Consider the following 55,781-nt stretch of genomic DNA (forward strand, 5'->3'; position numbering starts at 1 on the left):
GCCTGCAACTCGGCGCGCAGCCGGGCCTGGCGCCGGCGATACCGCGCCAAGCCCTTGCCCTGATGATTGTCCCCATCAGATGTGGTGGCCAGGTTCACAATCCCCCGATCCACCCCAATCCAATCGGCCGGCTCGAACTGCCGGGCCGCTTCGACCTCACACGTCGCGATCAGGAAGAACATCCCGTCGCGGTGCACCAGATCACTCTCGCCCTTGCGGTGAGCCGCCAGGAATTTGAGCTGCCCGGGCTCACCGGTGAAGGCGACGCCCTGGACCCCGGCCCTGGGTGGTCCAGATCGAGATGGTCCGGGCGTCCATCTGCCACGACAGGCACCGGTCATCGAACGGCTGAGCCGCATCCACCCGGAAGCCGATGGGCTTGGACTCGGCCTTACGGCGCCGAGGTGAATGCTCACCGCCCAACAGGCCCGCTTCGATCTGGGCGTGCAGGGTGGTGTAGGCGTCGGCGACCTTACGGATCACATGCAGCGCAGGCTGCGCCGACAACCCCCGCGCCTTCAAATCCGCATAGACGAGCTTTTGCAGCTTCTGCCGCGCGAACACACCCTGGGCGAACGCGACCACCGACACCTCATTGGCCGCAGCGTTGCATAAGGACAGGGTCGCCGCGAGCGCCGCCGCCTGCTCAGGCGTCGGCAGCAGCTTCACCTGCGCCACCAGCTTCACGCTCAGTGATCCTACAAGTACACACCGACACTGGCGTGCAACTCCACGAATTCAACGACGAAACCGACCACGCCCACTCACTCGTGCGCTACCCACCCAGGATCATCCGTCTGGTCAACAGCCTCAAAGACGTCTCCGCCCGCCACCTCAGGCACGAACACCACGCCCACCTTAAGGCGCGCGGCGACCATCGCGCTGTGGACGGTCCAGATCCTGCTGGCCGCGTTCCTGCTGATCGCCTCGGCCGCGCCGAAGTTCGCCGGTCAGCGGGACGCGGTCGAGACGTTCGCGAAGATCGGCTGGGGCCAGTGGTTCCGCTACGTCACCGGCGCCGTCGAGGCCGCCGGCGCCATCGGCCTGCTCATCCCCCGCCTCGCCGCCTGGGCCGCGCTCGGCCTCATCGGTCTCATGATCGGCGCGATCCTGACGCAGGTGCTCGTCCTGCAGCCGGCGTGGGCGCTGCTCCCGGCGGTGTTCGGCGTGGCGTTCGCCGTGATCGCCCGGGTGCGGATGCCGCAGGCCGTTCGCCCGACCGCCGTGTTCCGGCGCTGAGGCGGCGAGAGCCCCTGGCGGCCGCCGTCGGCGGACCGGGCGGACGTTCTGGAGCGTCTGGCCCTTCCTCCGACGGCGACGGCTATCTCATCCCCGAGTGCGACGTGCGCCTGGCCCGCATGAGCCGGCGTTCGTCCTCGTCCGTTCCGCCCCAGATCCCGTACCGCTGGGCGGTCTCCAGCGAATAGTGCAGGCAGTCGGCGCGCACCGGGCACCGTCCGCAGACCGCCCGCGCCTCGGCCTCCTGGTCCGGGGTGAGTTCGCCGATCGGGAAGAACAGCTCCGGATCGACCTTCTGGCATTCTGCGCGGTTCATCCACGCGACCTCGAAGAGCATTGAAATGGTCCCAACGGTGATTGGGTGGATCCGTACCCCGGCCGCTGCCTGACCGAGAACGCCCTACTTCCCGTCACACCTGCCCCCATGCGTTCCCGCCACGACGAGTAAGGTATCTGTCACCGAACGGATAGAGATCGTGGTCCGCTGCCCTCCTGCGGCACCATGTTCTCCGGGCCGAGGTGATCGTCCGCCTGGCCGGCCGTGCACCCCCCGGGACGATCGGAAGGACGACGTGGCCCTGCGACGCCTGCTCATGGACCTGCGCCCGCTGAAGGAGTCGCCCGCCTTCCGCCGCCTGTGGGCCGGGTCGGCGCTGTCCACGATCGGCGGCCAGATGACGAACTTCGCGGTCGCCCTGCAGGTCTACACCCTCACCCGTTCGTCGGCCGCCGTGGGCGCCATCGGGCTGGCCTCCGCCGCGCCCTCGATCATGTTCGGTCTCATCGGCGGCTCCATCGCCGACACGGTCGACCGACGCCGGCTCGTCCTCCTCACCAGCGGCGGTCTGGCCGTGATCTCGGCCCTGTTCGCCGTCCAGGCCTTCCTCGGATCCGGGCAGGTATGGCCGTTGTACTGCCTGGTCGCGGCGCAGTCGCTGCTGGGCTCCGTCAACGCCCCGGCGCGGCGGACGTTCCTGCCACGGCTGCTGCCCGCGGACCGGGTCGCGGCGGGCGCGGCGCTCTCCATGTTCGCGTTCCACCTGGGCATGACGGCGGGTCCCGCCCTCGCCGGAGCGGTGGCGGCGGCGTGGGGGCTGAAGGCGTGTTACCTGGTCGACGCGCTGAGCTTCGCCGCCGCGCTGTACGGCGTGGCACGCCTGCCCGCGATGCCGCCGGAGGCGGGTGGCGAGGCCCGTCCCGGCCTGCGGGCCGTCGGTGCGGCCCTGCGGTTCATCCGGGGCGAGCGGGCGATCGCCGGAGCGTTCCTCGCCGACATGAGCGCCACGGTCCTCGGAATGCCGTTCGCGCTCCTTCCGGCCCTCAACGCCGAGCGGTTCGGCGGCGGCGCGCAGACCCTCGGGCTGCTCACCGCCGCTCCGGCGATCGGCGGCATCGTCGGCACGGCGCTGTCCGGGCCCGTCGGCCGGGTGTCCCGGCAGGGCCGGGCCATCCTGATCGCGGGTGCGGTCTGGGGCGCCGGCCTGGCGGGCTTCGGCCTCGCGCACACCTTCTGGCTCGCCGTCGCACTGCTGGTCGTCGCGGGAGCGGCCGACGTCATCAGCGTCGTCGTGCGCACGGCACTCGTCCAGGTCGCGACCCCCGACCGCTACCGGGGCCGGGTCGGCGCGGCCGAGTACGTCGTCGGGGTGGGCTGCCCGCAACTCGGCAACTTCCGCGCCGGCACGGTCGCCGCCGTGACGTCCCCCGGCCTGAGCGCGGTCGGCGGCGGGCTCGCCGTCATCGCGGGCGCCGCCCTGATCGGCTGGACGATGCCCGCCTTCAGCCGCTACCGAGCACCCAGGCCGGGAATTGACTTGGGTGAATCCCGCTCTGAGGATGGCGTGAGCACCTAGGGCCCAAGGGTCTCGCCGGCGGCGACGCGGCGCTGCCCATACGGCACGGACGCCGGAGGAGCACCGCGGACGGGTGTCGCCCCAACCCGGGAGTCAGGAGGCGTCACATGGCCATCGACCCGTACGAACTGAAGAGGCCGCGCCAGGAGGAGTCCGGGATCGCGACCGTGGTCGAGTCGCTGGCCTCCCACGGCGCGAACGAGATCGCGCATCCGGGCGGCACTCTGCTGGCCCACCTGGAGCGTGTCCAGGCGCTGCTCGGAGCGTGGGGCGCGCGTCCGGCGGTACGGCTCGCCGGACTGTGCCATGCCTACTACGGCACCGATGGCTTCCCCACAGGGCTGGGCGACACCGCCCAACGGGATGTTCTGGCCGCGATCATCGGTGAGGAGGCCGAGCGGCTCGTCTACTTCTACGCGAGCTGCGATCGCCGCTTCTCCTACTCCCATCTCGCCGAGCCCGCAGGACCGTTCAAGGACCGGTTCACCGACACCGTGCTCCGCCCACCGCTGGAGCTGCGGCGGGACTTCGCCGAACTCACCGCCGCCAACGAGCTGGACATCATGCGGGTCAACCCCGACCTTCGCGCCCAGCACGGGCCAGGACTCCTCTGCCTGTTCACCTCATGGAGGAGGCTCCTCAGCGATCCCGCCTGGCAGGCCGTCCAGATGACCCTGCCGTAGCGGGGTGCGGTGAGGCCTCCCTTCCGGTCGATCCCTCCAGTGTGGCCGGTCTGGGCTGGCGGTCGTCCCCGGTTCGGGTGGGGCCGGGACGGGCAGAACGCCGGAGGGGGCACGGGTGGCGGACCGCGATGACCAGGCGCGATGGCCGGTACGGACGCGGCCGCATGTGCGCTGGGCGGAGCAGGAGCCGACGGCCGGTGATGCCGATCCGGCGGTGATCGCGGCGGCGCTGAAACGGGCGCAGGCACGGCCCACCGGCAACTGGTTCGCGGTGGCCGCGAGCCGCGACGTACGGGCCGGTCGGCCGGCCGGGCTCCGTGTCCTCGGTATGGAGCTGGTGGCCTGGCGCGACCGGGCGGGCGCGGTGGTGGCCGGTCCGGGAGCGTGCCCGCACCTGGGGGCGCCGCTGGCCGGCGGGCGGGTGGTGTGCGGGGACCTGGTGTGCCGGTGGCACGGCCTGCGGCTGTCCCCGGAGGGCGGAGCGGGCTGGCGGCCGCTGCCCTGCCACGACGACGGCGTCCTGGTGTGGGTCCGGCTCGACCAGGCGGGTGAGGAACCGCTGCCCCGGCCGGTCCTGCCGCCCCGGCCGCGCCCGGCGCGCGGCGTCGACGCGGTGATCCGGGCGGTCGGTGTCTGTGAGCCCGAGGACGTGGTCGCCAACCGGCTCGACCCATGGCACGGCGCCTGGTTCCACCCGTACTCCTTCGCCCGCCTGCGCGTGGTCCACGCCCCGCCCGCCGACGCCGGGGACGCGGACGACCGGTTCCTGGTGGAGGTGACGTACCGGGTGGGACCACGGCTGGGCGTGCCGGTGCTCGCGGAGTTCACCTGCTCCGACGCCCGGACGGTGGTGATGCGCATCGTCGACGGCGAGGGCGCCGGCAGCGTGGTCGAGACGCACGCCACCCCGCTGGGCCCCGGCCGCGACGGCCGCCCCCGTACCGCGGTGATCGAGGCGACGATCGCCACCTCGGACCGTCCCGGGTTCGCGGTCGCGCGGTTGGCGTCCCCGGTGTTGCGTCCGCTGATGCGGCGCGCGGCGAGGCGGCTGTGGCGCGACGACCTCGCCTATGCCGAACGCCGCTACACGCTACGCACCGACCCATCCTGACGGGGGCGACGGAGGTCAGGGCGCGGTCATCGCCCCGTGTGGTCGAGCTACCGGTGGGATGAGCCGGCGTCCGCGACGACCGCGACCCCGGTACGTCCGCCGTCGACGTCGATCACGGTTCCGTGGACGAAGGCCGCGTCGTCGGACGCGAGGTAGACGGCAGCGGCCGCGATCGCGTCGGGATGACCGGACCGTCCGGCCGGGGTGCCGCGCATCATCGCCTCGGCGGGGTGCTCGACGGCGGGGTCCGGGTCGGGGGTCAGAATCACCCCGGGTGAGATGGCGTTGACCCGTATTCCGTGGGCGCTGAACTCCGCCGCCCATGCGCGGGTGAGCGTTTCCATCGCGCCCTTTGTCGAGCTGTAGAGCGCGCCGACCGGGATGCCGAGGCGCGCGATCCAGGAGCCGAGGTTGATGATCACGCCGCCACCGGCACTGATCATCCCTGGGACGACGGCCTGCGTGAGGAAGAACGGCGCCTTGACGTTGACGCCGTAGACGCGGTCGAACGTCTCCTCATCGGTTGTCGGCGTCGTCGCGGCGGGGTAGATGCCGGCGTTGTTGACGAGGATGTCGATGCGTCCGCCCAGCCGGTCGGTCGCCGCGTCGGCGAGTGCGCGGCCGGCGGCCGCGGTGCCGTCGAGGTCGGCGTGGACGTAGTCCGCCCGGCCGCCCGTTTCGCGAATCCGGGAGACGACCGCCTCGCCTCGGGCGTCGTCGCGCCCGGAGACGATGACATGCGCCCCGGCGTCGCCGTAGGCGAGGGCGATGGCACGTCCGATGTTGCTGGTGGAGCCGGTGATGAGGGCTGTTCTGCCCTGAAGCCGTGGTGACATGACAGCGACGGTACGGACCCATTTTTGGACCGGCAAGTCCAGAAAGTTCAGACACCTCGCAGGTGATCGATCAGGGTGTCCAGCGTCGCCTCCAGGTGTTCGATGCCGCCCGTGGAGCGGAGCACCTGGACGCCGCCCTGGATGCCCGCGATGAAGGCCGAGGCGACGCGGTCGGCGTCGAGGCCGTCGCGCACCAGGCCGGCGGCCTGCATCTCGGTGATCCCTCGCCGGATGTGGACCTGCCACTGGGCGAGGAGGGTGGTGACCACCTCGGCCGCGCCGGGCGTGCTGCCGACCTGGCCCATCAGCGCCCCCAGCGGACAGTTCCTCCCTTGCGCGCGGTAACGCGCGACGACGGAGTCCCGCCAGCGTTTCCAGGCAGCCCATGAGGAGAGAGCACCTAGGTGTGGCTGCTGGTCATCGATGACGCGGTCGGCCTCGTACCGCGCGACGGCGAGAAGGACTTCCTCCTTGCCGTCCGGGAAATAGTGGAAGATCTGGCTTTTGCTGGTGCCGGTGATGGCCCGGATGTCGTCGAGCGTCACACCTGCGGGGTCATCGCTGCGCAGATACTCCGCCGCGCCTTCGATGATGCGCTGGCGGGTCGCCCGACCCTTCGCGGTGAGTGCCATGCGTCAACGATAAGCGTTTGGACCTTACAGTCCAAAGTGTGCGATCAGCCGAGCCGCGCCAGGGTACGGAAGGGCGCCAGGCGGCCCCGGAGCGGGACGGTGGTCAGCGGATGCCCGGCCAGGCCCCAGCGGGCCAGGAGCCGGTTGGCGGCCTGCCAGCCGGTGGTGGCCGCGCGTTCCATCAGGGCGACGGGCAGGTCGACGCGGACGCCGTCACCGGCCAGCACGAGGCCGGGCACCGGCCCGTCCACGGTGGGCCGCCCGGCGAACGTACCGGGTGCGAACAGCGGGCAGTCCTGCCGCCATTCGACCAGGTCGCCGACGATCCGAGCCTGCCTCGTCTCGGGGTAGACCTCGCGGAGGCGGCGCAGCAGGCGCGCGGAGGTCGCCTCCCGCGCGCCGGTCGCCGCGTAGGCGTGCAGTTCCACGACGGCTCCGCCGGTCGTACGGGCCCACGACGCGGCCTCGTCGTCGTAGCGGTTCAGCACGCTGACGTTGTCGAGGGGCGGGAGGCCGCCGGTGGCCAGGAACGCCGGCCGGTGCGACGCGACCGGCCGGTCGAGCCACAGGCGGCGCACGAGGTACGGCGGCGCGGTGGCCAGAGCGGCGATGCGCCGTCGCCATTCAGGGTCGCCGAGTTCCGGGGAGGCCGCGACGAGGTCGCGCAGGCCGGGCACGTCGAGGGCCAGCACCACCGCGTCGGCGCGGACGGTACGCCCGGCCTCCACCGCGAAGCCGTGCGCCCGGGGACGTACGGCTTCGACCGGCGTGCCGGTGTGCACCCGGGCGCCGAGCGCGGTCAGGTGGCGGGCCGCCGACGCCCACAGCTCCGGGAGCGGACGCCGCGGCACGTCGAACAGCAGGCCCTCGGCCGAGCCGAGGAAGTACAGGTGGAACATCACGGCCAGTTCGGCGGCGGACAGCCGGTCCGGCGGGGCGAAGAAGCTGCGGGAGAACACCTCGAACGCCAGGTGCCGGGCGGCGGCCGGGAAGCGCAGCCGGGCCAGGAACTCCTCGGCGTCCAGATGGTCGAGCTCCCGGTAGGTGCCGGGCACGGTGACGTTCAGGAGCGGGAGGGCCGCACGGGCGTTCAGACGCAGCAGGTCCCGGGCGGTGAACGTCGGACTGCGGAGGACGAAGGCGAGGGCGTTCCACGGCGGGGTGACGGGCAGGCCGCGGAACGTGTCGACGCGCCCGGCCGCGTCGCGCAGCGGGTAGTCCGGCACCGCGACCAGCCGGGCGAGCTGCGGATCGGAGCGGCGCAACAGCGCGCGCAGGTTGTAGTACTGCCGGAAGAAGGCATGGAAGCCCCGGCTCATGCCGACGCGGGCGCCGTCGGGCAGCGTCGTGGTCCAGCCGCCGGCCCGCCCGCCCAGGTGGTCCTCGCGCTCGTACAGGTCGACGGCGACACCGCGTTCGGCGAGCGCGGTCGCGGCGGTGAGCCCGGCGATCCCACCTCCGACCACGACAGCGCGCGGCCGTTCGGCCAGGCCGTCGGCGTTGGGACGGCCGGGCGGCGCCGGGTGGTGGACTCGCCTACGGTCGCCGCTCACGAGGGCGTCTCCGCGCGGAACGTGTGGACGATGCCGCGCTGCCAGCCACTGGCCGTGCGGGTCCGCACGCCGGTGAACCCCGCGCCTCGGAGCCGGTCGGCGAAGCCTTCCGGGGAGTCGAAGCCGAGGGCGCTGCGCCACAGGTGGCGGTACAGGCGTGCGTCGCCCGTGGCCAGCCGGCCGGCCGGGATGATGACGCCCCAGCAGACGGCGTGCCACACCAACCGCACGACCGGCCCGTCGCGCAGCGCGTAGTCGTGAACGACGAGGACGCCGCCGGGACGCAGCAGGGCCCGCATCGCCGAGAGCGCCGCGTCCGGGTCCTCGAGGTTGCGGACGAGGTAGGCGGCGAAGACCCCGTCGAACGGCCCGGTGACCGGCGGGTCCTCCGCCCGGCCGTGGACGAACCGCATGGTCCCGGGCCACGGCTTGGCGCGGGCCCGGGCGAGCATCCCGGTCGAGGCGTCCACACCGGTGATCTCGGCGTACGGGGCGGCCGCCAGCAGCGCGGCGGTGGAGGCGCCGGTGCCGCAGCCGAGGTCGAGCAGCCGTGCCCCCGCGCCGCCCACCGGCAGGGCGAACGCGCGTGCGGCGCGCCGCAGATCGGCGTGGTAGCCGGGGTTCGCGCCGACGAGCCGGTCGTACGCCGCGGCGTGGCGGTCGAACGCCGACGGCACGTCGCACCGGAGCGGGCTCCCGCGGGTCACCGGCGGGTCCCGGGCCGCCTGTGCTCCCAGCCGAGCAGGGTGGCCGTGACGAGGGCGAAGCCGAACAGGAAGTCCTCGATGGGGATGTCGAACGGGAAGCGCAGCCCGGTGATGGCGCGGGGGTCGTACACGACGACCGGTGCGGACAGCGTCGTCAGCCTGCCGTCGACGATGGTCTGGAAGCCGAAGACGATGACCATCGTGAGCCAGTAGGCGGGGCGGCGGAACAGCCCCGTGCGCAGCCACCAGCGCTCGACTGCGACCACGGCGGGCACCGCCAGCAGCGCCGGAAGGGTGTATCCGAGGCCGCTCACCGTCCCGGCTCCGACGGCAGCGCGGTGCCCCCGACCCCGGTCATCTTCCTGGCTCCGAAGGGTGCGGGGCCCGGCGGAGGACCGAGGGCAACCGCCGTACGGCCTCCAAGGTCAGGACCGCGCACACGGGGACGATGAGGAAGAACAACGCCTCTTCCAGCGGCACCGAGAGCGGCAGCGTGACGCCGACGAGGTAGCGCGGGTCGTACCACCAGACGCGGGCCGCGATCGCCACGGCGTCCCAGGCGAGGAAGACCACCGCGACCGGCAGCACGGCCCGCGCCAGCCGGGTCGGTCGCCGGTAGACGCGGGCGGACGGCTCCAGGGGCAGCGTGACCGCCAGGCAGCCTGCCAGCAGCAGCAGGTAGCGCAGATGGTCCACCGTCATCCCCTCCGGCCGTGCACGGTACGGGCGCCCAGGGCGCGGGTGAACGCGGTGCCGGCGAGGGCGAGCCGCCGACCGGTTCCGACGGTGACCCGGCCGGCGAAGACGTTGTAGTCGTTGTCCTCGATCCGGTCGAGGATGCGGGCGTACAGCGCGCAGGCGGTGGCGACGCAGGGCCGGGCGGCGGGGTCCAGGAGCGCGATCCCCGGGCGGGCCAGCCGGTAGACCGCGCGGGTGCGGCCGACCTGGTCCGCCAGGGCGCGCCGCACCCGCGGGTCGGCGCGGCCGGTGCGCCGGCACCATTCGAGCAGTTCGCGGTCGACGCCGTACGCCGCGAGTTCGTCGGCGGGCAGGTACACCCGGCCCCGGTCGAGGTCCTCGCCGACGTCGCGCAGGAAGTTGGTGAGCTGGAAGGCCCGCCCGAGGGCGGCGGCACGGGGTGCGGCCTCGGCCGGGTCGCCGACCGTGCCGAGCACGGGCAGCATCTGCAGGCCGATGGCCTCGGCGGATCCGTGCATGTAGTCGCGGAGCGCCGCCCGGGTCGAGTATGCGGTGACGCTGAGGTCCATCCGCATGGAGCGCAGGAATGCGGCGAACAGGCCCCCGGGGATGCCGAACCGGGTCGCGGTGTGGACGACGGCGGCCAGGATCGGATGGTCGCTGCGGCCCGTCCGCAGGCCGGCGGTGAGCACGCCGGCGACGTCGTCGAGCAGGGCGGCGACCTGGTCGGGGCCGTGGTGGGCAGCAGGCTCGTCGACGAGGTCGTCGGTGTGCCGGGCGAAGCCGTACAGGGCATGCACGGCGGGCCGCCGGGCGGGCGGCAGCAGCCGCGTCGCGAGGAAGTAGGTCCGGCCGTACCGGGCGTTGAGCCCGCGGCAGCGGGCGTAGGCGGTCCGGAGCGCGGGGTCGGTAATCCCGGCGACGTCGAGTTCACGGCGGCTCGTCGCCGTTTCCGCGCCGCGTGGCGGCCGACCGTCCTGCCCCGGCCTCCCGTCGGCGCCCGGCTCTCGCCCGCTCGTCGCCGTTTCCGCGTGGCCGGACGGCGGATCGGCGTCGCCGGGTCTCCCGGTGCGGCGGGTCATCGCGGGTCGCTCGCGGGGTCGGGGACGCGCCGGCGATCCGGGCCGATGACGGTGCGGCGCGTACGGTCCGCCAGGACGCCGGTGATGCGGTCCGCGGCGAGCCGGCCCGACAGCAGGGCCGTGGGGACGCCGACGCCGGGGACGGTGCCGCAGCCCGCCAGTACCGCGTTGTCCACCGTGCGCGGCAGGTTCGCGGGACGGAACGGCCCGGTCTGGGCGAACGTGTGCGCCAGGCTGAACGGCGTCCCGGCGGCCAGCCCCTGCCGACGCCAGTCGGCAGGGGTGAGGACGTGCAGCGTGTCGACGGTGCTGGGCGCGAAGCCGAGGCGGCCCGCCACCACGTCGATGAGCTCGCTGACGTACGCCGGACCGGCGCGGTCCCAGTCGAAGGGCCCGTCGTTCAGGTTGGGGACGGGGGCGAGGAGGGACAGCAGCTGCCGCCCGGGCGGCGCGAGGGACGGGTCGGTGGCGGTCGGCCGGGTCAGCAGCAACGACGGGTCGCGCATCAGGCGGCCGTCGCGGACGAGGTCGTCGAACACCGCGTCCCAGGCCTGACCGAACAGGAGCGTGTGGTGGCCGGTCCCCGCCCACACGCCGGGCGCGGCCAGGTGCACCACGACCGCCGAGGGCGCGAACCGCAGCCGCCACGGGCGGCGTGGGGCCCCGCCCAGCAGCCGGTACGCCTCCGGCAGGTCACAGCTGAGCACGACCGCGTCGCACGCGAGCCGCTCGCCTCGCTCGGTACGGACGGCGGTGACGCGACGGCCCCGGCGCTCCAGCGACGCGACCGCCGTCGCGTAGCGGAAGACGATGCCCGCGTCGGCCGCCGCGCCGGCCAGGGCGTCGGGCAGCGCCCGCATCCCGCCGCGCGGGAAGTACACGCCACCGACGGTGTCCATGTACGCGATCACGGCGTAGAGCGCGAGCGCCCGGCGTGGTGCCAGACCGGCGTACAGTGCCTGGAAGGTGAAGATCCGCCGGAGCCGCTCGTCGCGGACGAACCGTCCGACGGCCCGGTCCCACCGGCCGAAACCGCGGAGCGCCGCGAGCTGCGCGAGCCGGGGCGTCAGCAGGCCGAGCGGGGAGTCGACATTCGCCGCGATGAACGCCGCGTACTCGACCTCGTGCAGCCGGGTCAGCCAGCGTCGGAGCCGCCGGTAGCCGGCCGCCTCCGCCGGTCCGGCGAAGGCGCGCACCGCCTCGGTCATCGCCTCGGCGTCGGTGTGGACGTCGAGGCTGGTCCCGTCGGCGAAGCGGGCCCGGTAGGCGGGGTCCAGCCGCACCAGCGGCAGCCGGTCGGCGAGCGACTCGCCGACCGCCGCGAGCGTGTCGCCGACGATGCCGGGCATCGTCAGCACGGTCGGCCCGGTGTCCATGCGGTGGCCGTGCGCGTCGTGGCGGCCGGCGCGGCCGCCGGGCACCGGGGCTCGCTCGACGACGGTGACCTCCCGGCCCCGCCCGGCGAGGTGGAGCGCGGCGGCCAGCCCGGACAGTCCCGCACCGATCACGACGATCCGGTCGGTCCTCCCCGCGACGGTGCGCATGCCCCTCGGGTACCCGGGATCTCCCGGACCGAAGCACCAGCACCGTGGCGTCGCCGCAGGTCAGTGCCGGAATCGAGTGGTTCGCGGCAGATTGTCAGCTGGCCTTGCGGAGGGCCTGATCGAGGTCCGCCCACAGGTCGTCGGGGTGCTCGATGCCGACGGTGACGCGGATGGTGCCTGCGCCGATGCCCGCCGCCCGCAGCTGCTCGTCGGTGAGCTGCCGGTGGGAGGTGCTCGCCGGGTGCATGACGTACGTCTTGACGGTGCCGAGCGACGCGCTCAGGCTGGCCAGCCGTACGGCTCCGGCGAAGACCTTCCCGGCCTCGCGCCCGCCCCTCAGGTCGAAGGAGAGCACTCCCCCGTGGCCGTCGGGCATGAGCCGGGACGCCAGCTCATGGTCCGGGTGGTCCGGCAGGCCCGGGTAGCGGACGGACGCGACCGCGGGGTGATCCGCGAGCCGCCTGGCCAGGTCGAGGGCGTTGTCGGAGTGCCGCCGCATCCGCAGGGCCAGGGTCTGCATGCCGCGCAGCGTGAGCCAGGCGGCGAACGGGTCGGCCGAGGCACCGAGTTCGACCGCGTAGTGCCAGACCTTCCGGTGGAGCTCCTCCGTGGCGAAGACCACGACGCCGCCGAGCACGTCCGAGTGGCCGCCGAGGTACTTCGTGGCCGAGTGCACGACGATGTCCGCACCGTGGGCGATCGGTCGGAACAGGATCGGGCTCGCGAAGGTGTTGTCGACGACGCTGAGCACCCCCGCGTCCTTCGCGACGGCGAACAGCGCGGGCAGGTCCACGACCTGAGTCGTCGGGTTGGCGATCGTCTCCACGTAGAGCAGCCGGGTGTTCGGGCGCAGCGCGGCGCGGACCTCCTCCGGGTCGGCGCCGGAGACGTACGTCACCTCGACGCCCCACCGTTCGGCGAGGTCGTCGAGCGTCGCGATCGTCGCGCCGTACAGGCAGCTCTGCGCGACGACATGATCGCCGGACCGCAGCAGCGCGAGCAGCACCGAGTTGATGGCCCCCATCCCGGACGCGGCGGCGAGCCCGGCGGCCCCGCCCTCGAGGTCGGCCACCGCCTCCTCCAGCGCCCGGACGGTCGGGTTGCCGAGCCGGCTGTAAAAGAACGCGCCGTCCGGGCCGCCGAACGCCTCGGCCATCGCGTCGGAGTCTTCAAAGGCGAAAACGTGATTCTGGTAGATCGGCGTCCCGAGCGGCCGGCTGCCCGTCACCTCCACGACGGGCGTGTGAACGGTCCTGGTCTCAGGGTGCGGTACGTCGTGTGGTGAGTTCATACCCTCCATCCTCGGTCGGAGCCGCCCGCGACCCCAGTGCCAATCCCGCATAATTGGTCCTCATATGGAGCCAATCGAGATCACCGAGCGGCTGGGCCGATGGTCGGCCGGCCGAGGACCCCTGCACGTCCTGCTCGCGGCGCGGCTGCGGCGGCTGATCAACGACGGCGACCTGCCCCCGGGCACGCCGCTGCCGCCCGACCGCGCCCTGGCCGCGACTCTCGCCGTGGGGCGCGGCACCGTCGTCGCCGCGTACGACGCGCTCCGCCAGGAGGGCCGGATCGTCCGCCGCCAGGGCAGCGGGACGCGCGTCGCCGGGCCGCTCGCGGAGGTCGCGCACCAGACCACCGGCGCACCGGTCTTCCTCCATCTGCTGGAGCCGCATGACGGCGTGATCCTCCTCGCGTGCGCCGCGCTGGACACCCCGCCGCCCGAGCTGACCCGCGCCTACGAGGCGATCCTGCCCGCACTGGCGGCGACCACCGGCGACATCGGCTACCACCCGTACGGCCATCCCGTACTGCGCGCCGCGATCGCCGACCGGTACGGGCTGCGCGGCGTGCCGACCGACCCGGACCAGCTCCTCGTCACCAACGGCGCCCAGCAGGCGCTTTCCCTCCTCGCCCGCGCCTTCACCCGGCCGGGCGACCGCGTACTCGTCGAGGCACCGACGTACCCGGGCGCGCTGGAGGCGTTCCGCGACGAGGCGGCCGTACTCCGGGGGCTGCCGGTCGGCCTGAGCGGATTCGAGCACGCGGTGCGCGAACACCGCCCGGCCCTGGCGTACGTCATCTCGACCTTCCACAACCCGACCGGCGCGGTACTGCCCGCGCTCGCACGCCGGCGGCTGGCCGAGGCCGCGGCCGCGGCGGGCGTGCCACTGATCGACGACGAGGTCGTCGCCGAGCCCGCGTTCCCCGGCGAGGAGACCCCACCCCCGGTGGCCGCGTACGGCGACGCCGTCATCTCGATCGGCTCGCTCAGCAAGATCGTGTGGGGCGGACTGCGGATTGGCTGGGTACGCGCCCCCGCCCCGGTCATCGCCCGGCTTGCGCGGTTGCGGGCCGTGCATGACCTCGGCGGCAACATCCCCGCGCAGTTGGCCGCCGCCGAACTGCTCCCCCACCTCGACGTCCTGTGCCGCCGCCGCGCGGCGGACCGCCTGGCCGGCCACGACCACCTGCGCGCCGAACTGACCCGCTGCCTACCCGACTGGGACGCTCCGCCCGTACGCGGCGGACAGACCCTCTGGGTCCGCCTGCCGCGCGGCGACGGCGCCTCATTCGCCCAAACGGCGATGCGACACGGAGTCGCCGTACTGCCAGGCGAGGGACTCGACGCGTCCGGCCAGAGCACGGAGTACATCCGCGTCCACTTCCTCGCACCCCCGGACGAACTGACCGAGGCCGTCCGCCGCCTGGCGGAGGCCTGGCACACCTACGAGGCGTCGCCGAACCGCGTCCGCCCGCCCACGGCGATGGCCGTCTAGACGATTGATCCCAAGAGGATTCGCGGTGTCGGCAGGCGGCGCTTTGGGCACCGATGGGATTCGGAACGGCCCACCACGGCCGCGGCTCGGCCGTCTCGTTCCGGCGTGTCTACTGAGGCAACACATTTCTCGTCTCAGTAGACACGCTAGGCACGACACCCACGCCGCCCTCGCACGTTTCGCCCGAAACGCAGGGTTTCCGCCAGGGATGCCGCGACCGCGCGTCCTTCGCCCAGACGGCGATGCGGCACGGAGTCACCGAACCGCGTCCCCCTCCCACGGCAATGGCCGTATGACCGTTTGGGTGCAACCCGCTCGCGGCGCGGCACGCGGTCCGGTCAGAACTTCTGGAGCACCATGACGTCATGGATCACCAGGTCTTCCTCATTGAGAGAGACCGGTTTCAAGACGAGGTCATCTTCGTAGAAACGCATGTGGCAACTGAAGCAGGCCGGGCCTCCCCTACGACCGACTGCTCGTACTTGCAGCCATCGAAGGTACGGCGGCGACCTCGACGCACTGGCCGCCCGTGTTCGTGCTAGCGCTGCTCTTACGCCACGAGATGACTGACGCGTCGAGAGTCTTCATAAGTTCTCCCAAACCCTGCGAAGCAGCTTCACTTCCGGCGCTACGCGCCCTGGTCGACTCGCTGGCGACCCGACCGCCGTCCGAAGCAAGAGACCTGCTGCAACTCGACTTCCTCATCCGCAAGTACCCGGCCGCCGCCCGGATGAGCCTGCAACGGAGTCAGCGGGCTCATTCCGACCCGCCGACGCCGCCGCAAGGGTGGTCGTCGACGCTGGACACCGGTGGACTGCCGCTGTGGCGGTGGGCCGGTGGTCAGGTCTGTGTGGCGACCGGTGACACCGATCAGCTCCGATTCCTCGGAGTCGCCCTGAGACGGTTCGATGAGATGACCGCCGAGGAACTCGACGCCTTCCTGCGCGGCTGACCGGATCGGAATCGACGCCCGACGTCCTGGGAGACGGCACTGTCAGGGGCCGTGGCTAGCATGCCCGCCATGATCTTGGTGACCGGAGCAGGCGGCGCCGTGGGTTCGGCGCTTCTGGAGACACTGCACGCCGCAGGGCATTCGGTACGGGCCGCCTACCACGCGCAACGCGACGTCGATCGTGTGGTCGCCGCCGGGCCGCCATGCTCGAGCGTGGCATGCCCGCGTACTACGCCGACGCCCTGATCGAAGTGAGCCGCGCGTACCGGGATGGCGGCGCGGAGACCGTCACCACGACCGTCAGCGATCTCACCGGCCGCGAGCCGACGTCCTTCGAACAGTTCATCCGCGACCATCGCGCTGCCTTCACCTGAGCCGCAGACCCCGTACCGGCGCCACCGGCGCCATCCGGCCTAGCCGTCTGAACTGCGGTCTGAGCTCAGGTGGTGGGAGAAGCGGGGTCAGGTGAGGGTTTCGCCGCCGTCGACGGTGATGACCTGGCCGGTGACGTAGTTGTTGGCCATGAGGAAGAGGGCCGAGGCGGCGGCTTCCTCGGCGGTGCCGAAGCGGCCGAGGGGAGCGGTCGATCCCGCGGCGGCGATCGCATCGTCGGAGTCCATCCCCGCCGCCGAGCGCAGGAGCGGGGTGTCGATCCGGCCGAAGCGGATGGTGTTCACGCGCAGCCGTGCGGGGGCGAGCTCCACGGCGAGGGCCTTGGTGAGGATCTCCACGGCACCACCGACCGACAGCGGGGCGGCCAGTCCGGGAGCGGGGCGGACCACGAGGATTCCCGAGCTGAACGTGAGCGAGCCGCCGGCGGGAAGCCGGGTCGCCGCCGCGCGGGCGGCGGCGAAGGCCCCCCAGAGGCGGGCGTCAACGGTCGCGTGGATTGCGTCGGCCGACAGTTCGGCCAGGGGCGCGGCGCCGCTGAGGCCGCCCGCCGTGAGGAGCACATGGTCGACGTGGCCCGCCCTGTCGAAGGCCTCAGCGAGGGTCTGCTCGTCTCCGCCGTCGCCGGGAACGGCCAGCACGGCGTCGTCGGGATCCTCCGCGTTCGCGCTTCGCACCCGGGCGACGGCCGCCTTCAGCCGATCGGGGTCGCGGCCGACCAGCACGACGCGGGCGCCGACCGAACGCAGGAGGACGCCCGCCGCCAGCCCGATGCCCGAGCTTCCGCCGATGAGGACGGCGGTCGTGCCGGAGAGGGCGCTCGGCAGCGGTGAACGAACGGGGATGGGCGTCGCAGTGCTCATGGGAGAGCCTTTCGATCGAAATAAACCATCTGGTTGTTTTACTGCAGCCCCGATACTGCCGCCTGGGCGGAGAGGAGTCAACCGGATGGTTTAATTCGGTCATGGCCTATGACGCGGAGGACACCAGACGGCGGATCTTCGCCGCCGCCGCCGACGAGTTCGCCGCGCACGGCCTGGCGGGGGCCAGGGTCGACCGGATCGCGACGGCCGCCAGGGCCAACAAGCAGGCCATCTACCTGTACTACGGGAGCAAGGAGAAGCTGTTCGCCGCCATCCTGCGGGCGAAGCTGGAGGAGGTCTGCGCCTCCATCTCCATCGATCCCGACGCGGTGGCCGAGTCGGTCGGGCAGATCTTCGACTGGTACCAGGAGCACCCGGAGCTGATCAGGCTGCTGCTGTGGGAGGCGCTGGAGGTATGCGGCGAGCCCGGCGAGGGCGACCCGGAGCGCCGTGCCGCCTTCGGCGAGAAGGTTCACCATCTCGTGGACGGAGGCTTCGCCCGCCACCTTCCCGACGACGCACGCGTCCGCGCCATCCAGGACCTGCTGTTCACCGTCATGGGACTGATCGCCTGGAACTTCGCGGTGCCCGAGATGTGCCGCCTCGTCCTGGACGAGGAGACCTACCCGGCCGCCTTGGCCCGCCGCCGCGAGACAGTGATCGAAGTCGCTCGCAAACTCGCCACCACCCCGGACGCCTCGCTGCCACCGCCGTGACCTGGGCAGAGCTCAATCAGCCGTAAGGAGTGTTCAAGCCGTTACATGCTGACGACGCGTCCGAAATGCCCCGGAAACGCCGGTCCGATTTCCTCACGGCTCGTGATCTACGAGCGGAGGACACCCCGTGGGCATACCGTCGGATGACGAACTCGACGCCTTCATCAAGGCGCGGCTGACGCTGGCTGGAGTGGATCTCAACCGGCTCCCCGAGTCGCCGGATCCCGCCACCGGCGCGCCGACGCGGGCGCAGGCCATGGAGTACCTGCGGACGTTCCTGGCCGGGGCGAAGACCGGCGGTGTCCGGTCCGGCGGGCGGCCCGCCGCGATCAACACCTGGCGACCGCCTGCGGCCGGTGACGACTCGGCCGCCCTGTCCCAGCAGGCCGATCCGCCGCTGGAGTATCCCTCGATCTCGACTGCCTGGACGGATGCGCGATGAGCCGGGCCTACTCCCGCCGGATCTTCCTGGCCCGTTCCGGCGCGGTGACCGCCGCCGCGGCCGTGGCCGCCGCGCCCACGGCGGCGCGCGCCGCGAGCCTCGCCCGCCGGCCCGTCCTCCCGGACGTCCCCGTACGCAAGGAGGCCATCAGCGATCCCACGGAGGCGACGCTCGCCGAGGCCGCCACGCTACTCCGCCATCGCAGGCTGACCGCCGTGCGGCTCGTTCAGGCGCACCTCGACCGCATCACGGCCTACGACGCGACCTACCAGGCCTACGTCACCGTGACGGGGGCGCAGGCGCTGGCCGCCGCCACGGAGGCCGACCGCCGGCCCTCCGGCCCCCTCGCCGGGATCCCGCTGTGCATCAAGGACAACTACTTCACCGCAGGCGTCCGGACGACGGCGAACTCCTTCATTTTCGACCGATTCGTTCCGGCGTACGACGCCACGAGCGTCGCCCGGCTCAAGAGCGCCGGCGGCATCGTCATCGGCAAGGGCCAGATGGGCCCGCTGGCCACCACGCGGGCGACCACGCCCGACGGCCGGATCACGACCGTCAACGCCTGGACGCCGACCGACCCCTCGGTCGACCCGGGCGGCTCGTCCACCGGGCCGGCCTGCGCGGTCGCCGGCCGGATGGCCACCTCCTCGATCGGCACGCAGACGGGCGGCAGCATCGTCCTGCCGTCCAACCAGCAGAACCTCACCGGGCTGAAGCCGACGATGGGCCGCACGTCGATCTACGGCGTCATCCCGCTGTCGTTCACCCGCGACCACAGCGGGCCGCTGGCCCGCGACGCGATGGACGCCGCGATCATGCTGACGATCCTCGCCGGGCCTGACCCGCACGACCCGCGAACCCTCGGCCTGCCCCGTGTCCCCGACCTCATCGGCGCCGCCACCCCCGTACGCCGGAACGGGAAGGTTCGGCTGCGGCGCGCCACGCGCATCGGCGTGCCGCCGGACTACCTCACCGGGGCGAGCAGCCAAGTGATCGCGCTCCGCAAGGCGTTCCTCGCCACGCTCGACGCCGTCCCGGGCGCGCGGACGGTGGAGATCTCCTATCCGGCCGACTGGTCGCTGCTGACCGGCGCGTTCAACGACGTGCGGCTGGCCGAGCGGACCGAGCCGTTCCGCGCCTGGTTGCAGAAGGATCCCACGCTCTTCGGCGTCTCCCTGCTGAGCTGGCTGGGCGGGCTGATGCTGTCCGGCGACGAGTGGGTCACCGGGCAGCGGGCGAAGACACACCTACTCCGCGAGGTCCTCGACGGCGTGCTGAACGACTGCGACGTGGTCCTGCAGACCGGTCCCGTGCCCTTCGACATCCTCGGCCTGCCGGAGATCGGCTTCCCGATCGGGTTCGACGGCGGTGTGCCGGTGGGCACGATCCTCGGCGGCGGCCCGTACGAGGAGGATCGGCTCCTGGAGGTGGTCGCGGCCTACCAGGCGGTCACGGACTGGCAGTGGCGGCGTCCCGCCGACCCGCCCCAGGCGAGGGTGATGGCCCGAGCCGCCCGGCCGCGGATCGACGCCGTGAAAGCGGCGGCCACGAGCGCGTGACACAGGGCCCTGGTCGAGAGCCGGACCTGCCGCCGGTACGCGTTGCGGCACAATGTCGAGGTCGGTCTGCTTGTCGCCGACCTTGGTGGATTCCGCTTCCGGGGCCAACGTCGCAGGCGGCTGCGGCTTTGGCCGGGTGACGCGGGGCCGTACGAGACTGGCCGCATATGGACCGGGGGATGGGATGCCGCTGGAGAACGAGGACCGGCCGTCGGACTCGCCCTACGTCCACCGCGTGTGGCGTAGCCGTGCGTCCGGGGTCGCGCGGATGACCTCGATCGCGACGTCGAACTGGGAGCTGGTGTTCTGGGAGGACCAGGGCCGCGTACACGCCGCCGTACGGGGCCCGGAGACCACGGCCTCGAGCGTCGACGTGCCCGACGGGTCAGAGTCCTTCGGCATCACGTTCGCGCACGGCACCTCGATGCCGCACCTGCCTCCCGCGCGCCTCGTCGACTCCGCCTGGGAGAGCCCGCACGCGACCGCGACGAGGTTCGTGCTGGGCGGCGACGAGTGGCTCATGCCCGGTTTCGAGAGCGCGGAGCAGCTCGTCGTCCGGCTCGTACGGGAGGGCGTCGTCGTACGGGACCCGCTCGTCGACGAGGTCCTGGCCGGCGGGATGCCGGACGTCGGGACGAGGTCGGTGCAGCGCCGTGTCGCCGCGGCGACCGGGCTCACCCAGGGCGGCATCCGGCAGATCGAACGCGCCCGGCAGGCCGCGATCCTGCTTGGCGAGGGCGTCCCGTCGCTCGAGGTCGTCGACCGGCTCGGCTACTACGACCAGCCGCACCTCGCCCGCTCGCTGACGCGCTTCATCGGCCGTACCGCGACCGAGCTGTGCCGGCGGGGTGCGGCCGAGCAGCCCCTGTCGCTCCTGTACAAGACCGGCACCGCCGCCGATTCCTAACCTTGGTGCCGTTGCGGGAGAGATCCCACATCGTCACCAGGAAGGGCAATCCAGATGACCGAGAACGTCAACGCGGCCGCCGTGTCCGCCGACGGCACCGTGATCGCGTTCACCGCGTGGGGCGAGGGCGAGCCGCTCATCATCATCGACGGCGCGACCGGCTATCCCGCCATCAACCCGACGAACGAGGAGATCGGGCGGCTGCTGGGCGAGGAGTTCCGGACCTACGCCTACGACCGTCGCGGACGCGGCGAGAGCACCGACACCGCACCGTACGCCGTGGAGCGCGAGATCGAGGACCTCGCCGCGCTCATCGAGGTCGCGGGCAAGCCGGCGACCGTGTTCGGCTGGTCGTCCGGCGCGGTCCTCGCGCTCGACGCCGCGGCGGCCGGTCTGCCGATCGCGCGGCTCGCCCTGTTCGAGCCGCCGTTCGTCGTCGACGACAGTCGCCCGCCGTTGCCCGCGGACTACGTGGAGCGCCTCGACGCCGCCGTGGCCGACGGTCGCCCCGGGGACGCCGCGGAGCTGTTCCTGACCGCCGCGGTCGGCATGCCCGCCGAGGCCGTCGGGGGCATCCGGCAGAGCGAGTTCTGGCCGATCATGGAGGGCGTCGCGCCGACGATCGCCTATGACGGCCGGATCATGGGGACCACGATGTCGGGCGCCCCGCTCCCCCGCGATCGCTGGGCCGCCGTCACCGCGCCCACGCTCGTGATGCACGGCACGGGGACGTTCCCGTTCATCGTCGCGGGCGCCCAGGCGCTCGCCGAACTGCTGCCGACCGCGACCCTGCGGGCCGTCGAGGGCGAGCAGCACAGCGCCCCCGCCGGTGTGATCGCCGCCGCGCTGCGCGACTTCGCCCGCTAGGAGAGCGACGCCATGGGACGGATCGTGGTCACCGAGTTCATCTCGCTCGACGGCGTCGTGCAGGCGCCCGGTGGAGAGGACTTCAAGTATCCGAACTGGAGCTTCGAGTTCGACCGCGGCGAGGAGGGCGAGAAGTTCAAGGTCGACGAGGCGCTCGGCGCCGAGGCGTTGCTCCTCGGCCGCCGGACGTACGAGGGATTCGCCGCGGCCTGGCCGCAGTACGAGGGCGAGCTCGCCGACAAGTACAACGGGATGCCGAAGTACGTCGTCTCGAGCACGCTCACCGACCCCGAGTGGAACAACACGCGCGTGCTCTCCGGCGGCCTGGTCGAGGAGGTGACCCGGCTCAAGAAGGAGGTGGACGGCGACATCTCGGTCGCCGGCAGCATCCGGCTCGTGCGGGGACTGCTCGAGCACGACCTCGTCGACGAGCTCCACCTCATGATGTTCCCGGTCCTCCTCGGCACCGGGAGGCGCCTGTTCGGGGAGACCTCGGACAGGTCGGCGTGGACGCTGACCGAATCGATCACCGTCGGCGAGGGCGTGCTCATCACGATCCTCCATCGAGCACGGTGACCGGCTCTAGCGTGAGGCCGCGACGGATGCCCGTGTCGGCCGGGCCAGACCGAGCAGGCCGCTGCCCTTGAGGAACAGGAAGAGGCCGCCGAGGCCGAGGAGTCCGGACAGGATCCACTCGTGGCTGCCGGCGGGCCGGTAGACCTGTCCGGACCGGCCGACGTCCCGTGCCCGGGTGCGCGTCCCCGCCGTCAGCCCGCCCGCGCCGCCGTACAGGAAGACGTCCGGCCGCGTCAGCGTGCCGTCGTCCGAGCGGAACGCGCCCTGCCAGTTGCAGGCCGTGTGCCCGGGATGGCGGACGCAGTTCAACCGGTCGGCGGTGAAGGTCCCCTGGGTGCCCGCTCCGGACCGGGCGGCCCTGAGCACCGGCCCCACGTTCGGGACGACGAGGTACAGCAGGAACACGCCCAGCAGGGCCAGGAGCACATCGAACGCGGAGACGCGCCACCTCATCGCGGGTGTCCTACGCCTCCGCGGGAGCCTGCCGCCGCGTCGGCTCGGCGCAGGAGCACTTCATGTCGGCGCGTTCGCGGGCGCTGGGCCGGCGGTGCAGGAGCATGGCCACGACCATGGGCACGGTGACGAGTCCGTTGTAGACCAGGTGGAGCTCGACCCGTGGGAAGAACAGCTGCAGGATGCTGGTCGGGACGGCTCGATGGGCCAGGTAGCTGTGGGTGGAGGCCTGGATGAGCAGGAGCAGGTGCTCGAAGTGGTGCCAGACCTGGATTCCCAGGGCGATGTTCCACCAGGTCCGGGACCTGCCGGTGAAGCCGGGCCGCAGCATGATCAGACCGATCAGCATGAGCACCGCGTAGCCGTAGTGCAGCCACTCCGACTTGATCAGCCAGGGGAACGGCTCGCCCAGCAGGCCGCGCGCCTTGGGCACCGGCCAGCCCAGTACCCAGATCTGGATCGCCTGAACGACGTGCTCGGCCCAGTGGGCGATGACGATGAAGGCGAAGACCGCCAGGGCGGGCCGGTGGTAGCGGGTGTTGATCGCGGACAGGACGCCCTCATGCCCGGAGGCCGATACCGCTCGAGTCACCATGACGATTCCCGCCTTTCTGATCACGAATACGGGACCACGGGACGCAGTTTTCGGGTGGCCTAATTTCACGAATCCGGACAGATTTACACGCCCGGAATGCGTCATCGAATTAGTGGATAATAGCCCGATGTGAACAACTGACGATAAAGCACGTCATCATCGGCATGACACCTGGCCACATCCGGCGGCGACCGTTGACAGCGCGCGGGATCCAGGGTGACCATGCGGCTGCCGGGCGTCCTCTCGCCGCGAGTCGCATGCCGGGGTTTCCGCCTTCTCTTACGGAGCCTTAATGTCACACATCACGCTGGACACCGATGAGCCGGGAATCCGCGGACTCTTCCAATTCCGACCGGAGACGGCGGCCCCGCTCAACCGGCTGGCCGAGGTGTTGCTGCGCGGCGACAGCACGCTGACCCGGGGAGAGCGGGAACTGATCGCCGCCCATGTCTCGTCGCTGAACCAGTGCCGTTTCTGCACTTCCTCCCACGCAGCGTTCGCCGCGGCCCAACTCCCGGAGGGAATGGAGTTGGTGGACCGGGTACGCGCGGATCTGGAGACCGCGCCGGTCTCGGCGAAGCTGAAGGCGTTGTTGCGGATCGCGGCCGCGGTGCAGCGCAGCGGCCTCGAGGTCACCCCGGATCTGGTGCGGGCGGCCCGCGCGGAGGGCGCCACCGACCTGGAGATCCACGACACCGTCCTCATCGCCGCCGCGTTCTGCATGTTCAACCGCTACGTCGACGGCCTGGGCACCTGGGCCCCGGACGACCCGGCCGCCTACGCCGCGGCGGCCGAGCTCATCGTCACCTCCGGATACGTCTCGCTCGTGGACGAGAGCGCGTGACGTAAGGTCCTCGTCGGTATTTGTCGCTGGCGGACGACAAATATGCTTGTCCTGATCCCGGACCGAGGACGTTCATGGACACCGCTCAGCCCCTGCCCGCCTACTACCGCCTCAAGCGACGCCTGCTCGCCGACATCGAGCGCGGCGAGTACGGCGTGGACGGCAGGCTGCCCACCGAGCACGACCTGTGCGCGGCGTACGGCCTGAGCCGTACGCCGGTCGCGCGGGCCCTGTCGGAGCTGGCGGCCGAGGGGGTGGTGGTCCGGCACCGGCGCCGCGGCACCTTCGTCAATCCCGAGTGGATGCGCGCGCTGAGCGCGGCGCCGGAGATCTCGGTGATCACCTGTGACCAGGCGTGGGAGGACCAGCTGCGCGAGGCGGCGGGCAAGGACCTGCGGCTGTCGATCACGTCGGCGCCGCTCGCCGAGCTGCGGGGGGTGTTCCGCCGGGCGATCGCGGAGGGGCGGGGGCCGGACCTGGCGCTGGTCGACTCGGTGTGGGTGGCGGAGTTCGCCGAGTCGCACATGCTCACCCCGATCGGGGAGCTGGACCCGGAATGGGCCGCGGCCGAGCACGACGCCGACTTCCTGCCGCCCTTCGCCGACGCGTACCGCCTGGAGGGCGACGACATCGTGGCCGTACAGGCCGACGCCGACGTCACCGGCCTGTGGTACCGGCGGGAGGCCCTCGACGCCGTCGGGGCCTCCCCGCCCGCCACGTGGCGTGACCTGCGCGCCCTGGGCCGTACGCTCGCCGACGGGCTGCCCCGCGACCGGTACGCCCTGGTGATGCCCGGCGGCCCGGCCGCGACGGAGACCGCGACCTACGCGCTCGTCGGGCTGCTCGCCGCCAACGGTGCGACCATCTTCACCTCCGAGGCGGTGACGCTGGACTCCCCCGCGACGGTGGAGACGCTGCGGTTCCTGCGGCGCCTCGTCGACGACGGGGTGCTGCCGGCCGAGGTGGTGACCTACGACCGGCACAGGGCGGCCCGGCTGCTGGCGGCCGGGCGCGCGGACCTGTTCGTGGGCGCCAGCTACCACGCCGAGCTGCTCGCCGCCGAGATCGGCGGCACGCTTCCCGAGGTCGCCGAGCGGTTCGGGTTCGTCCCGCTGCCCGCCGGACCGCACGGGCCGCCGGCGATCCTGTGCGGCGGAATGGTCTACTGCATCCCCCGCCAGGCGCAGAACCCTCACCTGGCGATGCGGCTGCTGCGCGCCGCCACCGCGCCGAAGCGGCTGGCGGACCTGTGCGCGGAGACCGGGCAGCTCCCGCCGCGCCGCAGCGTGCTGGACGTCATGGCGCCGGTGTCGCCGTTCCACGCCCAGACCGCGGCGCTGCTCGAGCACGCGGTCGTACGGCCGTCCTCGCCGGTTTATGCCTTGGTCTCCGCGCAGCTTCAGGCGCTCCTGGAGGGCGTGCTCACCCGGCGGTGGACCCCGGCGGCCGGGGTCGCCCTGGCGGCCGACCGGATCAGCGCCATCACGGGTCTCCCGGTCGTACGCGGCTGACCTGGGCATATCGATCGTCTACTGGCCGATCGGTAACGCGTTCGTAACCCATTGACCCATAGCTCTTGACCTGGAACGCTCCAGCAACCAGATTTGCCACATCACAGTGGCAAATCCCCCTGGAGGGAGCGCACATGCGTCGGAAATCGGCCTTCGCAGTGACGACAGTGATGGTCGCGGCAGCGCTGAGCGCGTGCGGCGGCAGCGGATCTTCGGACGGCAAGACGATCAAGGTCGCGTACCAGAAGTTCGGCAACTTCATCGGCGCGGACGAGCTGTTCAAGAAGATCAAGCCCGTCTTCGAACAGCAGAACCCCGGGTACAAGCTCAAGCTCATCCCCATCGAGGCGGATGAGAACTCCTACTACACCAAGCTGAACCTCATGCGGCGCTCCCCGAGCACCGCACCCGACGTCGCGTACGAGGACACGTTCTTCGTCAACTCCGACGCCCAGGCGCGCTTCCTGAAGCCCCTCGACGACAACCTGAAGTCGTGGCCGGACTGGTCGCAGTTCTTCGACGCCGCCAAGGTGGCGGGGCAGGCCTCCGACGGTCACACCTACGGCATCCCGATGGGCACCGACACGCGCGGCCTCTGGTACAACAAGCAGATCTTCGCCAAGGCCGGGCTGCCGGCGGACTGGCAGCCGAAGACCTGGAACGACGTCCTGGCCGCCGCCCGGCAGATCAAGTCCAAGGTCCCCGGCGTCATCCCCCTCAACGTCTACGCGGGCAAGGGCGTCGGCGAAGCCGCCTCGATGCAGGGCTTCGAGATGCTGCTGTACGGCACCGCCGACAAGCTCTACGACGACCAGACCAAGAAGTGGGTCGTGCCGAGCAAGGGCATGGGCGACTCCTTCAACTTCCTGAAGACGGTCTACTCCGAGGGCCTCGGCCCCACACCGCAGCAGGCACTCGACCCGCACTGGAGTGACAACGTCGCCGGGCAGGAGCTGCCCAAGGGCAAGCTCGCCATCGACCTGGACGGCTCCTGGCTGCCGCAGGCGTGGATCCCCGGCGGAGCGTCGGCCTGGCCGCAGTGGTCCAGCACGCTCGGCACCACCCCCATGCCGACGCAGAACGGCCAGGCGCCCGGCAAGGTCACGATGTCCGGCGGCTGGCTGCTGTCCATCGGCGCCCGTACCAAGCAGGCGGCGGCGGCCTGGAAGCTGGTGCAGCTCGCCATGAACAAGGAGAACTCCCTGTTCTTCTACGTCAAGGCGACGCAGGTGTCGGTGCGCAAGGACGTCGTCGACGACCCGAAGTACGTCGAGGGCAACCCGACCCAGAAGTTCTGGACCAACCTGGTGTCCGTCACCCAGTACCGGCCCGCCTACAGCGTCTACCCCCAGATCTCCAACCAGCTGCAGGCCGCGACCGAGGCCGTGGTGACCAACCAGGGCTCGCCGCAGTCGGCGATGAACGACTTCGCCACCCAGGTCAAGCAGATCGCCGGGCCGGACAAGGTGGAGGCGAAGTCCTGATGCGTCGTCCGCGCTCCCTGGCCGAAAGGACGCCCTGATGGTGGCCGTGGCCGAGCGCACCGTCACCCGCCGCCCGCCCGCCCGGCGCGGGCGGCGGGCCGCCGGTCGTGCGCTGCCGCTGGTGCCCGCGTTCGGCCTGCTCGCGCTGTTCTTCGTCGGGCCGATCCTGTGGTGCGTCTACGCGTCCTTCACCGACATCGCGCTGACCGGCGCGGGCGCCAGCAGCCCCCACCTGGTGGGCCTGCGCAACTACCGGCAGATGTTCTCCGACCCGGCGTTCACCAAGTCCCTGTGGCTGACCGTCGTCTTCGTCGTCGGCTCGGCCGTCGTCGGGCAGAACCTCGGCGGCCTCGTGCTCGCCCTGCTCATGAACGGCCGTCGCCGGATCGTCCGCTCGATCATCGGCGGCATCGTGGTGGGCGCGTGGGTGCTGCCGGAGCTGGTCGCCGGCTTCATGTGGTACGCGTTCCTGTCCGACCACGGGACGCTCAACGCGATCCTGCACGCCGTCGGCCTGCACGGGAAGAGCTGGCTGTACGCGAGCCCGCTGCTGGCCGTCACGATCGCCAACGTCTGGCGCGGCACGGCGTTCTCCATGCTCGTCTACTCCGCCGCGCTGTCGAACGTGCCGGACGAGCTGCTGGAGGCCGCCGCGGTGGACGGCGCGTCGGCGTGGCAGCGGCTGCGCCACATCACGCTGCCGCTGATCCGGCGGGCGATGCTGACCAACCTGATGACGATCACGCTGCAGACCCTCGCGGTCTTCACGCTGATCTTCGTCATGACGGGCGGCGGCCCCGGCACCAAGAGCCAGACGCTGCCGATCTTCATGTACCAGGAGGCGTTCAAGTTCTACCACCTGGGTTACGGCGCGGCGCTCGCGATCGTGCTGCTGGGGGTCGGCGCCGTGTTCTCGCTGGTCTACCTGCGCGCCATGCGGAAGGAGGTGTGACGATGGCGGTCGCCTCTCCCACCGCGCCGAACCGGCGCAGCGCCGCGGTCGCCGCGTACGTGGTGCTGGTCATCGTGGGGCTGGCGTTCATCGCGCCGTTCGCGTGGCTGTTCCTCGCGTCCTTCTCCCAGGACGCGCAGCTGGACACGGCCGTCCCCGACCACCCGACCCTGCGCAACTTCGCCGACGTGCTCACCGGCGACAACCTGCACGCGCTGGCCAACAGCCTCGTGCTGTCGATGGGCTCGGCGCTGCTGACGCTGCTGCTCGGCGCGCCCGCGGCGTACCCGCTGTCGCGCTACGGCCGCAGGTTCGGCCGCCCGGTCATCCTCGGGCTGCTGTTCGCCACCGGGCTGCCGGTCACCGCGATCATGGTCCCGGTGTACGGCCTGTTCGTCCAGCTGAACCTGCTGGACTCCATCCCGGCCACCGTCCTGTTCCTCACCGCCACCGGGCTGCCGATGGCGATCTGGATGCTGAAGAACTTCATGGACGAGGTGCCGATCTCCCTGGAGGAGGCGGCGTGGGTGGACGGGGCGTCCGGCCTGCGGGCGCTGGTGCGGATCGTGCTGCCGCTCATGGTGCCCGGCACGACCGTGGTGTTCACGTTCACCTTCGCGCTCACGTGGGGGAACTTCTTCGTCCCGTTCATCCTGCTCATCGATCCCGCGAAACAGCCGGCCTCCGTCGCGATCTTCCAGTACTTCGGAATCCAGGGAGGGAACACCTCCTACGGACTGCTGGCCGCCTTCTCGATCCTGTACTCGCTGCCCGTCGTCCTGCTGTACGCCGTCGCCCAGCGCACGCTGGGGAACGCGTTCGCACTGCAGGGTGCCGTCAAGGGCTAAGCCGGAGGAATAGCCTTCATGCGCATCGCCGCCATCGAGTCGACCGACCTGTTCGCCGGCTCGACGTCGCATCCCCGACAGATCGTCCGTGTGACGCTCACCGGGGCCGACTCTCCCCTTACCGAGATCCGGGTGTCGCTCACCGGCCCGGCCGTGACCACCCCCGAGCCCACGATCGTCGCCCGCCTCGACCCGGGCGAGACCCTGGTCGCCGAGGTCGGCGTACGGCTCGCCGAGCCCGTCACCGAGGGCGCCGTCCGCCGTGTCACGGCCGTCGCCGAAACGCTCGGCGTGCCGGAGACCCGGGTGACGCTCGACGGCGAGATCGTCGCCGCCGTCACCGGCTGGACGATGTGGATGGTCTCGCACTTCCACTACGACCCGGTGTGGTGGAACACCCAGGCCGGCTTCACCGAGACCTATTACGACCTGCCGGCCGCGGAGAGCCGCCGACCCGAGGAGGTGCGGACCGCGTTCGACCTGGTCCGCATCCACCTGGACGCGGCCCGGCGCGACGAGGACTACAAGTTCGTGCTGGCCGAGGTCGACTACCTCAAACCGTACTGGGACGTCTTCCCGGAGGACCGCGCGGACCTGCGGAGGTTCCTGGACGAGGACCGGATCGAGCTCGTCGGCGGCAACTACAACGAGCCGAACACCAACCTCACCCACCCCGAGTCGACGATCCGCAACGCCGTCTACGGCATCGGCTACCAGCGCGACGTGGTCGGCGGCGACCCGCGCTCGGCGTGGATGCTCGACGTGTTCGGCCACGACCCGGCCTACCCCGGGCTGATGGCCGACGCCGGGCTCACCTCTTCGGCCTGGGCGCGCGGTCCGTTCCACATGTGGGGCCCGAACCGGCACGTCGGCGACAACGAGCGCATGCAGTTCCCCGCCGAGTTCGAGTGGATCTCCCCCAGCGGCCGGGGCGTGCTGACCGCCTACATGGCCAACCACTACAGCGCGGGCTGGGTCATGGAGGAGCAGGCCAAGACCCTCGAGGAGGCCACGGACCTGGCGTACGGCCAGTTCAGCGAGCTGCGCCCGGTGGCGGCCACGCGCAACGTCATGCTCCCGGTGGGCGGCGACCACGTCGTGCCCTCCCGGTGGAGCACGCAGGTGCAGCGCGACTGGAACAAGCGGTACGTCTGGCCGCGCTTCGTCGTGGGCCTGCCCAAGGAGTTCTTCGCCGCCGTCCGCGAGGAGCTGGGCGAGCGCCGCGCGGTGCCGGTGCCGCAGACCCGCGACATGAACCCGGTGTACACCGGCAAGGACGTCTCCTACATCGACACCAAGCAGGCGCAGCGCGCCGCCGAGGTCGCGATCCTCGACGCCGAACGCCTCGCCACCCTCGCGGCGCTCACCGGCGCCGCGTATCCGGACGAGGCCGTCGACAAGGCCTGGCGGCTCCTCGCGTACGGCGCCCATCACGACGCCATCACCGGCAGCGAGTCCGACCAGGTCTACGTCGACCTGCTCGCCGGCTGGCGCGAGGCGTACGAGCTGGGCGACACCGTCCGCACCGCCGCCCTCGACCACCTGGCCGCACGGGCCGACACGACGGGCCCCGGCCACCCCGTGATCGTCGCGAACACCCTGTCCTGGGCCCGCGACGGCATCACCACGGTGCACCTCACCTTCGACGAGCCGCGTCCCGGGCTGCGCCTCGTCGACGACGCGGGCGAGACCGTGCCCTGCCTCGCCGAGGGCGTACGGGTCTCGGCGAGCGGCGGCGTCGAGGAGGTCACCCTCACCTTCCTCGCCCACGCGGTCCCCTCGCTCGGCTACCGCGTTTACCACGTCGTCGACGCCGACGAGATGCCCGCGGGCTGGACCCCGGCCACCGGAACAGAGGCCGGCAACGCGGCGTTCACGGTGACCGCCGACCCGGCGCGCGGCGGCGCCCTCACCTCGATCCGCGACCTGCGGACGGGCCGGGAGCTGCTCCGGCCGGGCGGGCTGGGCGGCGAGCTGTACCTCCAGGAGGAGCACCCCACCCACCCCGTCTGGGGCGAGGGCCCCTGGCACCTGCTGCCCGCGGGCCCCGGCCACGGCACCGGCGAACGCCGCGCCACCGTCCGCGTCGAGGAGTCGCCGATCGGCCGCCGCCTCGTCACCGAGACGACCCTGGACGGCCTGACCGTCACCGGCGAGGTCCTGCTGTGGGACGGCGTCGACCGGGTGGACTTCCGCACCAACGTCGGCGGCTCGATCGGCCAGGACCACCTGCTGCGCGTCGGCTTCGACCTGGACGTCCCCGGCGGCCGCCCGGTGTCCGAGGTGGGCTTCGCCGCCATCGGCCGGCCCTTCGGGTTCCCGGACGCCGACAGCGCCGAGGACCTGTGGACGCTCGACAACCCGGCCCACACCTGGACCGCGCTGAGCGCGACCGTACGGATCGCGCTGACCGGCGACGACGGCTCCCGGCAGGAGCACGCCGTCGGGGTCGCCGAGGTGATCGGCACGGACGAGGGCGAACCCGCCCGCACCGTGCTGGCCGCCCTGGCCGCCCAGGGTGTGACCGCGACGTTCAGCCGGCCCGACGGCCCGCGCTACGGCGCGCTCGACGTCGACTCGAACCTGCCCGACGCGCGGATCGTCCTCGGCGGCCCGGCGGAGAACCCCTTCGCCGCCCAGGTCCTGGCGGCGGCCGGCCCGGCGTACGAGACGGCGCTGGCCGAGCACGGCCGGGTCTTCGTGCCCGCCGCCCGCCCGCTGGCCGAGATCTGGGTGCCGGGCGCGGACCTGCGCGACGTACGGGACCTGCCGGTGCTCATCGTCACCGAGGTCGGTGGGCTCTGCGCCGACCTCGACGACGCCACGATCGACGTCCGGCACCCCGGCGGGCTGGACGGATCCGACGCCCCGTACGCGGGTCGCTCGGTCGCGCTGCTCAACGCCGGCATGCCGGGCACGGTCGCCACGCCGGACGGCCGGGTGTACCTCAACCTGATGCGCTCCTGCAGCACCTGGCCGAGCGGGGTGTGGATCGACGGCCCGCTGCGCACCGCCCCCGACGGTTCGAGCCTGTCGTGGCAGCACTGGAACCACACCTTCGGCTACTCCCTCGTGGCCGGGGAGGGCGACTGGCGCGCGGCCGGGTTCGTCCGCGCCGGTCAGGAGTACAACCACGCCGTGCTCACCCGGCCTGCGGAGGCGCATCCCGGCGAGCCCGCGCCCGCGGACGGCCTGCTTACGGTACAGCCGGACAACGTCCTGCTGTCCGCCCTCAAGCCGGCCGGCAACCCCCTCGCCGCCGCCCAACCCGGCCGGGTCGACCCCGCCGACGGCGTGACCGTCCGGGTGTACGAGTCCACGGGCCGCCCCACGACGGCCCGGATCGGCCTGTTCACCGGCGTCACCGAGGCCGGCCGGACCGACCTGCTGGAGTCCGGCGGCGAAGCGGTGACGGTCGACACGACGGCCGAGGTCCCCCTCGGCGCCGCCGACATCGCCACCGTCCGCCTGAACCCGGCCGGTGGGGCACCCGGAGGCTCGGCCCTGGGACCGAACGCGGAGCCGGTCCAGCCGGTGTTCGGCCGCTACTGGCTGCACAACAAGGGACCCGCCCCGCTCGGGAACCTCCCGACGGCGGTGCACCTGTCCCCGCAGCGGCTCTCCCTGACGGGGTCCGGGCCGCTCCGGCTCACCGTCGCCGCCTCAGGCCCGGAGGCGACCGGGCGAGTCGAACTGGACGTCCCCGATGGGCTCACCGTCACCGGCCCGGTGCTGGACTACCGGCTCGCCCCCGGCGAGTTCGCCGAGTACGAACTGACGGTCGACGCGTCGGGAGCCGCTCCGGGCCTGTACTTCGTGGGCGCCCGCATCCGCGACGGCCAGGGACAGGTCATCGAGGACGTCGTAACGGTGCAGGTCGGCGCGGAACCGACCGGGGACCCGCTGGAGGTCGCCCTGGCATCTCCCGCGCCCCGGCTCCGGCCGGGAGACGACGCCGAGATCGCCGTACGGCTCCGCAACTCCGCCGCAGCGCCGATCCGCGGCGAGGCACAGCTCATCAGCCCGTACGGCACGTGGGGCCCCGCCCACGACGTCCTGATCACCCCCTGGACGCGAGGCTTCGAGGTCGCGCCGGGCGCCGAGGTGACCGTGCCCTTCGCGTTGTCCGCCCCACGAACGGCCAAGCCGGGCAACTGGTGGGCGCTGGTCCGCGTGACGTACTTCGGCCACCTGCACTACACGGAGACGATCGCCGTGGAGGTTGACCGCTGACGGCGCCCGCCGAGGGTTTCCGGGGCCAGAGCCCCGGAAACCCTCGGCGGGCGGGAGTGCCGGATCAACCGTCGGAGATCACATGATTTGACGAAACCGTTGCGTTTGATCGGAATTGTCGTTGTTACAGCGGGAAAGTGCCGGGGAGAGCGACTGATTCGCAAAGAGAAAGGTGGTGGGTCACATGTCCGCGCGCCCGATGGCCGGCATGGAGCAGCATCCCGACATAGCGGAGCTCCGCGCCCGGTACGACCGCGTCGCCGAGACGACATCCGCCCACACGCTCGACGGCCTCACCTTCCTGAGCGGCCTTTACCTGGCCATCTCGCCGTGGGTCATCGCGTTCCACAGCCGCACCACGACCCTCACGGTGAACAATCTGCTCACCGGGATCGCGGTCACGCTGCTGGCGGTCGGGTTCGCATCGGCTTACGGACGTACGCACGGCGTCGCCTGGGTCGTCCCTCTCATCGGTGTGTGGACGATCATCGCACCGTGGGTGGTCCGCGGGTCCATGGCCACGATGTCGACCGTCCTCAACAACGTCATCATCGGCGCCCTGATCTTCCTGTTCGGGATGGGCGCGGCCGGCATGGGAATGATGTCCAACCGGGCCTCTCGACGCAGGATGTAGAGGGAGTGGCCTACCCCAGAGAGGCACATACTGGACCTTTTCGGACGGCTCGCGCGCTCATAACGTGCTGTCCATGACGAGTACATGGTTCGAGCGGCCGGCCCTGACCGGACGCCACGTCCGTCTGGAGCCGCTCGGTCCCGAGCACGCCGAGGGACTCCTCGAGGCGGGTAAGGACCCGGAGGTCTGGCGGTGGCTGAACGTCCGGCAGCCCGCCGACCTCGACGAGGCACGCCGCATGGTCGAGAACGACCTGGCCCAGACGGCCCGCGGAACGCGCCTGCCCTGGGTTCAGATCGACGCGGCCACCGGAGAGGTCGCCGGGACGACGTCGTACTACGAGATCGAACCGGCGCATCGCGGCCTGTGCATCGGGCACACGTGGATCGGCGCCCGCTGGCAGCGGACGGCGCTCAACACCGAGGCCAAGCTCCTCCTGCTGGAGCGGGCGTTCGACGTGCTGGGCGCCAACCGGGTGGGCTGGCACACCCATCACCGCAACGAACGCTCACAACGGGCCATCGAACGCCTCGGCGCGCAGCGGGAAGGGGTACTGCGCAGCCACCGCATCCTGCCCGACGGCTCCGTCCGGGACACCGTCTGCTATTCGTTGATCGCGCCGGAGTGGCCCGCCGCCCGCGACCGGTTGCGTGCGCGTCTCGCGACAGGCTGAGCGGTCGCACGTGAATGCGGACGGCCGCCGTGCGGGCTCCTTGCGGGAGACCTCACGGCGGCCGTCTCTCACGTGGCGGGGCGGGATCGGACTCCCGTCACCGCACGCTCATCGCCGGTTAGCGGCGGCGGCGCCTCCGAACGAGGCCTCGTACTTGTCGATGGCCAGGCCGAGCTGGGCGTACTTCTCGCTGTAGGCGACCGGGTGGGCGCCCGGGGCCGTCGGCGGGCGGTTCGGGTCCTGGTACTGGTCACCGAGGTTGGAGAACACCGCGATGATGTAGTTGCGGCCGTTCTTGCCGGGCAGGGACTTGACGATGCCCGCGTCGCTTCCGGAGTTGGAGACCAGGCCGGTCTTGTGGGCGAAGGTCACCTCGGCGTTGGCGTTGCAGGGCCGCACGTCGTGCTGGTAGGCGGCACCGTCGACGGTCACGGTGCCGTCGGCTGCGATCCACCGCTGCGGCTCGACCGCCGGGATGCCGGGGGCCGGGTAGTCCGCACCGCACCAGTTCGTGGTGGACAGCACGTCGTTCATGCCCTGGTCGCCGAGCTCCTTCTTGAAGAACTCACGCGACGAGGGGCTGAGCACGTCGGCGGTGACCGCATTGCCGTTCGACGCGGTCCAGACGGTGCCCGGGGCGCCGTTGATGAGGGCCAGGAGCTTGGCGGTGTCGATCGAGCTCATCGTGACCGGGTTGCTCCAGTGCCCGCCGTTGGCCGGGTTGGTCTCCTTGACCTGCAGCGTCTCCAGACCCAGGTTCTGGAACGTCTGGTTCAGGTCGTTCACGGCATCGTGGTCCCACAGCATCTTCAGCAGCGCGCACGAGGCGCCGTTGGAGGACCAGGTCAGCGACGCGTCAACGTAGTTGCGGATCGTGTCGCTGGTGGCCCCGCCGCACAGCGAGCTGACCGTGGTGGGGTTGTAGGCGTAGGTGTCGTCCAGGCTGATGACGCCCTTGTCGACCAGCCGCAGCACCCCGAAGTTGATCATCAGCTTCAGGACCGAGGCCGGGTAGGGCAGCATGAAGTCGGTCGAGGCGTTCTCCCGGCCCGGCACCACGTCGATCGTGCCCTGGGCGTGGTTGGTGTACCACCCGGAGTCGTCCCACTGCCGCCAGCGCACGTCGCTGGTGTGGAAGTTCTTGTCCAACGGGATGATCTTCCCGTGCGGGTACTGCGGGCTCATCAGCACCGTGCCCGCCGAGACCGGGCGGTTGTTCGCGTCCAGCTCGATGACGGTGGCGTCCACCTGCGGCTGCTGGGAGATCGGCTGGTTGCCCGCCGCCGCGGCGTACGTCTTGGCACGCTGCTCCGGCGTCTTGGCGTCCTTGTCGACCGAGTTCGCCTTGAGGGCGCGCACGGCGGTGGCCGTGGTGGGCGGGTCGGTGTCGATGACCTCTTGGAACTTCAGGCCGTCCATCGTCTGCTGAAGCATGTCGGCGATGGCGGTGATGGGCGGCGGGTCCGTGTCGGCACGTGCCGCCGGAGCCGGCGCGACGGCCGATCCCAGCAGCGCGCCGGCGGCCACCAGACCGACCACACCCCGATTACACAGGCGAGAGATCTTCATGATCGACACGCTAGTGAACAAGATCACCAGCGCAGCGATCTTCGCCGAATCTTCGCTATGTGATCTATCTCCCGGAAGAAAACCGCAACCGATCCGAGCCCGTCGGGAAAGCCCCCCGCCGACGCGGCGCTACCAGCAGAGCTGACGGCACCGGCGGTCAGGGGTTCTTGCGCCAGACCAGGGCGGCGGAGATCGGGTGGTTGCGGTAGCGCTCCCACTTGGGTTTCACGGCGAGCCAGCGGTCGTCGATGACGCCCTCCCGCATCTCGACGAGGCGCCAGCCCGCCGCGACGCCGGCCATGACGTGGTCGCTCAGCAGGTGGACGTGCGTCGTGATGGCGATCGGCTCGCCGGACTCGCTGGTGAAGTGGGTCGGCATGCCGGACGCCATGATGAAGTGCGGGTGGAACGCCACGATCACGCACCGCGCGCCCGGCTCCGCCAGCCGCCAGGCCTCGGCGTAGAACGGCTTCAGGTCGGCCAGGTGCTCGTCGATGAGCGAGGCGATGACCAGGTCGTACGCGCCCGTGTCGAGCCCGGTCTCCGTCACGTCGGCCTCGAACAGCCGGTCGTGGCCGCCCTTCGAACGCGCGACCGCGAGCATCTCGGGAGTCAGGTCCACGCCGTCGATGGCGGCCACCCCGTGGCGCCGCAGCCAGGCGGCCGTGCGCCCGGTGCCGCACCCCAGGTCGGCGGCGCACCGGACCGTCCTCCACGACGGCTCGGTGAGCTCATCGAGCAGCGCGAGGTCCATGACGTCCTCGACCGTCTCCTCGTACGTGCCCACCCATTGCCCGTAGCCGGTCCGTACGTCCACCATCCGGTAACCGCGCGTATCGAAGTCAGCGAACTGCACCATGCGGCCAAGTATCGAAGGCCGCTTACGGAACCGCGATCGAATATCGGTTACCGGACGGTCCGGTCAGAGGCGGCCGTCGGTGGCTCGGGTGATGGCGGTCTCGACGGCGGCGACGCGGTCGGCGAGGAGGCCGAGCGCGCCGACCGCCCTGGTCATCGGGTCGTCCTCCGCGCCGCCGAGGGCCTGGGAGCGCTGGTAGGCGGCCTTGACCGCGGCCCAGCGCTCGGTCCGGTCGGCGGTGAGGGTGCCGCGCAGCTCGCCCAGTTTGAGCAGGTTCGCCTCGGCGCCGGAGGCGAGGGTCTGGGCCTCGCCGACGTAGTGGTCGTCGATCGCGGCCTCCAGCTCGGCCTCGTTCATCACCGGCACGATCCGCTCGGCGAGCTTGTTCATGTCCCGGTACGAGCCCTGCAGCTGGAACGGCGGCTCGGTGCGGGAGGCGTCGGCCTGGGCGGCCGAGGCGATGTACGCGCGGTTCGCGGCGAGCAGGACCTCCCGGACGCGCAGCAGCCGGCGCATGACGGCGGTGATCTGCTCGACCTCCGGACCGGAGTACGGGTGGGCGAGCCGGTCCGGCGACACGGTCGTGTCGCCCTGCGCGAGCCGGACGAACAGCTCCACGTCGCCGCGCTCCCGGGTCGACAGCGGCGCGAGCACGGGGTTGGAGGTGAGGGCGTTCTCCAGGTAGCTGAGCGCGAACAGGTCCTCGCGGCCGGACAGCACGTCGCCGAGGTTCCACACGTCGGCGCGGTTGGCCAGCATGTCGGGGATCCGGAAGCGCTGCCCGGACTCGGTGTACGGGTTGCCGGCCATGCAGACCGCGAAGCGCTTGCCGCGCAGGTCGTACGTGCGGGTGCGGCCGTCCCAGACGCCCTCGATGCGGCGCTGGGCGTCGCAGAGGGAGATGAACTTCTGCAGCAGCTCCGGTGAGGTGTGCTGGATGTCGTCGAGGTAGAGCAGGACGTTGTTGCCCATCTCCAGGGCAAAGTTGATCTTCTCGACCTCCTGGCGGGCGGTCGCGTCGGGCGCGTCCGCCGGGTCGAGGGAGGTGACCGACGGGCCGAGCGCCGGGCCGTTGACCTTGACGAACATCAGCCCGAGCCGCCCCGCGACGTACTCCATCAGGGTCGTCTTGCCGTAGCCGGGCGGGGAGATGAGCAGCAGCAGGCCCATCTGGTCGGTGCGCTTGGCGTCGCCGGCGGCCCCGAGCTGCTTGGCGAGGTTGTCGCCGATGAGCGGCAGGTACACCTCGTCCAGCAGCCGGTTGCGCACGAACGAGCTGAGCACACGCGGGCGGTACTCCTCCAGCCGCAGCCGCCCCCGCTCGGCGCCGACCAGCTCACCGCGGAGCCGCTGGTACGCGCGGTAGGCGGGCACCCGCTCGGCACGGAACCGGCCGGTCCGGGCGACGCTCTCGTCCAGGCGCAGCTCCATCCGGCGGCCGGTGATCCGCGGGTGCGCGCCCAGCAGGCCCTCGACGGTCGCCGTCAGGGGCGACGACACGTCGTACCGGTCGAGCGGGCCGCACAGCTCGATCGCCACGGCCTCGGCGAGGTCGTCGGCCGGCAGGCCGGTCGTGGCGAGGTACGAGCCGAGCCACGCCTCGATGAGCTGCTGCCGGGCGGCCAGGCCGCCGTGGTCGAGGGCGCGCAGGTCGTCGCGGTAGCCCGGGGCTCCGCCGAGCGCGGTACGGAAGCCGTCGAGCAGCGAGCGCGCCCCCGCGCCGGTGACGAACCCGGCGGGCTCGGTGGCGAGCTCCTCGAACAGGTACTCCCCGATCAGGTCGCCGGTGTCGTCCGGCGGCAGGATCCGGGTGGCCGCCTCGGGGCCGTGCAGCGCGTTGGCGGTGAGGAAGGCGAGGGTTGCGGCGGTCAGCTCCCGGCGCAGCACCCCGGCCGCCGGGGGCTCCCCGAACGCCGCGCGAGCGCGGGCCAGCGACGCGGCGCGGGTCGTCCAGGTCCCGCGCGACGCCTCGTCGGCGCCGTACGCCCAGAACAGCTGGGCGGCGGCGCGGGCGGCGGGCGGGTAGCGCAGCAGGCCCGCGCCGTCCCGCAGCCGCAGCAGTGCGTCGAGGATCAGCGCGGCGTCGTGGTCGTGCACGCCGCGCTCGTACCCCTCGTCGTAGCGGGCCTCGGCGGCCGTACGGACGACGGCGAGCAGTTCGCCTTCTTCGGCGGCGCGGCGGAGGACGTCGGCCGGGGTCCCGGCGAGGATCTCCGCCGCGAGGTACTCCCCGCGGTACACCTCGGCGGTCTCCGAGACCAGCGTCTGGTCCCAGTACGGGCGGGTCGCCGCGAAGGCCGGGTCGCAAACCGGGGACCGGTAGTCGGTCGCGGTCACGGCGTACGCCATGCCGCCGTCGTGCGGGACGAGGGTCAGGTCGACGGGCTGGGTGTTGACCGCGAACCGGTGCGCGCCGAGCCGGATGCTCTCGCCGCCGTCCTCGTACAGGTCGGCGCGGTCGCGCAGGGCCCGGCCCGCCTCCTGCCGGGCGGTCTTGAGCAGCCCGTCGATCTCCTCGGCGCGTACGGCGTCCCCGGCGGCGCGCAGCTGCTCGACGACGGAGCGGACCTTCTCCACCATCGGGTCGGCGGCGAAGTAGGCGTTGATCTCGTCGAGGGATTCGAGCGCGGCGGCGCGGCGGCGGACGCCGACGAGGATCCGCGTCGCGGACTCGGCGAGCCGGTCGGCGCGGCGGGCGCGCTCGTCCAGCAGCGTCTGCTTGCGCGCGGAGAACGCCTCGTAGACCTCTTCGCGCTTGGCGGTGAGCTCGGCGACGAAGTCGTCGAACTCGGCGAACCGGGACTCGAGGTTCTCCAGCTGGAGCATGACGCGGCCGAGCTGGTCATCGCAGGCCTCGGGCGTGTCCGTCATGGCCAGCGCGCCGGTGACGGCCTGGCCGAGCAGCGCGAACTCGGCCGCGAACGCGGCGCGCCCCTCGGCGTCCAGGAGCTCCCGGCGGCGGGCGTCGAGCGTGGCCTGCGCCCGGTTGATGCCGGCGAGCACCTCGCCGACCCGCTCCAGGATCGAGGTGCGCACGGTCGCGTCGGTGATGTCGAGGGTGCCGACGACGTCGGTGACGACCTCCAGGCCCTCGTACTGCTCGGCCAGCCGTTCGCGGATCGGGACGGCCTCGGCCGTCGCGGCCATCGCCTCGATCGCGGCGAGCAGCCGGTCGATCTCCTCGTGGTAGGCGGTGAACGCCTCGGGCTCGCGCAGGAACTCGACCGCGCGGCGTCCCGTTGCGGCCAGCTCATCGGTCAGCCGGTCGGCCAGCCCGTCGATCCGCGCGAGGTCGGCGTACCGCATGTCGCGGAGGGTGACGAGGCGGCCCTGGGCGCGGCGCAGCTCGGTCAGCCGGGTCACCCAGCCGTCGGCGGTGTCCGGAGAGTCGCCGCGGGTGACCCGGATCAGCGCCGTGATCTTCTCGTCGGCCTCGGTGAGCGCGGTCGCGGCCTGGGCGGTGAGCCGCTGGACGGTCTCGAACTCCTCGAGGACCTGCCCCGCCGTCCCCCGTACGTCGGCGAGCGGGACGCGCAGGTCGCCGAGTTCGGGGTCGCCGAGCCAGTGGAAGTGGTCGAAGGCCCGCTCGCACCCGGCGATCAGCGCCTCGAACACGCCCGCCGTCGGGGTGGTCTCCTCGACCATGCGGGCCACCGACAGGCAGTCGGAGATGCCCCGGACCAGGTCGGCGTTGCCCACCCGTTCCAGCGGCCCGGTGCCGGCCGGCTGCGCCGCCGCGTACGCGTCCGACAGGTACGGCGTCTGCCACACCTGCATCGCGTGCACGCGGGTCGGCTCGCCCGTGTCGGCGCGGAACACCACGAGGGTGCCGTCGTCGAACAGCGAGTAGCCGTGGCAGGTGATCGGGGTGGCGACCTCCTTGCGGATCACGTTGTACGGCAGCAGGAGGTAGCGGCCGGCCTCGCGGGCGTGGAAGACGTACAGCACGTCCTCGCCGTTGGTGGAGCGGATGACCCGCTCGTACTCCAGCCGGTCGACGTCCGTGTCGAACGTCTTCGCCGCGCCGGTCACCAGGTAGTAGCCGCCGGGGAAGATGATGCCGTGGTCCTCCGGCAGCCGCCGGCACGCCTGCCCGATGCCGTCCAGGCGCACGACCGTCTTCGTGTGCGTGTTGAAGACGAGGTACCGCCAGTCGTTCTCCTTGTACGGGCGGACGCGCAGCAGGATGAGCGCGCCGACGCGGGCGTACTGCACCTCGGCGTCGGCGAGGCTCTGCAGCGGCTCGTCGACCGGCTCGCGGTAGATGCCCTCGCCGGTCTCGGTGTTGTTCTCGATCTTGACGGTGAGGTCGCCGCCCACCGTCTCGACGAAGACCTCGTCCTCGATCGAGATGTGCGGGTGACGGCCGAGAATGTGGTCGTCGCGGGTGGTCGCGACCCACTCGAAGTCGTACCGGGGCGGGAAGACATGGTCCGGCTCGCCCAGGTTGTCCAGGTACGTGGCGGTGCCGTCGACGTCGACCGTCCAGCGCAGCACGCGGGTGTCGTGCTCGGCTTCCAGACCGGTCTGGAAGACCGCCAGCAGCTTGCCCTCGACGTGCCGCAACTGCAGCAGCCGGGCATCACGGTAGTAGCGGTACAGCTCGCCGAAGTCGCGCTCGAAGCCCGGGTCGCGCAGCACCTCCGGCGCGTCGTCGGTGGCCTCGAACCGGAACTCGTCGCCGTCCCGGACGAACCGGTACAGGGCGAACACGTCGCCGACGGTCGTCTGCGGCCGCAGCCCGATGAACACGTTGAAGCCGAACAGCATGAGCCCGCCGACCGCGGCGATGTCGCGCGGCACGCAGTTGTGCTCGGTTCGAATCCGCTCCGTGCCGACCAGCCGCAGCTCCGTGCCGCCGAACACCTCCAGCCGCCGGGCGTTCAGCGCCTCGGCCCGCCGGACCAGCTCCTTGGCCTGCTCGCCGAGCCGGGCGCGGAGCACCTCGTAGGTGCCCGCGTCCAGGCTCGGCGCGGCAGGCGTCTCCCCGCCCTCGGTCACGCGATTCCTCTGGTCCTCGTGGTGATCCGGCTCAGCTCTCGACCACTGCCATGTTGGAGATCGCGGCGTCGGCCACGCCGAGACGCTCGGCCTGGTCGAGCAGCTCACGGGCCTTCTCGCCGTCGCTGCCACCGGCCTTGATCCGCTGCGCCAGCAGTGCGGACAGGGTCAGGTTCTTCACGTCGTCGGTCTTGATCGACCCGATAAGCCGGGCCAGGTCCTCCGGCATGCTGCGCGAGCCGTTCAGCCAGGGGCCCGCGAACCGCTGCGCCACCTCGGAGTGCTCGACGAACCCGTCGACGCCCTTGCCGATGCTGATCGCGCCGACGACCCGGTCGAAGAAGGCGCTGTCGCCGCCGACGATGTCGATGTCGGCCTTCTCCAGGCCGGCGGCGAGCACCGACGCCTGGGCCTCGACGACCTCGCGCTGCACGTTGAGCCCGGCGAGCCGGACCTCCTTCTCGGCCTCCAGCCGCAGGCGGTACTCCTCGTGACCACGGGTGGCGTCGTCCATCGCGGCCATGCCGGCGGCCTTGTCGGTGAGACCTTCGGCCTCGGCCTTGAGCTTCTCGCGGATGCCGTCCGCGTCGGCGAGGGCCTGCTCGCGGTTCGCGACGGCGGCGGCGCGCCCGATCTTCTCGGCTCCCTCGGCCTCGGCCAGGGCCTTCTCGCGGTTGACGGTGGCCTCGGCGCGGCCGACCTTCTCGGTCGCCTCCGCGTCGCGCTCGCGCACCTGGACGGCGGCCAGGCCCTCGGCGGCGGCCTCCGCCTGGATGCCCTCGGCGAGCCGGATCTTGGACTGGGCGTCGAGCTCGGAGGTCTTCTGCCGCGCCTCGGCCAGCAGCACCTCCTCGCGGGCCTTGAACTTGGCGGCCTCCTCGGCCGCCTCGGCCGCCTTGATGTCCTTGACCAGGTTCTCCTGGGCCTCCGCCTCGGCCTGGATGATCAGGGCCTGGCGGGTCCGCTCGGCCTCCTCGACCATCCGCAGCTTCTTGATGCCCTCTTCCTGCTCGGCGACGGTCTTCTCCACCGCGATCCGCTCGCGGACGACGTCGGCGATCTCCCGCTTCTCCGCCTCGACCTCCTTGTCCTTGGCGATGCGGGACAGCTCGGTCTCCCGTTCACGCGCGATGACCTCGAGCATGCGGTCCTTCTCGATCCGCTCGTTCTCGACGGCGATGACGCGTTCCTTGTTCTTGGCGGCGACCGCGATCTCGCGGTTGCGGTTCTCCTCCTGGACGCCGACCTGCTCGTCGGTGCGCAGGCGCGCGGTCTGCGAGGTCAGGCGCTCCTCGGCCTGCACCTTGGCGATCTCGGCCTCCTCGCGGGCCCGTACGGTCTCGATCTCCCGCTTCTTCTTGACCTCCGCCTCGGCCTGGCGGCGTTCGAGCTCGAGGATGGCCTCCCGCGCGTCGACGTTCTGGCGGGTGATCTCCTTCTCCTCGTTGCGCTGGAACTCGTTGGTGCGCACGTGCTCGATGGCCGTCAGCTCGGTGATCTTCCGGATGCCCTGGGCGTCCAGGATGTTCGTGGGGTTGAGGCTCTGCAGCGGCGTCTGCTCGAGGTGGTCGATGGCCGCGTCCTCGAGGTGGTAGCCGTTCAGATCGGTGCCGATGAGCTGCACGATCTGGTCGCGGAACTCATGCCGGTGCGTGTAGAGGTCGACGAAGTCCAGCTGCTTGCCGACCGTCTTCAGCGCCTCGGAGAACTTCGCGTTGAACAGCGTCTGCAGCGTGTCCTCGTGGCTGGCCCGCTGCGTGCCGATCGCCTGCGCCACCTGGATCACGTCCTCGACGGTCTTGTTGACCCGGACGAAGAATGTGATCTTGATGTCGGCGCGGATGTTGTCCCGGCAGATGAGGCCCTCGTGCCCGCTCCGCTCGATCTCGATGGTCTTCACCGAGATGTCCATCACCTCGGCCTTGTGCAGCACAGGCAGCACGATGGCCCCGGTGAAGGTGACGTCGACCTTCTTGATCTTGGAGATGATGAGGACCCGGCCCTGTTCGACCTTGCGGAAGAGTCTGCTGAACAGGTACGCCGTGCCCAGTGCGACGATCAGGATCGCGCCGACGAGGACGGCGATCGCGATGCCGATGGAGTCCATCAATGGTCCTTCTTACGGGGGAATTCACTTGGCTGGACGGTGCGGGTCGAGCTCGGCGTCATACGGCATCACCCAGAAGAACTGGCCGTCGGCGTCGTAGTCGAAGATCAGTGCGGTATCACCTGCTTTGAGGATCTCTTCGCCTGATTGGTTCCGTTGCTGGCGGACCTGAATGACGGCGGCCGAGCCGTCCTCGGCCCGCACCTCGGCCTGGCCGTACGTCAGGTCCACCCGGCTGGTCCGGATGACGCACATCCGGCCGACGAAGTCCTGCCGGGAGGGCAGCTTCTCCTCCGGGATCATGTACCGCAGGGGCCGCATGAGCAGCCGGGTGACCAGGACGGACGCGAGGATCGCGGCGGCGAGCACCCCGATCTCCGGGACGCGCCCGGTCACGTCCTCGCGGTGCAGCAGCACGGCGCCGGCCACGCCGGCGAACCACGCGAGCGCCGTGAACAGCGACAGCGCCACCGCCGTGACCATGGTCGCGGCCGGGTCCAGCAGTCCGACGACGACCAGCAGCCAGTAGGCGAGAACGATCACCAGGAGGGCGCCGAGGACGACCGCCGGAAATGTAAGTGCCGCGTGGATGAATTCGGTCACGCGCGCCTCCCCGTGGGCATGCCGTCAGCGGTGCCGACCAGGCTTCCCGGCGCTCCTTAGGCGAACAAATGCCGCCTATGCGGCGAAATACGTTCGCCGCGGGAAGCACCGTACAGCACCGCGCGGGATTCTGTACGTGGCATAGCGCACAGAGACCGCACCCGGCCACGCCGCACCGATCGATGCCCCGTACATGACTGGCTGGCTGTACAGTCAACGCCTTCCTATGAGAGGAGGCGTGCATGGCCGCACGCGACTGGGTCGTCAAGAAGGCAGCTTCGAAGATCATGGGCCCCGACGAGAGGCTGGTGGCGAGCTGCATGGCCAACCTGCCGGGCACCCTGAAGCGCGAGGGTTACTACGCGGCGCTGCAGAACGTCGTGGGCATCCGGTTCGTCGACGTGGCAGGCGACGGTGGGCTGCCGCCGAAGATGAACATCGCGGTGACCGACCGGCGGGTGCTGCTGTTCGAACAGTCGATGGTCGGCTTCGCGAAGGACCTGGTGGCCGAGATACCGATCGCCCAGATCGCCGGCGCCCGGGTCACCGACACCAGCAGGGCACAGGTATCGATCAAGGTTCAGAACTTCGTGATCACTTTCACCAATGGCACGGACCTCGAACTGGAGTCCGCCGACAAGGGCGGAGTAAACAACCTGGTCGGCGCGATCAACGGCCGGGTACGGCACTGACGAGCGCATTCTGCGGCGACAAGCGGGACAATGGTGAGTCCGTCACCGCTTCCCGGGGGGTTTTCGCTTGTCGCCGCGTTCGGACCGTGTCAACCAGGAGTTGCGGGAGCAATCCCGGCGCCGGATCCTCGAGGCGGCCCTGACGTTGTTCGCCGAGCGCGGGTACGAAGGCACTCCGATCTCCCAGATCGCCGAGCGCGCGGGAGTCGCGCGGGGGCTCGTGTCGTACTACTTCCCCGCGAAGGAGGACCTTCTCCACGAACTGCTCGGCCAGGCCCTCGACGGCATCCTCGCCGCCACCGACCCGGTCGACGGAGAGGTCACCGCGGATCAGCGGCTGGCCGGAGTGATCGACCGGACCCTGACGATGGCGCGCGACACGATCGGGGTTCAGCGGCTCGTGCTCTGCCTGATGCTGCAGCCCGCGACCCGCGAGATCTTCATCAAGGTCGAGTCGGCCAGAGCCGGCGTCGTCGAGGAGTTCGAGAACCGGCTCCGGCAGATCTTCGCCGACCGCGGGGCCGGGGACCCCGCCCTGGAGGAGGTCATGTTCCGCAGTGTTCTGGAAGGCGTGATCTTCAAGATGACGGTCTATCCGCAGACCTACCCGTTCGACGCGGTCCGGCATCGCCTGTTCACGATGTACGGCCTGCCGGTCGGCGACCCGCCGGCCGAGCCGGTCGGACACCTTCGCGCACACTGAACGCCCACAGGTCGTCCACGCGAAGCGTCGCGTGGACGACCTGGTGCCTACGGCTCAGAAGAGACTGTCGCTCCAGCGGATCTCTTTGATCCCCGGCAGGTTGCTGTCGTACCGCAGGGTGTGCTGCTTGCGGTCCGACAGGTAGATGCTGAGGGTGTAGACGTCGCCTTCCTCGTCGACGAACCTCAGGTACATCAGCCCCGAGCCGAACCCCTTGGGTCCTTGCGCGTCGACCTCCAGGACGTAGTCGTAGTACGCGGCAGAGGTGTCCAGCTTGATCGAGTGGACGCAGGCGCCGCTGTTCCCGACGATGACCTTGCTGAGGTCGATGCTCCCGTTGATCTCCACCATGTCACCGGGGAACAGAGATCCGCTGGTGGCGACGGCCTTCCCCTTGACCTTTCCGCCGTCGGCCGTTGTGAACACCACGCGTGACTCGTCGGCCGGGACGAGATGGAAGATCGCGTTCTTGGCGTTGACCACCCACGGGGTCCCGTCCGGCCCCACCGCGATGCGCGTCGCCGAACCGGGGATCACATCCCACTGCTGGCCGTTCCAGGCGAGGATCTCGTTCCCGCCCTCGCCGGGAGCCTTCTTGGCGCCGATCGCCCAGACGGTCGGGAGGACGCCGGTGGACACGGCGATGTCCGTCGCCAGGCCGGGAACGGCGCCCCACCCGCTTCCCAGGGGCCCGCCCGGGTTCAGTCTGGCGATCCCGCCTTCCTTGTTCGCGATCCAGGGCAGTCCGCTCGGCGCGACCGAGATCGCGACGGCGGCGCCAGCGGCCTGCTCCCACTTTTGCCCGGTCCAGCGCAGGATGGGATGGCCGTGTTCGACGTCGGTCCGGCCGGTGATCCAGACCGACCCGTCGGCACCCGCACCGATGTCGCCGGCCACCTGCTCGCCCGGTGAGTCGTTGCGGAGGGGGATTCCGGTGAGCGGGATTCCCTCCCATTTTCGGCCGTCCCAGCGCCAGATCCCTCGGTTGGCGCTCGCGACCCACGGAGTGCCCGAACCGTCCACCGCGATGCGGGCCCCGCCGCCCGGCAGAGGAACCCAGGAGTTCCCCTCCAGCCGCTGGATCTTCTGGTCCTTCGTGATGGTCCACACCGATCCGTCGCCACCGACGGCGATGTCACTCGCCTCACCCGGGACCTGAACCCACCGCCACCCGCCGGTGGTGTCGATGGAGATGTTGCGGATGCGCGGCGACGCCGCCCGGATGCCCGCGATCTTGAAGCTGGCGAACAGCCCGGTCGCGGTGTCGCGCTGGCTGTCGTTCCACGCCTCCAGCGAGAGCATCGAGTTGCCCGTGCCGCGCACGCTGGTCGGGAACCGGTTGAAGATCTCCGCCGTGGTGATGCTCGTGGCGCCATGCGCGATCAGGTCGAGGATGGACTGCTGGGACAGCTGTGCGGTCTCGCTCGCGATCCGTACGCCGTCCCCGCCGTCGAGCATCGTGGAGTCGCCGTAGATCTCGAACGCCGCCGGATGATGCACCGACGCGACATAGAGCCCGGTCTTGTTGAAGTTGTCGTGCAGCACCCCGCTGGACATCTGCACGCCGGAGTTCCGCATGAGCGTCAGGTAGTGCTTGTACGCGTCTCCCTGCGAGCGGGTGCCGTCGGCCTTGACCCCGGCCACGTCCATCCGCCGCTGTGCCGACCACTGCTCGTCGGCCGTCTGGGGGTCGCGGACCGCTCCCCGTTTCGCCGGGTCCAGGAATCCGTCGTAGAGGCCGCGCGCCGCCAGTCCGCTCTGCCGGGCGACGGTCATCGTCTGGACCATCTTCCAGTCGGCCACAGGCATGAGCTTCCCCTGGCCGGCCGCCCACTCGACGAACCACTGCATGACCAGCGTCTTGTTGACGAGATGCCCGGCCGCGAAGGAGTCCTGCAGGAAGTGGTCGGCGTAGCCGTGGTTGATCCACGCGAGGTAGGTCAGTCGTTCCTTCGCGGTGCCGCTCGCGTGGTGCGCCTGCGTCGCGTAGTCGCGCGCGATGAGATGGGACTGCTCCCACCGATACCACGAGTAGGGCGCGAAGTGACAGGCGTTGCGGCCGACCACCGCACCGTAATGGTCGATCTCTTTTGGACCGAGGTTCTTGGTGAGGTCGTCCAGGGCCATCGTCTCGATCAGCAGATCGAAGAAGTCCCAGTCGATGTTGATGACCGCCGAGTTCTTGAAGTGCACCGATCCCGGTTGTACGGGCGTGCCCAGCAGCTTGTTGACCCGAAGATATGAATCCTGCCGAACCGCCTGGAGGATGGGTTCGAGAATGGCCTTGGGCTGGCTGTCGAGCGCCGCCGGATTGGCCAGATAATCGGCCAGTGTGTTGAGCTCGCCGTAGGTGACGAGCAGTCCGCTGCCCCCGAGCCGGAGCGTGCGGATGGTGGAGAATTTCCCTTTGATCGCTTCGGGGGTGACCGCGTCCGGGTCGTCTCGCCACATCTCCAGAAACGCTTTCAGTTCCTCGAGTTTGGTCTTCCGGTCGCCCTTCTTCATGGTGATGGCGTCGAGGTCGGCGGGCAGCGCGTCGCCGAGCAGGCGGTGCTCCCACGAGGCGTGCCGCTGCACGACCAGTTGCTCCGAGTCCGCCAGCGGGCGTACGGGCTCCGCCGGTTGCCGCGACGGCCCGCCGCGGAGGAAGGCGTCGGCGAGCGAGCGCGCGGCCGACTCGCAGTCGTCGGCGGGATCCGACACCGACGCTCCAGCCGCGCGGGACCTGCGTGCCCCGGCCTGCTGCACCGCGTGCGCCGTCTCGTGGACCAGCAGCCGCAGCCCGGCGCGGGAGTGCGGGGCGAAGGCGCCCGCCGCGAAGAAGACGTCGGCGCCGACCGTGGCCGCCTCCGCCGACAGGGCGCGGCAGATGCGGTCGGCGTTCTCGTCGGCGTGCATCCGAACCTGGGACAGGTCGGCGCCGTGGAAGTCCGCCAGCGCCGATGCCAACCGTCCGTCGAGCCGCTCGCCGGCGCCCAGCGAGCCCCGGATTTCTCGGTCGAGTGATTGCGCTACGCGATTTTGGGCAGCGTTTAACGAACCGACCATTACTCCGCCTTCCAGAAGTGCCGGATCCGGCCTGACCGCTCGCATTTCCACCCGCCTCAATCCCAGCATGCCAAGAATCGGATCGGCTGCGGATCGCGGATGAGAGGTGACCAGGTGAAAACGCTCCGTAATAGAAACACACCGCCCGGCACGGGACAAGAGGTCGAGCGATCGCCCGACTTCTTCACCGGGAGTCAATGATCGCTTCAGCATGGGGCACCGGAATTCGGCTCCGCGATAATCCATACACTGGGGACATGCGATCGAACCTCTTCGGCGGATGTCACCAGGGGGCTTGACGGAGCGCACACCGGAGTCCGGCCGCCAAGGGCCCGGTCGCGCGGTATCGGTCCACCCGCGGGGGGCGCCGGCGGCGCGATTCAGTGACCACGAAGGTGAGATGAGTATTCACCTTCGGTAAGCACTGCGGCATTCCGATGAGTTCCGCACGGCCGGACGGTCATGACAGGTTGTTCCCTACGCCTCATCGAGAGGACCGTCGACATGGCGACCTTCGTCCTGATCCCCGGCGCGGCATGCGACCCGTCGTACTGGCAGCCGCTCGCGGCCGAGCTGCGCACGCGCGGCCACGACACCGTGAGCGTGGACCTGCCCTGCGAGGACGACACGGCGGGGCTGGCCGAGTACGCCGACGCCGCGGTCGATCAGATCGGCGACCGCACCGGCCTGATCGTCGTGGCGCACTCGTTCGGCGGCTTCACCGGACCGCTCGTCTGCGAGCGCGTGCCAGTCGATCTCCTCGTGATGCTCACGGCGATGATCCCCTCCCCCGGCGAGACTCCCGGCGAATGGTGGAGCGCCACCGGGCACGACCAGGCGACGCGCGAGGAGGTCGAAGACATCTACTACCACGACGTCCCCGCGGAATTGGCCGCCGAGGCGGAGAAGTATTCACGCGGCCAGTCGGGCACCCCTTCCAAAGAGCCCTGGCCGCTTCCCGCATGGCCGAACGTGCCGACGAAATTCCTGCTGTGCCGCGACGACCGGCTGTTTCCCGCAGGATTCATGCGACAGGTCGTACGAGAGCGCCTCGGCATCGCTCCCGACGAGATCGACGGTGGTCACATGGTCATGCTCAGCCGCCCCGCCGAACTGGCCGATCGCCTGGTCGGCTACCTATAAACCACCAGAAAAGCCACCCAGTCGTTATCCCGATAGCCTTTTATGAAAAATGTATTTGTGCTATGATGGAGAAAAGGCAATGTAGGTTCGCCTGTCGTGATGGACAATGGACGACCCAGCCGGACAGCGCTCACGGCCGCGGCGGCGCGCGCGGCCCACCTCATCGTCGACTCCCCTCCCCTCCTCTTCGCCGACACCGTCGCGTACGGACTCCTGGGAGAACAGGCCGAGGAGTTCGTCGGCTACCACCGCGCCCACGGCGAGCACCCCATCCTCTCCGGCGTCCGGGCGACGGCCACCGTGCGGAGCCGCTACACGGAGGACCGCCTCGCCGAGGCCGTGGCCCGGGGCATCACGCAGTACGTCATCCTCGGCGCGGGCCTCGACTCCTACGCCTACCGCTCCGACCCGGCCGGCCCCGTCCGGATCTTCGAGGTCGACCATCCCGCGACGCAGCGGTGGAAGCGCCACCTCCTGAAGGAAGCGGGCATCGCGACCCCGGACACGGTCACCTTCGTCCCGATCGACCTCGAGACCGAGTCGCCCGCCGACGCCCTGGCCCGGGAGGGGTTCGACACGTCCCGGCCGGCCTTCGTGAGCTGGCTCGGCGTGACCATGTACCTCACCCGGGACGTCATCGCCGAGACGCTCGCCGCCGTCGGCCGCCTCGCCGCGGGCACCGAGATGGTCCTCGACTACACGCTCGCCCCCGAACTGCGCGACGCGGCGGCCCAGGCGTACGCCGACGCCGTGGCGCCGATGGCCGCCGAACAGGGCGAGCCCTGGCTGAGCGCGTTCCGCCCTGAGGAGATGTCCGCCCTTCTGGAGGAGCACGGCTTCGGCCTGGTGGAGCACACCCGCCACCAGGACGCGGTCGACGCGGCCCTCTGGGAGCGGACCGACTCGGTACGGCCCTCGAACCTGTCGACCCTCGCCCACGCGACCGTCCTGGTGACGGCACCGCGCTCCCTGCGGCCGTCGGGCTGACCCGGCTGCGAGGATGGCGACGTGCGCATTGAGCCCATATCGCCGTCCCTCCTGGTCGAGGAGCTCGCCGACCGCGTCGCAGCCCTCCCCCGTACGACGTGGGCACGGGTCGCGGTCGATGGCGCGCCGCCCACCCGGCCGGAGGACCTCGCGGATGCGCTCGTGGACCCGCTCCGCCTGCGCGGCCGTGAGGTCCTGCGGGTGTCCGCCGGGGACTTCCTCCGCCCGGCGTCACTGCGCTTCGAGTACGGCCGCGACGACCCGGATCTCTACTACACCGACTGGCTCGACGAGGGCGGCCTGGTCCGCGAGGTGCTCGCCCCGCTCGAACCTGGCGGTACGGGACTGGTCCTGCCCAGCTTGTGGGACAGCGCCGCCGACCGGGCCACCCGCGCCTCGTACATCACCCTGCGCGAGGGCGGCGTGCTCCTGCTCGACGGAGCGCTCCTCCTCGGCCGGGGCCTGTCCTTCGACCACGCGGTCCATCTGTCGATGTCCGCCGCCGCGCTGGCCCGGCGGATCGATCCCGAGCAGGAGTGGACCCTGCCCGCTTACGCGCGGTACGAGGCGGAGGCGCAACCGGCGCAGGCCGCCGACGTCGTCATCCGCGTCGACGACCCGAGGCACCCCGCGCTGGTGGAGCAGCAGCCGTGACCCCGCTCGCTCTTACCGGCCGGCAGGTCGTTCGAATCGCGTGTCGCCGAACATCACGTTCCGCGTCATCGGCCTGGCCAGGAAATCGTGCGGGAAGCCGAGTTCGATCGCACTGACCTCGTCGAGCTCGGCGAGCGCGCCTTCGGTGAACGACAGGTCGAGGGCACCGAGGTTGTCCTCCAGTTGGGCGACCGTTCGCGCCCCGATGATCGGAGCCGTCACCGCCGAATCGCGCATGGTCCACGCGAGCGCGACCCGCGAAGGCGTGGTGTCCATGTCGGCCGCGACCTTCTTGACGACCTCCGCGATGGCCAGACCCCGTTCGGAGAGTGCGCCGTTGGCCGCCGCGACGTTCTTGCGGGTGCCCGTGGGATCGGCCGAACCGCCCTCGTGAGCCAGATCCGCCCGTGTGTACTTGCCGGTCAGCACTCCGCTGGCCAACGGTGACCAGGGGATGACCCCGAGCCCCATCTCGTCGGCCATGGGGATCAGCTCCCGTTCGACGGTCCGCTCGATCAGGCTGTACTCGATCTGCAGTGCGATCAGCGGCGACCAGCCCCGCAGGTCGGCGATCGCCTGCATGCGGGAGACCTGCCACGCCGGCGTGTCGGAGATGCCGACGTACAGCACCTTGCCCGCCCGTACGAGGTCGTCCATCGCCCGGAGCACCTCCTCGACGGGGGTGGTGCCGTCCCAGGCGTGCAGGTACAGCAGGTCGATGTAGTCGGTGCCCAGCCGGCGAAGGCTTCCCTCGACCGAGCGGACCATGCTCTTGCGGTGATTGCCGCCCGAGTTGGGATCGCCCGGCCTGGTGCTCAGGGTGTACTTGGTGGCGAGCACGAGCCTCTCGCGCTTGTCGCGGGAGAACTCCCCGACCAGTCGTTCGGACGTTCCCTCGGTGTACTGGTTGGCGGTGTCGATGAAGTTGCCGCCCCGTTCGACGTACGTGTCGAAGATGCGGCGGGACTCGTCCTTGTCCGCGCCCCATCCCCAATCGGAGCCGAACGTCATCGCGCCCAGCGCCAGCGGTGACACGCGCAACCCGGATCGGCCGAGCAGACGGTACGTGTCCAAAGATGCGGCCATGGTGGTCTCCCTAGTTCTCCTGTGGGGTGCTCCGCCATGGTGCGGCGCGCGCGGACGCACCGGTAAGGGAAGCCTTTTCCTGGGACTGGCCCTCCCACCCGACCGAAATAGGATCACCAGCATGAGCGCCAAAGTGGACGTCGCCCATGAACTGGCGGTCTTCCTACGGGACCGCCGCAAGCGCCTGGCTCCCGAAGAAGTCGACCTGCCGGTGAGCAGGCGTCCGCGCCGCACTCCCGGGCTCCGCCGGGAGGAGGTCGCCGAACTGGCCGGTGTCAGCGTCGACTATGTGATCCGGCTGGAGCAGGGACGCGGGCTGCGCCCCTCCCCGGAGGTGCTCGACGCCCTCGCGCGGGCGCTGCGACTCAGCGACGATGAGCACGCGTACCTGTTCGACCTGGTCGGGCACAGGACGACGGGCACGCGGCAGGGCGGCACGGCGGACTCCCTCACCCGCCTGGTCCGGACGATCTCACCCCTGCCCGCCATGCTGGTCGACCTGCGTTTCGACATCCTCGCCTGGAACCCCGAGATGGCCGAGCTGATGCTCCGGTTCGACCGGCTGCCGCCCGACCAGCGCAACACGATGGTGCTCTGCGTGCTGCATCCCGCCTACCGCGACTTCTACCGCCACCGGGAACAGGTGATCCGGGAAGGCATCGCCGACCTGCGGGCCGCATGGGCCGCCCACCCCGACGACACGGCGCTCGCCGACTTGATTCGCACGCTCAGGTCGCGCAGCGAGGAGTTCGCGAGCCTTTGGGAACGGCGTGACGTCATGGTGAACGGACACGGCCTCAAGGCCCTGCTCCACCCCGATGTCGGCCCGGTCACGATCGAGTTCGACGTGCTGACACCACTCGGAGACACGACGCAGCGGCTGGTCGTCTACCGCCCCGCCGACGTGCCGTCGCAGAAGGCGCTGGACCGGATTGCACGTAAGACGAACGAGGAGTCCTCGGCCCTCCACACGATGGAGTCCGCGTCGGCCGGCTGACCTGGTCGTCAGTCGGACCGTGCAACGCGAAACTCGCCGTCTAAGAGCGCCCGGCAGTAGGCGCTACCTCGGCGCTTGGTCGTGGATTGGCTGCCCCAGACTTCGGTGCTGGGCTGGGGGCTGTCATCGGAGGGTTTCCAGGAGGGCCTCGCAGAGCTGGGCGTCGCGCACATCGGCGGGGATGAGCTGGTCCGCCTCGGTCAGCAGCGTGATGGTGTCGCGGGTGACGTCGACGTGGGCGATGCTCTCTTTGAGTCCCACGCCCTCCCCGATGAGTTGAAGGCCCAGGCCGGTGGACCTGCATGTGGACGTGTCGAAGTCGCGGGCTGTGAACCACAGTGCGTCCAGGCTGTACAGCGCGTCGATGGCGTCGCACGCTCCGAGACGCCAGGAACGGGCAACAAGCCCACAGACGGTGTCCCAGAAGGGCAGCGCGGCCACTTCCCCCATCTCCTCGCGTGCCTGGACGGCGATACGGGCGACCACGTCGTCCTCGGCCTGCGGTGGCGGTGACGCCGCTGCGGCGAGCTCCTCGAGAGCGGGCCAATCGCAGCCCAGGCGCAACAAGGACAGTGCGACGGCACGCCAGCCGTCACCGGCGGCCAGCCAGCCGACCGGGCAGGAGGCCACGGAATGGGTCACTTGGGCGAGGCTGCGCCGGGGCATGGACCTGAGTCTAAGAATGCCCGACAGCAGGCGTTACTTCAGGCACTTCGCCCAATTCCCCAAGCGCACAACGGGTCTTGTCGCTGTCGTAGCCTCGGTCCAGGTTCACGTTGGCTTGGTCGGGAAGGCCGCCGACCTGCTCATCGGCCGCCTTGAGGGTGGGCACCAGCAGCGGGGAGTCGTGGCGGTTGGCGCCGGCCGAGACGATGCCGAGCGGGATGCCGGTGGCCTCGGTGGCGACCGAGCGCTTCAGGCCCTGTTTGCCCCGGTCCACCGGAGAGCGCCCGGCGGCCTCGCCGCCACACGGGGCCTTGGTGAGGCGGCCGTCCACGGACAGTTCGTCGAGCTGAAGGCCGATCATGCGGTCGTACGCTTGGAGGGCGAGCGAGTGGATCTGCTCGGCTATCCCCAACTGGGCCCAGTACTTGACGCGGCGTCTGATCGTGCGGTCCGAGCAGCCGGCGCTCGCGATGCGCTCGTAGCCGGAGCCGTGTACCAGGGCGGCGATGACGTGATCGAAGACCACCCGGTCGGGAATGCGCGGGTTGTGGCAGCCGAGCGGGTGGGTGTCGACGTGTTCGGGCAGCAGCGCCGCGAACTGGTCCCACAGCGGTTCGAGCAGGCATGATGGCACGACAGGCACGAGCCCTCCGGTGATCACTGAGCGTAGAGAACTCCATGATCACCAGGGCTCGTGCCTGCTGTGATTCCGGGCCCCCCAAGGGCCAGCCAGCGCGCCTACTGCCGGGCGCTCTAAGACTGGAGTGGCAGGTCGCGCTGATACCAGGTGCCCGGCTTGCCGCCGAGATCCGCCGGGTCGGCAGGGCCGACCGGGACGAACCCGGCCTTGGTCAGCACCTTCTGGGACGCGGCATTCTCGCGAGCGGTGGCCGCCCTGAGCGTGCGCAGCCCGTGCCGCGCCGCCGCCAGCCGGCACAGCTCCTGGACGGTCGCGGTCGCCACGCCACGGCCGGCGACGTGCTGCGCGACCCGGTAGCCGAGCTTGGCAGTGCCGTCCTCGACGTCGTAGAGGTTGAACCGGCCCAGGACCGAGCCGTCCTCGGCGACGAGCACGTAGAAGGCGCAGGTGCCGGCCTCCTGCTCAGCCAGCAAGGCGCTGTGCCGGTCGGTGAACTGGTCGTAGAACGCGTCACCGCGATCGGAGATCGAGGCGGCGAAGTAGGCGCGATTCGCCAGCTCGAAGGCCAGGACCGCTGGGCCATGGCCGGCACGCAGCCGCTGTAGCTCAGGCACTGTCCGACTCTACCCAGATGGCACGCTGGGAGAAATCCCGAATACCGCGAAGAAAGAATTCTTCACGGCGGTCGGCATGCAATGGACACGTTTGGCGTTGCGGCCACCATTTTTACGCATCATCCGTACGCTGACCAGCGAAGACGTCACCGGGAGGGAATTCGCAAATCCCACAGAGAGGCATAACATGC

At 71.0% G+C, this 55,781-nt stretch carries 53 protein-coding genes and 3 pseudogenes (1 of these 56 running past the window's edge); 30 read left to right on the forward strand and 26 right to left on the reverse strand.

Annotation, left to right across the window (positions count from 1 at the left end):
* Both ABEA24_RS47345 and ABEA24_RS47350 read right to left on the reverse strand, forming a co-directional pair.
* Window positions 1-182, reverse strand: a pseudogene (locus ABEA24_RS47345) (RNA-guided endonuclease TnpB family protein); the annotation flags it as partial.
* 67 nt (window positions 183-249) lie between these two features.
* Complete coding sequence (locus ABEA24_RS47350) at window positions 250-687, reverse strand: hypothetical protein (RefSeq protein WP_345441836.1); 438 nt, start codon at window positions 685-687, stop codon at window positions 250-252.
* Between the two features lie 35 nt (window positions 688-722).
* On the opposite strand from ABEA24_RS47350, the pseudogene ABEA24_RS53900 reads away from it, so the two are divergent.
* Both ABEA24_RS53900 and ABEA24_RS47360 read left to right on the forward strand, forming a co-directional pair.
* A pseudogene (locus tag ABEA24_RS53900) lies at window positions 723-803 on the forward strand (hypothetical protein); the annotation flags it as partial.
* A gap of 79 nt (window positions 804-882) precedes the next feature.
* Window positions 883-1,239 carry a DoxX family protein gene (locus ABEA24_RS47360; protein WP_425551327.1) on the forward strand — a complete coding sequence of 119 codons (357 nt, stop codon included), beginning with the start codon at window positions 883-885 and terminating at the stop codon, window positions 1,237-1,239.
* Between the two features lie 82 nt (window positions 1,240-1,321).
* Here ABEA24_RS47360 and ABEA24_RS47365 read toward each other — a convergent pair whose 3' ends face one another.
* Window positions 1,322-1,555: a WhiB family transcriptional regulator gene (locus ABEA24_RS47365; protein ID WP_345441839.1), complete on the reverse strand. Its 234-nt coding sequence runs from the start codon at window positions 1,553-1,555 to the stop codon at window positions 1,322-1,324.
* 256 nt (window positions 1,556-1,811) lie between these two features.
* Between ABEA24_RS47365 and ABEA24_RS47370 the strand changes: the two genes are divergently transcribed.
* The 3 genes from ABEA24_RS47370 to ABEA24_RS47380 all read left to right on the forward strand — a co-directional run bounded on the left by ABEA24_RS47370 (window position 1,812) and on the right by ABEA24_RS47380 (window position 4,886).
* Window positions 1,812-3,092, forward strand: a complete 1,281-nt coding sequence (locus tag ABEA24_RS47370; RefSeq protein ID WP_345441842.1) for an MFS transporter — start codon at window positions 1,812-1,814, stop codon at window positions 3,090-3,092.
* Window positions 3,093-3,199: 107 nt separating this feature from the next.
* Window positions 3,200-3,775 (forward strand): DUF6817 domain-containing protein, encoded by a 576-nt coding sequence (locus tag ABEA24_RS47375; RefSeq protein WP_345441845.1) that lies wholly within the window; start codon window positions 3,200-3,202, stop codon window positions 3,773-3,775.
* Between the two features lie 115 nt (window positions 3,776-3,890).
* The gene (locus ABEA24_RS47380) at window positions 3,891-4,886 is read left to right on the forward strand and encodes a Rieske (2Fe-2S) protein (RefSeq protein ID WP_345441848.1); all 996 of its coding nucleotides are present in this window, start codon (window positions 3,891-3,893) and stop codon (window positions 4,884-4,886) included.
* 47 nt (window positions 4,887-4,933) lie between these two features.
* On the opposite strand, the gene ABEA24_RS47385 is transcribed toward ABEA24_RS47380, so the two are convergent.
* The 9 genes from ABEA24_RS47385 to ABEA24_RS47425 all read right to left on the reverse strand — a co-directional run bounded on the left by ABEA24_RS47385 (window position 4,934) and on the right by ABEA24_RS47425 (window position 13,230).
* A complete protein-coding gene (locus ABEA24_RS47385) occupies window positions 4,934-5,722 on the reverse strand; it encodes an SDR family NAD(P)-dependent oxidoreductase (RefSeq protein WP_345441851.1) in 789 nt (262 codons plus the stop codon).
* A 47-nt stretch (window positions 5,723-5,769) separates the two neighbouring features.
* Complete coding sequence (locus ABEA24_RS47390) at window positions 5,770-6,354, reverse strand: TetR/AcrR family transcriptional regulator (RefSeq protein ID WP_345441854.1); 585 nt, start codon at window positions 6,352-6,354, stop codon at window positions 5,770-5,772.
* Window positions 6,355-6,398: 44 nt separating this feature from the next.
* Entirely contained in the window at window positions 6,399-7,907 is a 1,509-nt protein-coding gene (locus ABEA24_RS47395) for an FAD-dependent oxidoreductase (RefSeq protein ID WP_425551321.1), read from the reverse strand.
* The gene (locus ABEA24_RS47400) at window positions 7,904-8,614 is read right to left on the reverse strand and encodes a methyltransferase domain-containing protein (protein WP_345441856.1); all 711 of its coding nucleotides are present in this window, start codon (window positions 8,612-8,614) and stop codon (window positions 7,904-7,906) included. The genes ABEA24_RS47395 and ABEA24_RS47400 overlap by 4 nt, the downstream gene beginning before the upstream one ends.
* Window positions 8,611-8,928 (reverse strand): lycopene cyclase domain-containing protein, encoded by a 318-nt coding sequence (locus tag ABEA24_RS47405; protein ID WP_345441858.1) that lies wholly within the window; start codon window positions 8,926-8,928, stop codon window positions 8,611-8,613. The genes ABEA24_RS47400 and ABEA24_RS47405 overlap by 4 nt, the downstream gene beginning before the upstream one ends.
* Before the next feature lie 40 nt (window positions 8,929-8,968).
* Window positions 8,969-9,316, reverse strand: a complete 348-nt coding sequence (locus tag ABEA24_RS47410; protein WP_345441860.1) for a lycopene cyclase domain-containing protein — start codon at window positions 9,314-9,316, stop codon at window positions 8,969-8,971.
* Window positions 9,313-10,395: a phytoene/squalene synthase family protein gene (locus ABEA24_RS47415; protein WP_345441863.1), complete on the reverse strand. Its 1,083-nt coding sequence runs from the start codon at window positions 10,393-10,395 to the stop codon at window positions 9,313-9,315. Before ABEA24_RS47415 ends, ABEA24_RS47410 begins: the two co-directional genes overlap by 4 nt.
* On the reverse strand, window positions 10,392-11,939 hold the full coding sequence (crtI, locus tag ABEA24_RS47420; protein ID WP_345441866.1) for a phytoene desaturase family protein: 1,548 nt from the start codon (window positions 11,937-11,939) through the stop codon (window positions 10,392-10,394). Before crtI ends, ABEA24_RS47415 begins: the two co-directional genes overlap by 4 nt.
* A 94-nt stretch (window positions 11,940-12,033) precedes the next feature.
* Entirely contained in the window at window positions 12,034-13,230 is a 1,197-nt protein-coding gene (locus tag ABEA24_RS47425; protein ID WP_345441869.1) for a trans-sulfuration enzyme family protein, read from the reverse strand.
* A gap of 64 nt (window positions 13,231-13,294) precedes the next feature.
* Between ABEA24_RS47425 and ABEA24_RS47430 the strand changes: the two genes are divergently transcribed.
* The gene (locus ABEA24_RS47430) at window positions 13,295-14,719 is read left to right on the forward strand and encodes an aminotransferase-like domain-containing protein (protein ID WP_345441872.1); all 1,425 of its coding nucleotides are present in this window, start codon (window positions 13,295-13,297) and stop codon (window positions 14,717-14,719) included.
* A 462-nt stretch (window positions 14,720-15,181) separates the two neighbouring features.
* Here the strand turns inward: ABEA24_RS47430 and ABEA24_RS53905 are convergent, their stop codons facing one another.
* Complete coding sequence (locus ABEA24_RS53905) at window positions 15,182-15,307, reverse strand: DUF397 domain-containing protein (RefSeq protein WP_425551322.1); 126 nt, start codon at window positions 15,305-15,307, stop codon at window positions 15,182-15,184.
* On the opposite strand from ABEA24_RS53905, the gene ABEA24_RS47435 reads away from it, so the two are divergent.
* The 3 genes from ABEA24_RS47435 (at window position 15,282) to ABEA24_RS47440 (ending at window position 16,045) form a co-directional block, all read left to right on the forward strand.
* Window positions 15,282-15,671 (forward strand): hypothetical protein, encoded by a 390-nt coding sequence (locus tag ABEA24_RS47435; protein ID WP_345441875.1) that lies wholly within the window; start codon window positions 15,282-15,284, stop codon window positions 15,669-15,671. The genes ABEA24_RS53905 and ABEA24_RS47435 overlap by 26 nt on opposite strands.
* A gap of 69 nt (window positions 15,672-15,740) precedes the next feature.
* Complete coding sequence (locus ABEA24_RS53910) at window positions 15,741-15,917, forward strand: NAD-dependent epimerase/dehydratase family protein (protein WP_425551323.1); 177 nt, start codon at window positions 15,741-15,743, stop codon at window positions 15,915-15,917.
* Window positions 15,890-16,045 carry a hypothetical protein gene (locus ABEA24_RS47440; protein ID WP_345441877.1) on the forward strand — a complete coding sequence of 52 codons (156 nt, stop codon included), beginning with the start codon at window positions 15,890-15,892 and terminating at the stop codon, window positions 16,043-16,045. The genes ABEA24_RS53910 and ABEA24_RS47440 overlap by 28 nt, the downstream gene beginning before the upstream one ends.
* An 87-nt stretch (window positions 16,046-16,132) precedes the next feature.
* Here ABEA24_RS47440 and ABEA24_RS47445 read toward each other — a convergent pair whose 3' ends face one another.
* On the reverse strand, window positions 16,133-16,924 hold the full coding sequence (locus ABEA24_RS47445) for an SDR family oxidoreductase (RefSeq protein WP_345441880.1): 792 nt from the start codon (window positions 16,922-16,924) through the stop codon (window positions 16,133-16,135).
* Window positions 16,925-17,025: 101 nt separating this feature from the next.
* Here ABEA24_RS47445 and ABEA24_RS47450 point away from each other — a divergent pair, with 101 nt between their 5' ends.
* From ABEA24_RS47450 to ABEA24_RS47475, 6 genes are all read left to right on the forward strand, one after another.
* Window positions 17,026-17,640 carry a TetR/AcrR family transcriptional regulator gene (locus ABEA24_RS47450; RefSeq protein WP_345441883.1) on the forward strand — a complete coding sequence of 205 codons (615 nt, stop codon included), beginning with the start codon at window positions 17,026-17,028 and terminating at the stop codon, window positions 17,638-17,640.
* Window positions 17,641-17,767: 127 nt separating this feature from the next.
* Window positions 17,768-18,082, forward strand: a complete 315-nt coding sequence (locus ABEA24_RS47455) for a hypothetical protein (protein ID WP_345441886.1) — start codon at window positions 17,768-17,770, stop codon at window positions 18,080-18,082.
* The gene (locus tag ABEA24_RS47460; RefSeq protein ID WP_345441889.1) at window positions 18,079-19,644 is read left to right on the forward strand and encodes an amidase; all 1,566 of its coding nucleotides are present in this window, start codon (window positions 18,079-18,081) and stop codon (window positions 19,642-19,644) included. Before ABEA24_RS47455 ends, ABEA24_RS47460 begins: the two co-directional genes overlap by 4 nt.
* 184 nt (window positions 19,645-19,828) lie before the next feature.
* Complete coding sequence (locus tag ABEA24_RS47465) at window positions 19,829-20,551, forward strand: helix-turn-helix domain-containing protein (protein WP_345441892.1); 723 nt, start codon at window positions 19,829-19,831, stop codon at window positions 20,549-20,551.
* Between the two features lie 54 nt (window positions 20,552-20,605).
* Window positions 20,606-21,418: an alpha/beta fold hydrolase gene (locus tag ABEA24_RS47470; RefSeq protein ID WP_345441895.1), complete on the forward strand. Its 813-nt coding sequence runs from the start codon at window positions 20,606-20,608 to the stop codon at window positions 21,416-21,418.
* A 12-nt stretch (window positions 21,419-21,430) separates the two neighbouring features.
* Window positions 21,431-21,994: a dihydrofolate reductase family protein gene (locus ABEA24_RS47475; RefSeq protein ID WP_345441898.1), complete on the forward strand. Its 564-nt coding sequence runs from the start codon at window positions 21,431-21,433 to the stop codon at window positions 21,992-21,994.
* 6 nt (window positions 21,995-22,000) lie between these two features.
* Here ABEA24_RS47475 and ABEA24_RS47480 read toward each other — a convergent pair whose 3' ends face one another.
* Both ABEA24_RS47480 and ABEA24_RS47485 read right to left on the reverse strand, forming a co-directional pair.
* Complete coding sequence (locus ABEA24_RS47480; protein ID WP_345441901.1) at window positions 22,001-22,447, reverse strand: hypothetical protein; 447 nt, start codon at window positions 22,445-22,447, stop codon at window positions 22,001-22,003.
* A gap of 10 nt (window positions 22,448-22,457) precedes the next feature.
* Window positions 22,458-23,042 carry a hypothetical protein gene (locus ABEA24_RS47485; RefSeq protein WP_345441904.1) on the reverse strand — a complete coding sequence of 195 codons (585 nt, stop codon included), beginning with the start codon at window positions 23,040-23,042 and terminating at the stop codon, window positions 22,458-22,460.
* Window positions 23,043-23,334: 292 nt separating this feature from the next.
* On the opposite strand from ABEA24_RS47485, the gene ABEA24_RS47490 reads away from it, so the two are divergent.
* The 8 genes from ABEA24_RS47490 to ABEA24_RS47525 all read left to right on the forward strand — a co-directional run bounded on the left by ABEA24_RS47490 (window position 23,335) and on the right by ABEA24_RS47525 (window position 34,221).
* A complete protein-coding gene (locus ABEA24_RS47490) occupies window positions 23,335-23,886 on the forward strand; it encodes a carboxymuconolactone decarboxylase family protein (protein ID WP_345441907.1) in 552 nt (183 codons plus the stop codon).
* A gap of 74 nt (window positions 23,887-23,960) precedes the next feature.
* Window positions 23,961-25,397: an extracellular solute-binding protein gene (locus ABEA24_RS47495; RefSeq protein ID WP_345441910.1), complete on the forward strand. Its 1,437-nt coding sequence runs from the start codon at window positions 23,961-23,963 to the stop codon at window positions 25,395-25,397.
* A gap of 134 nt (window positions 25,398-25,531) precedes the next feature.
* Window positions 25,532-26,881 carry an extracellular solute-binding protein gene (locus tag ABEA24_RS47500; protein WP_345441913.1) on the forward strand — a complete coding sequence of 450 codons (1,350 nt, stop codon included), beginning with the start codon at window positions 25,532-25,534 and terminating at the stop codon, window positions 26,879-26,881.
* A gap of 37 nt (window positions 26,882-26,918) precedes the next feature.
* Window positions 26,919-27,833, forward strand: a complete 915-nt coding sequence (locus ABEA24_RS47505) for a carbohydrate ABC transporter permease (RefSeq protein WP_345441916.1) — start codon at window positions 26,919-26,921, stop codon at window positions 27,831-27,833.
* A 2-nt stretch (window positions 27,834-27,835) separates the two neighbouring features.
* Complete coding sequence (locus ABEA24_RS47510; RefSeq protein WP_345441919.1) at window positions 27,836-28,681, forward strand: carbohydrate ABC transporter permease; 846 nt, start codon at window positions 27,836-27,838, stop codon at window positions 28,679-28,681.
* 18 nt (window positions 28,682-28,699) lie between these two features.
* Window positions 28,700-32,914, forward strand: a complete 4,215-nt coding sequence (locus ABEA24_RS47515) for a glycoside hydrolase family 38 N-terminal domain-containing protein (RefSeq protein ID WP_345441922.1) — start codon at window positions 28,700-28,702, stop codon at window positions 32,912-32,914.
* A gap of 184 nt (window positions 32,915-33,098) precedes the next feature.
* Entirely contained in the window at window positions 33,099-33,548 is a 450-nt protein-coding gene (locus ABEA24_RS47520) for an SPW repeat protein (RefSeq protein WP_345441925.1), read from the forward strand.
* A 73-nt stretch (window positions 33,549-33,621) separates the two neighbouring features.
* Window positions 33,622-34,221: a GNAT family N-acetyltransferase gene (locus tag ABEA24_RS47525; protein WP_345441928.1), complete on the forward strand. Its 600-nt coding sequence runs from the start codon at window positions 33,622-33,624 to the stop codon at window positions 34,219-34,221.
* Between the two features lie 108 nt (window positions 34,222-34,329).
* Here the strand turns inward: ABEA24_RS47525 and ABEA24_RS47530 are convergent, their stop codons facing one another.
* The 5 genes from ABEA24_RS47530 to ABEA24_RS47550 form a co-directional block, all read right to left on the reverse strand.
* The gene (locus tag ABEA24_RS47530) at window positions 34,330-35,790 is read right to left on the reverse strand and encodes a serine hydrolase (RefSeq protein WP_345441930.1); all 1,461 of its coding nucleotides are present in this window, start codon (window positions 35,788-35,790) and stop codon (window positions 34,330-34,332) included.
* A 157-nt stretch (window positions 35,791-35,947) separates the two neighbouring features.
* Window positions 35,948-36,649 carry a class I SAM-dependent DNA methyltransferase gene (locus ABEA24_RS47535; protein WP_345441932.1) on the reverse strand — a complete coding sequence of 234 codons (702 nt, stop codon included), beginning with the start codon at window positions 36,647-36,649 and terminating at the stop codon, window positions 35,948-35,950.
* Window positions 36,650-36,712: 63 nt separating this feature from the next.
* Window positions 36,713-41,650: a DNA repair ATPase gene (locus tag ABEA24_RS47540; protein WP_345441935.1), complete on the reverse strand. Its 4,938-nt coding sequence runs from the start codon at window positions 41,648-41,650 to the stop codon at window positions 36,713-36,715.
* A 31-nt stretch (window positions 41,651-41,681) separates the two neighbouring features.
* Entirely contained in the window at window positions 41,682-43,757 is a 2,076-nt protein-coding gene (locus tag ABEA24_RS47545; RefSeq protein WP_345441938.1) for a flotillin family protein, read from the reverse strand.
* A 24-nt stretch (window positions 43,758-43,781) separates the two neighbouring features.
* Window positions 43,782-44,360, reverse strand: coding sequence for a hypothetical protein (locus ABEA24_RS47550; RefSeq protein WP_345441940.1), 579 nt, complete (start codon window positions 44,358-44,360; stop codon window positions 43,782-43,784).
* A gap of 242 nt (window positions 44,361-44,602) precedes the next feature.
* On the opposite strand from ABEA24_RS47550, the gene ABEA24_RS47555 reads away from it, so the two are divergent.
* A complete protein-coding gene (locus tag ABEA24_RS47555; protein ID WP_345441942.1) occupies window positions 44,603-45,052 on the forward strand; it encodes a hypothetical protein in 450 nt (149 codons plus the stop codon).
* A 67-nt stretch (window positions 45,053-45,119) separates the two neighbouring features.
* Window positions 45,120-45,755, forward strand: coding sequence for a TetR/AcrR family transcriptional regulator (locus tag ABEA24_RS47560; protein WP_345441945.1), 636 nt, complete (start codon window positions 45,120-45,122; stop codon window positions 45,753-45,755).
* Window positions 45,756-45,809: 54 nt separating this feature from the next.
* Here ABEA24_RS47560 and ABEA24_RS47565 read toward each other — a convergent pair whose 3' ends face one another.
* Window positions 45,810-48,704 (reverse strand): tectonin domain-containing protein, encoded by a 2,895-nt coding sequence (locus tag ABEA24_RS47565; RefSeq protein ID WP_345441948.1) that lies wholly within the window; start codon window positions 48,702-48,704, stop codon window positions 45,810-45,812.
* Between the two features lie 603 nt (window positions 48,705-49,307).
* Here ABEA24_RS47565 and ABEA24_RS47570 point away from each other — a divergent pair.
* From ABEA24_RS47570 to ABEA24_RS47580, 3 genes are all read left to right on the forward strand, one after another.
* On the forward strand, window positions 49,308-49,946 hold the full coding sequence (locus ABEA24_RS47570) for an alpha/beta hydrolase (RefSeq protein ID WP_345441951.1): 639 nt from the start codon (window positions 49,308-49,310) through the stop codon (window positions 49,944-49,946).
* Between the two features lie 99 nt (window positions 49,947-50,045).
* Window positions 50,046-50,933: a class I SAM-dependent methyltransferase gene (locus ABEA24_RS47575; protein WP_345441954.1), complete on the forward strand. Its 888-nt coding sequence runs from the start codon at window positions 50,046-50,048 to the stop codon at window positions 50,931-50,933.
* 21 nt (window positions 50,934-50,954) lie between these two features.
* Entirely contained in the window at window positions 50,955-51,587 is a 633-nt protein-coding gene (locus ABEA24_RS47580; protein WP_345441957.1) for a nucleoside/nucleotide kinase family protein, read from the forward strand.
* A gap of 12 nt (window positions 51,588-51,599) precedes the next feature.
* On the opposite strand, the gene ABEA24_RS47585 is transcribed toward ABEA24_RS47580, so the two are convergent.
* A complete protein-coding gene (locus ABEA24_RS47585) occupies window positions 51,600-52,673 on the reverse strand; it encodes an aldo/keto reductase (RefSeq protein WP_345441960.1) in 1,074 nt (357 codons plus the stop codon).
* A 121-nt stretch (window positions 52,674-52,794) separates the two neighbouring features.
* On the opposite strand from ABEA24_RS47585, the gene ABEA24_RS47590 reads away from it, so the two are divergent.
* Complete coding sequence (locus ABEA24_RS47590) at window positions 52,795-53,670, forward strand: helix-turn-helix transcriptional regulator (RefSeq protein WP_345441963.1); 876 nt, start codon at window positions 52,795-52,797, stop codon at window positions 53,668-53,670.
* Between the two features lie 123 nt (window positions 53,671-53,793).
* Here ABEA24_RS47590 and ABEA24_RS47595 read toward each other — a convergent pair whose 3' ends face one another.
* The 3 genes and pseudogenes from ABEA24_RS47595 to ABEA24_RS47605 all read right to left on the reverse strand — a co-directional run bounded on the left by ABEA24_RS47595 (window position 53,794) and on the right by ABEA24_RS47605 (window position 55,590).
* On the reverse strand, window positions 53,794-54,336 hold the full coding sequence (locus ABEA24_RS47595) for a hypothetical protein (RefSeq protein ID WP_345441966.1): 543 nt from the start codon (window positions 54,334-54,336) through the stop codon (window positions 53,794-53,796).
* A 34-nt stretch (window positions 54,337-54,370) separates the two neighbouring features.
* Window positions 54,371-54,979: pseudogene (locus ABEA24_RS47600) on the reverse strand (transposase); the annotation flags it as partial.
* A gap of 110 nt (window positions 54,980-55,089) precedes the next feature.
* Entirely contained in the window at window positions 55,090-55,590 is a 501-nt protein-coding gene (locus ABEA24_RS47605; RefSeq protein WP_345441969.1) for a GNAT family N-acetyltransferase, read from the reverse strand.
* A 76-nt stretch (window positions 55,591-55,666) separates the two neighbouring features.
* Here ABEA24_RS47605 and ABEA24_RS47610 point away from each other — a divergent pair, with 76 nt between their 5' ends.
* Window positions 55,667-55,781 carry the 5' end (the start) of a helix-turn-helix domain-containing protein gene (locus ABEA24_RS47610; protein WP_345441972.1) on the forward strand. 776 nt of this gene lie beyond the right edge of the window, so 115 of the gene's 891 nt are visible here — the first part of the coding sequence; it begins with the start codon at window positions 55,667-55,669; its stop codon lies beyond the right edge, outside the window.

The sequence above is a fragment of the Actinoallomurus vinaceus genome, from assembly GCF_039542055.1.
Lineage (GTDB): Bacteria > Actinomycetota > Actinomycetes > Streptosporangiales > Streptosporangiaceae > Actinoallomurus > Actinoallomurus vinaceus.

Bases quoted from the DNA above. Each gene is read 5' to 3' on its own strand.
- ABEA24_RS47470 (WP_345441895.1), top strand. From the start codon at position 20,606: ATGACCGAGAACGTCAACGCGGCCGCCGTGTCCGCCGACGGCACCGTG.
- ABEA24_RS47545 (WP_345441938.1), bottom strand. From the start codon at position 43,757: ATGGACTCCATCGGCATCGCGATCGCCGTCCTCGTCGGCGCGATCCTG.
- ABEA24_RS47415 (WP_345441863.1), bottom strand. From the start codon at position 10,395: ATGACCCGCCGCACCGGGAGACCCGGCGACGCCGATCCGCCGTCCGGC.
- ABEA24_RS47595 (WP_345441966.1), bottom strand. From the start codon at position 54,336: ATGCCCCGGCGCAGCCTCGCCCAAGTGACCCATTCCGTGGCCTCCTGC.
- ABEA24_RS47430 (WP_345441872.1), top strand. From the start codon at position 13,295: ATGGAGCCAATCGAGATCACCGAGCGGCTGGGCCGATGGTCGGCCGGC.
- ABEA24_RS47500 (WP_345441913.1), top strand. From the start codon at position 25,532: ATGCGTCGGAAATCGGCCTTCGCAGTGACGACAGTGATGGTCGCGGCA.
- ABEA24_RS47465 (WP_345441892.1), top strand. From the start codon at position 19,829: ATGCCGCTGGAGAACGAGGACCGGCCGTCGGACTCGCCCTACGTCCAC.
- ABEA24_RS47525 (WP_345441928.1), top strand. From the start codon at position 33,622: ATGACGAGTACATGGTTCGAGCGGCCGGCCCTGACCGGACGCCACGTC.
- ABEA24_RS47435 (WP_345441875.1), top strand. From the start codon at position 15,282: ATGACTGACGCGTCGAGAGTCTTCATAAGTTCTCCCAAACCCTGCGAA.
- ABEA24_RS47575 (WP_345441954.1), top strand. From the start codon at position 50,046: ATGGACAATGGACGACCCAGCCGGACAGCGCTCACGGCCGCGGCGGCG.
- ABEA24_RS47510 (WP_345441919.1), top strand. From the start codon at position 27,836: ATGGCGGTCGCCTCTCCCACCGCGCCGAACCGGCGCAGCGCCGCGGTC.
- ABEA24_RS53905 (WP_425551322.1), bottom strand. From the start codon at position 15,307: ATGAAGACTCTCGACGCGTCAGTCATCTCGTGGCGTAAGAGCAGCGCT.
- ABEA24_RS47530 (WP_345441930.1), bottom strand. From the start codon at position 35,790: ATGAAGATCTCTCGCCTGTGTAATCGGGGTGTGGTCGGTCTGGTGGCC.
- ABEA24_RS47520 (WP_345441925.1), top strand. From the start codon at position 33,099: ATGTCCGCGCGCCCGATGGCCGGCATGGAGCAGCATCCCGACATAGCG.
- ABEA24_RS47440 (WP_345441877.1), top strand. From the start codon at position 15,890: ATGCCCGCGTACTACGCCGACGCCCTGATCGAAGTGAGCCGCGCGTAC.
- ABEA24_RS47450 (WP_345441883.1), top strand. From the start codon at position 17,026: ATGGCCTATGACGCGGAGGACACCAGACGGCGGATCTTCGCCGCCGCC.
- ABEA24_RS47590 (WP_345441963.1), top strand. From the start codon at position 52,795: ATGAGCGCCAAAGTGGACGTCGCCCATGAACTGGCGGTCTTCCTACGG.
- ABEA24_RS47475 (WP_345441898.1), top strand. From the start codon at position 21,431: ATGGGACGGATCGTGGTCACCGAGTTCATCTCGCTCGACGGCGTCGTG.
- ABEA24_RS47515 (WP_345441922.1), top strand. From the start codon at position 28,700: ATGCGCATCGCCGCCATCGAGTCGACCGACCTGTTCGCCGGCTCGACG.
- ABEA24_RS47385 (WP_345441851.1), bottom strand. From the start codon at position 5,722: ATGTCACCACGGCTTCAGGGCAGAACAGCCCTCATCACCGGCTCCACC.
- ABEA24_RS47555 (WP_345441942.1), top strand. From the start codon at position 44,603: ATGGCCGCACGCGACTGGGTCGTCAAGAAGGCAGCTTCGAAGATCATG.
- ABEA24_RS47490 (WP_345441907.1), top strand. From the start codon at position 23,335: ATGTCACACATCACGCTGGACACCGATGAGCCGGGAATCCGCGGACTC.
- ABEA24_RS47505 (WP_345441916.1), top strand. From the start codon at position 26,919: ATGGTGGCCGTGGCCGAGCGCACCGTCACCCGCCGCCCGCCCGCCCGG.
- ABEA24_RS47495 (WP_345441910.1), top strand. From the start codon at position 23,961: ATGGACACCGCTCAGCCCCTGCCCGCCTACTACCGCCTCAAGCGACGC.
- ABEA24_RS47425 (WP_345441869.1), bottom strand. From the start codon at position 13,230: ATGAACTCACCACACGACGTACCGCACCCTGAGACCAGGACCGTTCAC.
- crtI (WP_345441866.1), bottom strand. From the start codon at position 11,939: ATGCGCACCGTCGCGGGGAGGACCGACCGGATCGTCGTGATCGGTGCG.
- ABEA24_RS47375 (WP_345441845.1), top strand. From the start codon at position 3,200: ATGGCCATCGACCCGTACGAACTGAAGAGGCCGCGCCAGGAGGAGTCC.
- ABEA24_RS47485 (WP_345441904.1), bottom strand. From the start codon at position 23,042: ATGGTGACTCGAGCGGTATCGGCCTCCGGGCATGAGGGCGTCCTGTCC.
- ABEA24_RS47365 (WP_345441839.1), bottom strand. From the start codon at position 1,555: ATGAACCGCGCAGAATGCCAGAAGGTCGATCCGGAGCTGTTCTTCCCG.
- ABEA24_RS47570 (WP_345441951.1), top strand. From the start codon at position 49,308: ATGGCGACCTTCGTCCTGATCCCCGGCGCGGCATGCGACCCGTCGTAC.
- ABEA24_RS47535 (WP_345441932.1), bottom strand. From the start codon at position 36,649: ATGGTGCAGTTCGCTGACTTCGATACGCGCGGTTACCGGATGGTGGAC.
- ABEA24_RS47585 (WP_345441960.1), bottom strand. From the start codon at position 52,673: ATGGCCGCATCTTTGGACACGTACCGTCTGCTCGGCCGATCCGGGTTG.
- ABEA24_RS47410 (WP_345441860.1), bottom strand. From the start codon at position 9,316: ATGACGGTGGACCATCTGCGCTACCTGCTGCTGCTGGCAGGCTGCCTG.
- ABEA24_RS47390 (WP_345441854.1), bottom strand. From the start codon at position 6,354: ATGGCACTCACCGCGAAGGGTCGGGCGACCCGCCAGCGCATCATCGAA.
- ABEA24_RS47445 (WP_345441880.1), bottom strand. From the start codon at position 16,924: ATGAGCACTGCGACGCCCATCCCCGTTCGTTCACCGCTGCCGAGCGCC.
- ABEA24_RS47460 (WP_345441889.1), top strand. From the start codon at position 18,079: ATGAGCCGGGCCTACTCCCGCCGGATCTTCCTGGCCCGTTCCGGCGCG.
- ABEA24_RS53910 (WP_425551323.1), top strand. From the start codon at position 15,741: ATGATCTTGGTGACCGGAGCAGGCGGCGCCGTGGGTTCGGCGCTTCTG.
- ABEA24_RS47480 (WP_345441901.1), bottom strand. From the start codon at position 22,447: ATGAGGTGGCGCGTCTCCGCGTTCGATGTGCTCCTGGCCCTGCTGGGC.